This is a genomic window from Cupriavidus sp. GA3-3, from assembly GCF_000389805.1.
Lineage (GTDB): Bacteria > Pseudomonadota > Gammaproteobacteria > Burkholderiales > Burkholderiaceae > Cupriavidus > Cupriavidus necator_D.
Genome location: NZ_KB944461.1, coordinates 1 through 55023 on the forward strand (window position 1 = coordinate 1; position 55023 = coordinate 55023).

The following is a 55023-nucleotide window of genomic DNA, read 5'->3' on the forward strand; positions in this document are numbered from 1 at the left end:
CCCCCCGATCGCCGCGTCCTGGCGCCGCGCCTGGGATCAGGTGATCCCGTTCTTTACGTTCCCGCCGGCGATCCGCAAGATCATCTACACGACCAACGCGATCGAGAGCATCAATGCGCAACTGCGCAAGATCATCAAGACGCGGGGCCACTTCCCCAGCGATGAGGCGGCGACCAAGCTCCTGTGGCTGGCCCTGCGCAACATCACCGGGAAGTGGGGCAGTTCAACGCATGACTGGAAGGCTGCCATGAACCAGTTTGCGATCCTCTACGAGGACCGCTTCACCCATCCGCATCGTTGAGATAATGCTGGCTCACCGGTCGAATTGACGGTGAGCCTTTACCTGCCCTGCACACAAAAAAACTGACAGGCCCGGCCAGACACACGCCCGAACGTTCGGCAACGAGAGCGGTGCCCCCATGCGGTTTATCGGATGGGATGTCGTCGTACTGTACAAGGGGTCTGACCAACCGCTCCTCAAGTATCGGAATTCCAGCGCTGTGTCTGCCGAGGATTGCGCAAGTCCAGTGCTTCGCCTGAGGGGGCAATTCAAACGTAAGCTGATCTACACGTTTCTATATTCCGGAGACCGGTACGACGGCACATATTTTGATGCGCAAACCGCTTCCATTGCGCCGCATGACCCCCATGGCTGTAAGGCGCCTGGCGGGGCATCGATTCGATAGCCGTCCTTGCTCGCGAGGTTACGTGGGAAATCCATAATTGTCTGCGTCGTTCAATAAGTGGAGAATCGCCATTGCCCCCGCCACGCCGCCCACCTAAGCGCCGACCACCGTGACGTCCACCGCCCCCTCACGCACCCCCCGCCTGCACTTCGACCTCACCACCGTCCAGCTCTTCATCGCCGTATCCGACTTCGGCAGCATCACCCGCGGCGCCGAGCGCCTCCACCTGGCCCCCGCAGCCGCCTCCCGCCGCATCCTCGAACTGGAAGCCCAACTAGGCGTCTCCCTCTTCGAACGCCTGCCCCACGGCATGGCCCTGACCGAAGCCGGCCGCGCACTGCTGGCCCACGCCCGCGGCATCACCCACACCGTCCAGCGCATGCAGGACGACGCTGCCTCCTTTGTCGGCGGCGACCTGGGCGTGGTCCGGGTAGCCGCGCCCAAATCCGCCGTCATCCAGTTCCTTCCCTTCGACATCCAACGCTGCGCCACGGCCTGCCCCGGCGTGCGCATCGACCTGCAGGAAATGAACAGCGCGGAAGTCCAGCAGTCGCTGCGCCGCGGCACCGTGGACATCGGCATTTACGACGGCAGCCTGGGCGTGATCGACCTGCCGACCGCGCCCTATCGGAATGATGAACTGGTGCTGGTGGTGGCGCGCGGCCATGCGCTGGCGCGGCGCCGCAAGGTCACGCCGGACGACGTGCTGGACTGCGACCTGATCGTGCTCAGCGAGAGTTCGGCGATCTCGATCGTGCTGGAGCGGCTGGCGGAGGAGGCCGGCCGCGTGCTGCGCATGCGCATGCGCGTGGGCGGCTTCGACAGCATGGCCGCGCTGGTGGCGCAGAACCTGGGCGGCGGGGTGATGCCGGAGGCGATCGCGCGCGAGGTGGCGGCCGGCAGCCGTTTTGTGCGGCTGCCCATTGCGGCGCCCTGGGCGCAGCGGCAGTTTGTGCTGTGCCATCGGCCCCATGGGGCACTTTCCTCGGCGGCGCTCAGCGTGCTGGCGGTGCTTGCGCAAAACGCGAAACCAGAATCCCCCAATTAGCGATAGCCCGCGGCGGATGTATTGCGGATGATGGCTCCATAACTACAGGACGGAGACACGCAATGCAGCGCAGACAATTCATTGTGGCGGCAGCGGCCGGGCTGGCGATACCCAGCCTGGTGCGCGCCGCCGACATCGCCGGCCCGGTGCGCATTGTGGTGGGCTTCGCCCCCGGCGGCGGCACCGATGTGCTGGCACGCGTGATCGGGCAGAAGCTCGGGGTCATGTGGAACACCAGCGTGCTGGTGGAGAACAAGCCCGGCGCTACCGGCGCCATCGCCGCCGCCTATGTGGCCAAGCAGCCGCCTGACGGCACCACCTTGCTGATGGCGCATGTGAACAGCCACGCGATCGCCCCGGCGCTGCTGGACGTCAAGTACGACCCGCGCGCCGACTTCACGCCGATTTCGCTGGTGGGCGTCACGCCCAATATGCTGACCTGCCGTCCGGAGCAGAAGGTGCGCAGCGTTTCGGACATCGTGGCGCTGTGCCGGCAGAAGCCGGGGAAGATTTCCTTTGGCTCGTCCGGCATCGGTTCGGCGCAGCACCTGGCGCTGGAGATGTTCCGGTTGCAGGCCAGGCTCGATGTGGTGCACGTGCCTTACAAGGGCTCGGGCCCGCTGGTCGCGGACCTGATCGGCGGCCAGATCGACTATGCGTTCGACACCATGACCGCCGCCACGCCGTTTATCCAGCAGGGCAAGGTGATCGCGATTGCGCAGACCCGCCTGAAGCGCGCGGCCAGCCATCCCAATGTGCCGACGCTGGCGGAGTCCGGCTTCCCCGGGCTGGACGCGGCGTCGTGGTATGGCCTGGTGGGCCCGAAGAACATGCCGCCGGCGCTGGTGCAGCGCATGAACGCCGACGTCAACCGCGTGCTGGCCATGCCCGACGTCGCCGAGCGGCTCAAGAGCTTTGGCGCCGAGGACTCCGGCGGATCGAACCAGCAGTTCGCCGCCTTCATCGCCTCTGAGTCCACCAAGTGGGCCAAGGTCGTGAAAGACGCCGGCGTAAAGGCCGAGAGCTGAGCGCTGCAAGACGATGGCCGAGAACCGACGCACGCGCGCACGCTGCCCATCCATCTATCCAGGAAGAAGCATCCCATGACAGATTTCCGCGACTCGGGCGCACAGGCGCCTGCCTCCACCTTGCCGCTGGCCGGCGTGCGCGTGCTCGACGTCAGCCAGGTCATGGCCGGGCCCTACGCCTGCATGCTGCTGGCTGATCTGGGCGCCGACGTGATCAAGATCGAACCGCCCGACGGCGGCGACCAGACGCGCGGCGCGATGGGCTTCAAGATGAAGGGCTCGGACAGCATGGGCTTCCTCAACATGAACCGCAACAAGCGCAGCGTCACCCTGGATCTGAAGACCGAATCCGGCCGGCAGGTGCTTTATCGCCTGGCGGAAACGGCCGACATCCTGGTGGAGAACTACCGACCCGGCGTGATGAAGCGGCTGGGGATCGACTATGAGACCCTCGCCAGGATCAATCCCAAGCTGGTCTACTGCAGCATCTCGGGCTTTGGCCAGAGCGGGCCGTGGGCCGGGAGGCCGGGCTTTGACCTGATGGCGCAGGCGATGTCGGGCGTGATGAGCGTCACCGGCTACCCGGGCGGCGCGCCGGTGAAGGCGGGCGTTCCGGTGGCCGATATCGGCTGCGCGCTGTTCGCCACCTACGGCATGCTGTCTGCCTATATCGGCGCCAGGGAGACGGGCAAGGGGCAGTATGTCGATGCGTCGCTGTTCGATTCCGCGCTGGCGTTCTCGGTGTGGGACACCTGCGAATACTGGGGCACGGGCCGCGAGCCCGAGCCGCTGGGCACGGCCAACCGCATGAGCGCCCCTTACCAGGCGATGAAGTCCGCCGATGGCTACTTCGTCATGGGGGCCACCAACCAGAAGCTGTGGCAACTGCTGTGCAACACGCTCGACCGGCCCGACCTGCTCGCGGACGAGCGCTTTGCCACCGTGGCGCTGCGCCTGGCCAACCGGCAGGCACTGATCGCGATGCTGGAGGAGAGCTTCGTCAAGGAGAGCAGCGACTACTGGATCGAGCGCCTGCTCGGCGTCGGCATTCCGGCCGGGCCGATCCTGACCTACCCGCAGGCCTTCGACAGCGAGCACGGCCGCCACCGCCAGATGCGCATCGAAATCGATCATCCGATCGAGGGCAAGGTGCCCAATATCGGCTTCGCGGTGAAGATGGGCGGCACGCCCCAGCAGGTACGGCGCCCGCCGCCGCTGCTCGGCCAGCATACGGAAGAAATCCTGGCCGAGCTGGGTATCCCGAAGGACGAACAACAGTCGCTGGCTGTAGCCGGCGCATTCGGATCATGAAGGCCGCGCTGCCGCCGGAGGGCGGTCCCGGCAACGACGGACAAGTCACGCTCACGATGCAGGGGCAGGTCGCAACGCTGACGTTTGACCGACCAGCCGCGCGCAATGCGATGACGTGGGCCATGTACGAGCAACTTGCCACGCATTGCCGCGCGCTTGCGGCGCAAGGCAATGCGGGTGCGCGCGTGGTGGTGCTGCGCGGCGCGGGCGGAGAGGCCTTTGTCGCAGGTACTGACATTGCGCAGTTCCAGCAGTTCTCCAGCGGCGAGGACGGGGTTGCCTACGAAGCGCGTATCGACGAAGGCGTCCGCCTTGTCGAGCAACTGCCGATGCCAACTGTGGCGGTTATCGAAGGCTGGGCGGTGGGCGGCGGCCTGGCCATCGCCACTGCGTGCGACTTCCGTGTCGCGACGCCCAAGGCCCGCTTTGGCGTGCCGATTGCGCGCACGCTGGGCAACACGCTGTCGGCACTGAACCTTGCCAAGCTGCGTGCGGCCTGGGGGCTGCAGCCGGTGCGCCGCATGCTGCTGCTGGCGCAGATCCTCGACGCCGAGGCTGCGCTCGCGTGCGGGTTTCTTGAGGGTGTGTACGCTGCCGATGCGCTGGAGGCCGAGGTCGTCTCGCTATGCGACCGGCTTGGCGCGCTGGCGCCTGTCACGCAGACGGTGGTCAAGGAGGCGTTGCGGCGCCAGACCGTGCAGTCGGTGGCCGACACGGATGACCTGGTGCGCTTGTGCTACGGCAGCGGTGACTTCCGGGAAGGGGTGGATGCGTTCGTGAACCGGCGCCCGCCGGTATGGAAAGGGAGTTGAACGTCTGGGCCTCGTACGCCAGCCGCCGGTGTTTCAAAATTGAAACCATCTGGCTGATTTACCGTGCAACCGACACATCGCGCGAGCGTCACGCGCCCGCTCGTCAGCCTCCCGCCACGGGTGGCCCGCGATATGCATCACATTAATGCTACGGGCGATAAAGACGCTCGAGCCTGCATGCCTGAACCTGTGCCATGCAGTGGGTGTCACCAGCGCGGCTGGCGGTGGAATCGGTGCCAGATGGCATTTGTAAGGTCTGTGCCATCGCCGCGCCGCTTCTACCGTCTGGTTGCCGTCTCAGGAAGGAGCGCGCCATGAAGAACAAGCTTCCCCCGATTGCCACACTGGCCTTCGGCGTCTGCCTGACGATGTCTGCGGCATTGGCTGCCCCGCCGGGCGACATGGTCATGGTCACTGCCGACGAGGTCAAATGGGCGGACCTTCCACTGATACCGGGTGCCAAACTTGCCGTCCTCGAGGGGAAGATGGACAAGAAAGCGCCGTTCACCGCCCGGATCAAGCTGCCCGCGGATGCCAAGGTGCCGGCGCACTGGCACCCGGGCGTGGAGCGGGTGACCGTGCTTTCCGGGACGTTCAACTATGGCATGGGCGACAAGCTCGACCCGGAAAAGACCTCGCCGCTCGGCGCCGGCAGCCTGATTGTCATGCCACCCAAGATGCGCCACTTTGGCTGGACCAAGGAGGAAACCGTCATCCAGATCAATGCGTCGGGGCCCTGGGCTTTCAACTTCGTCAACCCGGCTGATGATCCCAGGAAGAAGAAGTAATGCCTGGTGCGGGGCTATGGATGTCTCAAAGCGGCGCAAGCCGCGGGCAGGACCATAGCAGGCATCGGACGTGGCAAATACCTGATGGAGAGGGCGGTGGCTTGCGGCAATTGCCATGACATGCGTGCGATTCGACGGCTGGCGGTAATCCTTGCACTGGTACTCGCTGGCTGTGCGGGGCCCCGGACGGCACCCACGCCTGATGCGCGGAGCGCATTGGCGCCGACGGGGAAACTCCGCGTCGGATTCATATCGGGCTCCCCGATCCATGCGACGAAGGATGCTGCGTCAGGGGAGTTCAGAGGCGTTGCCGTTGACCTCGGCAAGGAAATGGCGCGGCGACTCGGCGTTTCGTTCGAGCCCGTTGCCTACACTTCGGTCCCGGCGTTGATCGCCGGCGCAAAAACCGGGGAGTGGGATGTCGCCACGATGGGAATCAGTACCGAGCGCGCGTCGGTCGTGGACTTTACCGCGCCATACATGGAGGTCGAGTTCAGCTACCTCGTTCCGCCGGGTTCGCGCATCACCACGCTGGCGGACGTCGACAGGCCCGGTGTCCGGATTGGCGTGGTGGAAAAGAGCTCGCCGGATGCCTATCTTGCCAGCACCATACGGAGTGCCACGCTGGTTCGGTCTTCAACTATTGCAGACATGGTTGAATCGCTGCGGGCCGGAAGGGCAGATGTCATTTTCGGAACCAAGGCAGGCATGTACAGCCAGGCCGAGAAACTCGCGGGTTCGCGCGTGCTAGAGGGCCGGTCCGGCGGGGAGAAGGCCGGGATGGCAACGCCGAAAGGACGGGATTACAGTGCTGCCTACGCGCGCAAGTTTGTCGAGAGCGCGAAATCCGAAGGCCTGGTTGAGGCGGCGATCGAACGCGCCGCATTGCGCGGAGTCGTTGCCGCTCCGCGTGAATAGTATGCGCTAACACCTGCATCACCCGGCTACGACTTCGTTTCCGCCGATTCCAGAGTCCTCTCAATGCCCGCTCGGGCAAGTCCAAAGACAATGCTCCGATCCACTCGGATTGTGCTTATTTTCTGGTTGTCACTTGACAACTAGTCATTGCGCATCTAGTCTCGGAGACACGAATGACCCGCGCCAGGCACCCAAGGAAGAAGATTGAGGCCGCACTCAGGCATGCAGCGCTGCATGGCTGGCGTGTCGAGCAGGCCAAGGGCAACGGTCATGCGTGGGGCCGCATCTACTGCCCCGACAACGACAAGGAATGCCGCTGCGGCGAGTTCTGTGTATCCAGCGTCTGGAGCACGCCGAAGAATCCGGGCAACCACGCCAATGCCATCCGGCGGATCGTGGCCAACTGCTCGCATCAGCGGGAAGTGACAACGCTGCGCGTACTGCAATTCAGGACATGACCATGGAATATGCCTTCACCCTCAAATTTCACCTGTCGCAGGCGGACAGCGATACCGATGCGCTGGTCGAACGCCTGGCCGAGGCGGGGTGTGATGACGCGCTGGTGGGCACCGGCCTGCCGGGCCGCGTGGCGCTGGCATTTGTCCGTGAGGCAGAGTCGGCGCGGGTGGCCATGGTGAGTGCCCTGGCCGATGCCCGCCGCGCCATGCCATCGGCCACGCTGATCGAGGCGGCGCCGGACCTGGTCGGGCTGACGGATATTGCCGAGATGGTTGGCGTGTCTCGCCAGAACATGCGCAAGCTGATGCTTGGCTACCCCGATTCCTTCCCGGTGCCGGTGCATGAAGGCAGCAGTTCGCTGTGGCACTTGCTGGACGTGATCGTGTGGCTGGGGCAGCGTGGCTACGACATTAAGCCGGAGCTCCTTGAAATCGCGGCCACGGCGATGCAGGTGAACCTGGCCAGGTGCGCCAGCCAGGTGGCACCGGCGATGGCGCGGGAGTTCCGGTCGCTGGTGGCTTAGCGGTCGGCCGTCGACTCCGCTTCCCGGCCCATCCTTTTCGGGTGGTGGTACGAATCCCGGCCTCTGGCCAAGATGCCCGGACAACCGCCCTAGCCGGGCACCACAACCAGAAGTGGAGACAAGATGGCCGAATCAGACAGTGAAAGCCGTGATGGGCGAGTTCTTCGCCGCCTTTGCCCGCGCAGACATGGAGCGCATCGCCGCGTGCCTGGACGATGAGTTCGTCTGGACCCTGCCCACCGGCGAATCCGACCCGCATGGCCTGGTTGTGCGCGGCAAGGCTGCCGCCACGGACTACCTGAAGCAGCGCTTCTTTGCAGACAAGGCCAATGCGCCGGTGCTGTCGGACGTCAAGCTTGAGTACACCGGTGATCTGGCCATCATGCGCTTTCGCGTACAGGTGCCGGCCAGCGATCAGCAGCACGGCCATCGCCAGCCGCGTCGCCAGGCGGGCGGGCACGGTGACCGCCATCAGCGTGCCGAGCAGCGCCATCGGCAAGCCCAGTGTCAGCGTCAGCCCGGTCGACCCATAGTGATGCCGACGATCAGCGACAGCAGGCCCAGCACCCACAGCATGGCCGTCATCAGCTGGTCTGCGCGACGATGCACGCCTTGCAGCAGCGGGGTGTGCGGCGCGGCTGGCGCAGAAACGGAACTGCCTGCGGCACGGCGGGCAGGGATGGTCGCGGACAGCCGTCCGGACAGGGCGTGGTCAGCGCTGGTCATGGTTCCCTCGCAGCGTAAGTCAAGAAGACGCTGCACCCCGTCCGCCTGATGGCTTATTGTTTTAATGTCTTAATTTATGGCGTTGCGCGGCTGATTATATCGACGCCTGCCCGCTGCAACAGGCTCGGCCCGCGCGCCTTAATCCAACAGCGCCACCTGCACGTCGCGCGTGCCCTGGTACGGGTTGCGGCCGTGCCAGACCTGCAGGTTGTCCAGCACCATCACGTCGCCATCGCGCCAGGGCCAGCTATAGGTGGTCTGGTCGCACAGTTGGTCGATATGCGCGCGTTCGGCATCGGTCAGGCGTTCGCCATTGCCCAGCGTGGCGCCGGTCGGGTACTTCTGGCGCTTGCGCCGTTCCAGGTCCTGCTCGGGGTTCTCCACCTGCGGCAGCATATGCAGGATCGACCGGTACAGCTTGCGTCCGGTCTGCGGATGTACCACGAACGGCTCCAGCGCATTGAGCACGGTCAGGCTGCCGTCTTCATGCCAGACTGGTTCCAGCCCGCGCTCGGCGCACAGCCGGTTCACCTCGGCCGGGTCCTCGGTATGGAACGACTGGTTCCAGCCGCGCTCGTCCATATGCGCGTAAGAGGCATCGTCGGCATCGCGCCGCGGTCCGAAGTTGATCGCGGTGCGGCTGCCCAGCGTGGCGAGCCTGCCGGCCAGTTCTGGGTCCATGCGCTCGGCCAGGTGGCGCACATCGGTGATCAGGGTTTCGCCGCCCACCTCGGCGGTCTTGCGCGAGAAGAAGGCGATGCGGCGCGGGTAGTCGCGGCGGTAAGCCATTTCGGAATGTACCGCCAGGCGCACGCTGGCCGACAGCCGCGTGGCTTCCATCACGCGGCCGCTGATGGTTTCGCGCGGGGCGCGGCCGCCGGCGTAGCCACCGTCGAAGGCCGGAAACTGCTCGATGAAGTCGGCAAAGTCCTCCGTGCCGGCGGTCGGGAAGCCGCGCAGCACGATCCCGCCATGTTCCAGGATCAGCGCGTCCAGCGCCGGGCGCACCGTGCGCGACCACTGGCGGAACTGCGCGCGGTCCAGCAGGCGTTCGCCGGCCGGTTCGATGAACAGCGGCGGGCGGCCGGGCTGCAGCACGTGGCAGCGCACATCGGGGCCAAGGGCGGGAACGGCTACTGCGAAGGTTGCCGCATCGGCGGCGGTGGCTTGGGTCATGTTGTCTCCAGTCTTGTGCTCAGGTCGAAGGCGGGGTCAGTGCCGGTAGGACGGGTCGATGTGGTCCAGCTCGCGCCGCACCGCCGCCCATTCGCGGTCGCCGCGGATGGCTACGCGGCCGAAGGCCTTGCGGCTGGCTTCCAGCGATGCCGGTGACGGCATCACCAGTTCGCCGCCAGCCATGGCATCGACCTGGATCTTGCAGGCCGATTCCAGCCAGTAGATGTTGAAGAAGGCTTCGGCGATGGTGCGCCCGCATACCAGCAGGCCGTGGTTGCGCAGGATCATCGCGTTGTGCTGGCCCAGGTCCTGCACCAGCTGGCCCTGCTGGGCCAGGTCGACTACCGGGCCGGAGAAGTCGTGGTACGCAATGCGCCCGTAGAACATATGCGCATGCTGCGACACCGGCAGCAGGCCGCAGGCCATGGCCGATACCGCCGACGATGCGCGCGTATGCGTGTGCAGCACGCACAGCGCATCATGGCGCGCGGCGTGCACGGCGGTGTGGATCACGTAGGCGGCGGGGTTCAGGCCCAGCTCTCCGGCATCGCGCTCGGGCCGGTGGACGATGTCGCCGTTCAGGTGGATCTTGTACAGGCTGGACGCGTTTACTTCCTGGTACAGCAGCCCGTAGGGGTTGAGCAGGATGTGCTCAGGCTCGCCCGGAACGCGCGCGGTGATGTGGTTGTAGATCAGGTCGGTCATGCCGTACCGGTGGATGGCGCGGTAGAGCGCGGCCAGCTCGATGCGGGTGGCCCACTCGGCGTCCGAAATGGCGGCGGGACGGATGGGATCGGTTTCGCTCATGCGATGGCTCCTTTGCGTGCGTAGGGCTCAGTCCAGCCGGATGCCGAGCTCGGCCACCAGCCGCTTGTCGCTGGCGAATTGCGAAGCGGCGTAGTGCTGGTAGTCGGCGGTATTCATATGGCGGTTGGGCATCGATTCGGATTCGAGCGCGCGCAGGTAGGCAGGGTCCGATGTGGCCTGGCGGAAGGCATCGTGAAGCGTGGCGACCACCGCGGGGTCCAGCGCGCGCGGGCCGGCGATGCCGATTTCGGACTGCACGGTGATGTCGTAGCCCAGCTCGCGCAGCGTGGGCACGGCCTGCCAGCGCTTCAGGCGCTGCGGCTCGGCCACGGCCAGCAGGCGTACCTTGCCGGCTTCGGCCATGGCGCCCCAGCCGGCTTCGATCATCACGTCGACGTGGCCGCCCAGCAGCGCGGACAACGCATCGGCGCCGCCCTTGAAGGGGATGAAATTGAGCTTGATGCCGGCCTGCTGTTCCAGCCGGCGCACGGTGATCTGGCCGAGCGAGCCGGTGCCGACCGATGCCACGTTGACCTTGCCAGGGTTGGCGCGCGCGTGCTCGACGAAGTCGCCAAAGCGCTTCCAAGCCGAGCCCGCTGGCACCGAGATCCCGTACACATAGCTGGTCAGGCCGATGATGTAGGTGAAGTCCTTGATCGCGTCGTAGTTCACCGGCTGCAGGTGCGGCAGGCGGAACAACGCCGGTGTGATCAGCGCCAGCGTGTAGCCGTCGCGCGCCGCGCTGCGCGCCATCGCGGCGGGCCCGAGCGTGCCGCTGACGCCGGGCTGGTTCTGGATCACGATGGGCTGGCCCAGGGTCTTCGATGCCGCCAGGCACAGCGCGCGCATCTGCACGTCGGTGGCGCCGCCGGCGGTGAAGGGCACGATCAGGGTGATGGGGCGCGCGGGCCAGGCCTGGGCGCGCACGGTGGCGGGCAGGCTGAGCATGGCAGGGAAGAGCGCGGCGGCCGGCATGGCCTTGAGCAGTGTGCGCCGGCGGGCGTCGGGTGGGCGGGGCATGTGGTCTCCTTGTCTGGTCTGCGGCAGCGCGGGCGGGCTGGTTGCCGGATGCGTTCGAAGCGTCCCGTGTGGTCCGGGCTTTGCGCGATCGCCGTCCTGTGCTGCATGCGGAAAAGTCTATGGCGCATGTCGGCGCGCATTGATGCCGGCGCCCGGCAAACCGATTCCGAACCGGAATCGCGGACTAAAATGCCCCGGCCACCGTCGCAACATCGCGCTATATCGGCCAACCACAGGAATCGCTGCATGAAGACCGAAGACCTCAGACTGTTCCTGGTGGTGGCCGAGCACGGCAACCTGCACAAGGCTGCCGGCACGCTGGGGCTGACCCAGTCGTCGCTGTCCAAGGTATTGGCGCGGCTGGAGGGCGAGGCCGGACTGCAGCTGTTCGAGCGCATGCCGCGCGGCGTCATGCTGACGCCGGTGGGCCACAAGCTGCTGGCGCACGCGCGGCGCATCGTGCTGGCCAATGACGATATGGAGAACGAGATCAACGACGAGCGCCAGGCGCGCGTCGGCCAGGTGCGCGTGGCGACGCTGCCGCACGTGGTGCCGTCGCTGTTCTCGCCGCTGCTTGAGCAGTTCCTGGCCAGCCGGCCGCTGGCCAGGTTCTCGATCACCACGCACCTGAGCCCGCAGCTGATGGCCGCGCTGCAGGGCGGCGAGGTGGACCTGGTCTGCGCCGCCATGCCGGACGGCGAAACCGATGGCGTCGAGTACCTGCCGCTGGGCGCGCTGACGCTGCAGGTGGTGGCGCGCGCGGGGCATCCGCGGCGCGCGCGCTTCCGCTCGCTGGCCGATCTGGTGGACGAGCACTGGGTGGCGCCCGCCACCTCGCTCTATGTGCGCAGCGGCTTCGAGGGGCGCTTCACCAGCCGGGGCCTGCCGCCGCCGCGCGTGACCGTGGAAAGCACCAGTTCGTCAGTGTCATTCGCGGACCTGCTGCGCAACACCGACCTGCTCGGCATCATGCCGCAGCGGCTGCTGGGCCAGGCGGTGGCGCAGGGCCTGGAAGCCGTGGAGGGCGATGGCATGTGCTGGCAGTATGAGCTGGCCGTGTTCTGGCGATCCAGCGCCTACCTGTCGCCGCTGTGCCGCGACTTCCGCGACGCGCTGGTGCGCTGGTGCGGGGAAGCCGGCATCTGAGCCGATGCCGGCAACACCATGCCTCAATCCAGCCGGATATTGTTTTCCTTGATCACGTTGCCCCAGTACGCCTGGTCCGCTCTGGCCGTCGCCGCGAACGCCGCCGGCTGCGTCGTCTTGACGATCAGCCCCAGCTCGGCGAGGCGCTGGCGGATGTCCGGCGCGGCCATCACCGTTTCCACATCGGCCGAGACCTTGTCGACGATGGCCTGCGGCGTGCCGGCGGTGGTGAACAGGCCCAGCCAGGCCGGGCCGTCCAGGCCCTTGTAGCCGAGTTCCTGGAAGGTCGGCACATCCGGCAGCATCGGCGCGCGGGTATTGCCGGTGACCGCCAGCGGCTGGAGCTTGCCGGTGCGCGCATGCTGGCGCACCGTCATCGGCGACAGCGTTCCCAGCGAGATCTGGCCGCCGATCAGGTCGGTGGCGATGGGGGCTTCGCCCTTGTACGGGACATGGACCAGTTCGGCGCCAGCTCCCTTGAGAAAGACCTGCATATAGAGATGGGCGCCGGTGCCAATGCCATAGGTGCCATAGGAATACTTGTCGGGCTGGGACTTGGCCAGGCTGACCATCTGCGGCAGCGTGCGCGGCATGGCGCTGCTGGCGGTCAGCACCAGGCTCGAGGTGCACAGCTGGCAGATGGCGGTCAGGTCGCGCAGCGGATCGAACGGCGGCTTGGCCACCATATAGGGCGTCTGCACCAGGCTGGGCAAGCCCAGCAGCAGCGTGTAGCCGTCCGCCGGCGCCTTGGCGACCACGTCGGCGCCGATCATGCCACCCACGCCGGGGCGGTTCTCGACGATCACAGGGCGCTGCCACAGCTTGCTGAGCGGATCGCCCAGCGCGCGCGCCAGCACGTCGGTGGCACCGCCGGGCGGGTAGGGCACTACCACCCGCACCGGGCGCGACGGGTAAGCCTGCTGGGCCCACGCCCGGCTGATTCCAAGAGTCGAGGCGGTGGCTGCCAGGGAACCTGCTCCCAGCCAGTGCAGGGCTTTGCGGCGGTCGGCTTGCATGGTGTTTCCTCCAGTCGTTGACATCGTGTCGGTGCGCGGTACGGGTGCGCCAGGGCGCCAGTGACCACGGCAACCCGCAGCCTACGAGGCAGCGCCATGGCGGGGCATCGGCGGGATGGACGAAAAGAGTGGGGAGTACTTACCCGGGGGCCTGTGCGGGAGGGTTATTGCGGCAGTGCCGCAATCCGAGCCGACGTTTCCCTTATGATGGGCGCCGCCGCTGTCTCTGCTGCTTGCCTGCCTGATCCCGTGCGGCGTCCGATCCATTTTTTGCTTTTCCATCATGGCCCGCCTCAAACTCGACCTGCCTGCCGACCAGTTCTGCTACGCCACGCACCTGACCGTGCGCGTGACCGACATCAACTCGGCCAACCACCTGGCCAACGATTCGATGATCTCGATGATCTCCGAGGCGCGGGCGCGCTTCCTGTATGAATTCGGCAGCGAGGATGTGCGGCAGGAAGGCGTCGGCATCATCGTGACCGACCTGGCCACGATGTACCGCAACGAGGCGCATGCGCGCGACCAGCTGCAGTTCGAGGTGGGGGTGATGGACTTCAACAAGTACGGCGGCGACATCATCTTCCGCATCACGCGGCCGGCCGACGGCACGCTGATCGCGATGGCCAAGTCGGGCTTTGTCTTCTTCGACTACGTGGGGAAGAAAGTGGTGGCGATGCCGGAGGGATTCGCCAAGCGGTTCCCGAAGGTGAACTGGATGGAGTAATCGCCTGCGTGGCGCTGTCCTTCAACAGCGCCACGGTTCCTGCAAGAGGTTCGGCTTACGCCTTGCGCTCGCCGCCCAGCGCCTCGGTGAGGTCGCCGAGCATGCCGGAGAGTTCGCCGGCCATCATGGTGAAATCGGCGTCGAAGCGCTCGTCTTCATCGTGCGCCGTGCCGTCGGCCTGTTCCTTGATCACGTCCAGCGGCGCCACCTTCTTCACCACCAGCCCGTCGGTCAGCACGAACGAGACCCGGTCGTTCCACGTCATCGCCAGGCGCGTGCAGCGCTTGCCGGCGGCGATATGGCGGCGCAGGTCTTCCGGGTCCAGCGGGTGGCGCACGTAACGCACGGTGGCCTTGCTTTCGGCGCCGGACTGCAGCTCGATTTCCTGGTCGACGGTGAAGCCGCCCGGTGCCGCATCGCCGGCCAGCCATTCGGTCATGGCTGCCACCGGCGACTGGTTGACGTGCAGGTTGATCAGCGGCAGCGGATCCAGTGCCTTGAACAGCATGCCGCGCACTTCATCGGCCTTGGCCGTGGCGGCGGCGTCAATGGCAAGCCAGCCGTTGTCCGGGTCGATCCACACACGCGTGTCGCGGCGGATGCTGAAGGCGCGCGGCAGCAGTTCTTCGGTGACCTGCTCCTTCAGTTCCTTCATTTGCTTGCGGCCCGGCTTGTAGCCTTGCTGCTCTTCGATTTCCGCGGCGCGGGCGCGCGTGACCTGGTTGACCACGGTGGTGGGCAGCAGCTTCTTTTCAGTGCGCAGCGTCAGCAGCATCTGGCCGCCGACGGTATGGACCAGCTGGCCGTTGTCACGCGGCGAGGCCCAGCCCTGGGTTTGCATTTCGAGGCTGGTACCGGGGAAGAAGGCGTGCTTCGCCAGGCTGGCTTCGACCTCGTCGGCGCTCAGCGACCACGGGGCGGAGAAACGATGGACCTGCAGATTCTTGAACCACATGGGAATTCGGCCAAAGGGACGAATTCTATCCGTTCGCGGCGCGCGGTCGCGAAAAATGAGGGCGCCGCGCGGAACGCAAGCCGCGCGGCGGTCACCGCAAGCCCGCCCTTACAGGTCGAGCTTGGTGATCTTGCTGCCCTCTAGGCTCAGGCCCGCCATCAGGCCCGCATTGGTCATCACGAAGCCGACGATGGGTTGCTGGGCGGTCTTGGTGTCCAGCACGCCGCTGGCGCCAACCGTTGCCACGGCCACGGTGGCATCGACGCCCGCGACCCAGCCTTCGCTGCGCACGAACTTGTCATACGCGTCCTGCGTCAGGAACATCAGGATCACGGACTTGGACTGCGCACCGATCTGCCAGCCGACCGAGCCGGAGACCAGGCGGTAATAACCGCGCGTGGCGCCGCCTGAGCGCAGGGAACCGTCGCCATACTCGCCGCCGACGATAAAGCCGGCCGACAGCGTCTTCGGGAACACCAGGATGCCGCGCGCGCGGTTGCCCAGCTCGCGCGAGCCCTGGACCGAGCTGTACAGGCGCGACAGCGTGCCGTCCACGCCGGAGTCCAGCTCACGCCGGCGCGCGGCCTTGTCGGTGGGGGCATCGGGCTTGGTGGTGGTGCAGGCACCCAGGGCCAGGCTGCCGAGGGCCAGACCCGCGCTGGCCGAAAGGAAGGTTCGACGTTTCATCTCGTCTCCTTGGTGTTGTTGTCGTCTTTGAAGCATAGGCGCCGGAAGCACCCGGGCAAATGCCGGACCGCGCAGAGACGTTTCCATTTGTGACGAAGGTGGTGCCGGGAGGCCATTCGCGGCAAGAATAGCCAGTCTTGCGCCCGGAACGTCCCATGGCTGAACATGGGACGGCCCAATGCGCCGTGACCGCATCATCCAGCCATGAAAAAACTCCTGACAGCCCTGCCGCTGGCCTTCCTGGCCGCGTGCGCTTCACATCCTTCGGGTCCTTCCAATGACGCCGGCGCCGCGGCTGCCGGATCGCAGTCGGCCGTCGACAGCAGCGGCTGGCAGGCGCTGCGCGCCAAATACATGGACTGCGCCCAGAAGAAGGCCAACGATAACCTGTCGGCCAAGGGCCAGCCCAAGGACGTGGCCAACCTGGCGCTGGCCGCGTGCGAGCCTGAGCTGGGCGCCATGCATGATTCCTTCCGCACCTACCTGGATGGGCAGATGTCGTCGTCGCACGGCAAGAGCAGCGCGCGCCAGGCAGCGGCGCGCGTGACCACCGACACCCGCGAGAAGGCGCGCAGCTACCTGGTGCGCTACGTCGAGCGCGAGCGCTACGTGGCCCGCGTGCCCTGAGGGCACGCGCGCGGCAGCCTGGTCAAAGCATTTCCAGCGGGCCCGGGCCGTCGGGCGGCGGGAAGATGCGGTCGAGCTCGGCCAGCTGGGCGGCCGACAGCGTATGCGACAGCGCGCCCAGGTTCTCCAGCAGGCGCTCGCGCCGGCTGGTCTTGGGGATGGCGATGACGCCGTCCTGCGCCAGCAGCCAGGCCAGCGCCGCCTGTGCCGCCGTCATGCCGTGGTCGCGCGCAAAGCGCTTCAGACCGGGGTTGCCCAGCAGGCGTGACTGCTCGATCGGCGAGTAGGCCATCACCGGCACGCCGCGCTGGCGCAGCCACGGCAGCAGGTCCCATTCGATGCCGCGCCGGCCCAGGTTGTACAGCAACTGGTTGATGGCCAGCCGGTCGCCGCCCGGTGCGTCCCACAACTCCTGCATATCGGACAGGTCCAGGTTGCTCACGCCCCAGCGGCGGATCTTGCCGTCGCGCTGCAGTGTCTCCATGGCCTGCACGGTCTCTTCCAGCGGCACGCCGCCGCGCCAGTGCAATAAATAGAGGTCGATGCGGTCGGTGCGCAGCCGCTTCAGGCTGCGCTCGCAGGCCTGCACGGTGCCGCGCCGGCTGGCGTTGAAGGGATAGACCTTGCTGACGAGGAAGGCCTCGTCGCGGCGCCCGGCGATGGCCTCGCCGATCATCTCCTCGGACTGGCCCTCGCCATACATCTCGGCGGTATCGATCAGTCGCAGGCCAAGGTCCAGGCCCAGGCGCAGCGTGGCGATTTCTTCGGCGCGTGCGGCGCGCGACTCGCCCATATTCCACGTTCCCATGCCGAGCGCCGGGATGCGCTCGCCGTCGGGCAGGGTGACTTGCTTCATGTGTCGGCTTCCTGGTTTGCCGGGTCAGGTGCCGGGCGGCACCCAACCACACTAGTTAACAACACCTGGAATGTACAAGCCGCGCGGGCCGGGATTGCTTCAGACCAGTCCGGTCAGAAAATACACCGAGATGACGAAGAACACCGCGGCGGTCTTGATCATTGTGACGGCGAAGATATCGCGGTAGGACTCGCGGTGGGTCAGGCCGGTCACCGCCAGCAGCGTGATCACGGCGCCGTTGTGCGGCAGCGTGTCCATGCCGCCGCTGGCCATCGACACCACGCGGTGCAGTACTTCCAGCGGGATCTGCATGGCCTGTGCGCCCGCGATAAAGGTCTGCGACATCGCCGCCAGCGCGATGCTCATGCCGCCCGAGGCCGAGCCGGTGATGCCGGCCAGCGTGCTGACCGAGACCGCGGCATTGACCAGCGGGTTGGGAATCGCACGCAGCGCGTCGCTGACCACCAGGAAGCCGGGCAGGGCGGCGATGACCCCGCCGAAGCCGTATTCCGATGCCGTATTCATCGACGCCAGCAGCGCGCCGCCGACGGCGCCCTTGGTGCCCTCGGCAAAGCGCTCGCGCAGGGCGCCGAAGGCGGTCACCAGCACCACCGCGATGCCCAGCAGCAGCGCGCCTTCCACTGCCCAGATCGCGGTCACGCTGGCGATCTTGGTTTCCACCGGCTTGGGCAGGCCCGGCAGCGCCACGCTGTTGGAAGGGCCATACCAGAGCGGGATCATCCGCGTCAGCCAGAAGTTGGCCACGCCCACCACCACCAGCGGCAGCAGCGCCAGCAGCGGGTGCGGCAGCTTGCCGGACTGGCTGCGCTCGGGCTCGTTGCGCAGGTTGGTGCCGTAGCCTTCGCCACGCGCGGCGGCGGCGCGGCGGCGCCATTCCAGGTAGCTCAGGCCCACCACCAGGATAAACAGCGAGCCGGCCACGCCCAGCACCGGTGCGGCCCAGGAGGTGGTGTTGAAGAAGTTGGTGGGGATGATGTTCTGGATCTGCGGCGTGCCCGGCAGCGAATCCATGGTGAACGAGAACGCGCCCAGTGCGATCGCGCCCGGCATCAGCCGCTTGGGGATGTTGCTCTGGCGGTACAGCTCGGCCGCGAACGGATAGACCGCGAACACCACCACGAACAGCGACACGCCGCCATAGGTCAGCAGCGCGCATACCGTGACGATCACCGCATTGGCGCGCGAGCGCCCGATATAGCGGATCGCCGCGGCGACGATGGACTCGGAAAAGCCGGACAGCTCGACCACCTTGCCGAATACCGCGCCTAATAGGAACACGGGGAAATACAGTTTCACGAAGCCGACCATCTTCTCCATGAAGATACCGGTGAACACCGGCGCGACCGCGGACGGGTCGGTCAGCAGCACCGCGCCCAGCGCGGCGATGGGCGCGAACAGGATCACGCTGTAGCCGCGGTACGCGGCGAACATCAGAAAGGCAAGGGCTGCCAGCACGATCAGAAACGACATCGGATCTCCTTCAGGGTTGCCTTGTCCTGAGGTGCGGTCCGTTGCCGCGCGGGGCCTGGCGCTTGTGGCGCCTTGTCTCTGTCAGTCCGTCAGGAAAAGGGATCAGCCGGCGACTTTGCCACAGCTTGGCCCGCGGCGTAACCTCCGGTCTCGCCGCGGGGGCACTGGGATGACAGTTGCCGGCATGAGGGAGATGCGCCGTTTCAGCCGTGCTGGTGGCGGTACTCCTGCGTGCGCCCGCCGTAGCCATAGGCCGCGGCGCGGGCGTCGATCACGTGCACGTACGACACCGGATGCAGCTTGCCCAGCAGCCCCGACATGGTCTCGAACACGGCCTCGGTGAACTGCGCTTTCTCCGCCTTGGTGTTGGTTTCATCGGTCACGCTGATGTCCAGGTGGAAGGCGTTGCGGCCCTGCTCCGACAGCGGCACGTCGGCGATGATCCAGCTGTCGTGCGGGATGTACTGGACCGTGACGGCAATCACCTCGCGCTTCTTGCCGAGCACGCGCTCGGTCAGGTCGGCGATCGCCCTGGCGCTGCGGCGGGTGAGGTCGGCATCGGGTTGGCCGGACAGGTGCAGGACGATGTGGGGCATGGCTGGCTCCTTGGTTTTTCGTGGGTTGGTGATGCCATGGTAGGGGGTGGTGTAGTATCGGAAAAGCGGGAATATTCGATGCGTACCATCGGATTATCCGAAGTAATGCCACCCTTGCCGGAGCCTTGCCATGCGTGGATTCGAAACCGACCAGTTACGCACCTTTGTCACGGTCGCGGACAGCGGCAGCCTGTCGGCGGCGGCGCCCAGGCTGTTCCTGTCGCAGTCGTCGGTCAGCGAGCAGCTGCGCAAGCTGGAGGAGCGCGCCGGCGTGCCGCTGCTGTCGCGCGGCCGGCATGGCGCGGTGCCGACGCCGGCGGGCGAGCGGCTGCTGGAACACGCGCGGCGCATCCTGGCGCTCAACGAGCTGGCCCTGCAGGACCTGCGCGGCCACGCGCTGGCGGGCGAACTGCGGCTGGCCGTGACCGACTACTTCCGCCCGGGCGAGATCGCCGGCATGTTGCGGCGCCTGCGCGAGCGCTACCCCTACCTGCGCCTGCACGTGACGGTGATGAAGAGCGCGGCGATCGACGCCGCTGCGGAGATGGACACCTTCGATATCGGCCTCAGCATGCGCCTGCCGGGCACGCGCGGGCAGGGCACGCGCGGCACTGTGCTGCGGCGTGAGCCGCTGGCCTGGGTAGCCGCGCCGGCCGAGGCCGACAGCCTGTCCGCGACGCTGCCGCTGGTGCTGCTGCCCGATACCTGCTCGCTGCATCAGTACGTGGTGCAGCTGCTGCTGCGCAAGCGGCTTCCGTTCGAGATTGCGCACTCCGCGTCAGGCGTGGCGGGGCTGCATCTGGCACTGGCGGCGGGGCTTGGGATGTCGTGCCTGAACGCCTCGGCGATCGGCCCCGGCGTGGCGCCGCTGGACGCCGCCACCATTGCACGGCTGGGGCTGCCGCGGCTGCCTGAGGCGGAGTTCTTCCTGCTGCCCGCGCGGCGCGGGGAGTCAGCGTTTGTAGCCGAGGCGCGCGATGCGCTTGCCGGGCAGCTGGGCTAAGAGACGGGCATTCAGTACGACACCTCAAGTCGGGGAATGGATCACAAGACGGACTGTGGCAACCGCCACTTGTGTCGAAAGCAACATATATTGATCGCGAATAGGAATAATTCGCAATCTCGTTGACCCTGGCAATCCTGTAATCGATAATGCGCCCGCGTTTTCAAAACTATTACAGCCGATTACAGGGAAATGAGAATAAAACTTCACCCGATCTGTGCCGCGGTGGCGGGGAGCTTCGTATTTCAACCGGTGCTGACGTGGGCCCAGGCCGCGCCAGGCGCTTCGGCGCAGTTGCCTGAGGTCACGGTCAGGGCCGATGTCAGCCGCGAGCTTGGCACCGGCTATAACCCGCCCAATGCGGTCAGCGCGACCAAGACCGAGGCGCCGCTGCGCGACATCCCGCAGACCGTCAACGTGGTCACCGCCGATGTCATGCGCGACCAGCACGCCACTTCGATGCAGGATGCGCTGAAGAACGTGCCGGGCGTGTCGTTCTCGCACGGCGACGGCCAGCGCGACCAGGTGTCGATCCGCGGCTTTTCCGCCATCGCCGACCAGTTCGTCGACGGCATCCGCGACGATGCGCTGTACTTCCGCGACATGTCCAATGTCGACCGCGTCGAAGTCATCAAGGGTCCCGCGGCGGTGCTGTACGGGCGCGGCTCGTCGGGCGGCCTGATCAACCGCGTGACCAAGAAGCCGGGCATCGACGTCACCGACTTCGCACTCAGCTACGGCATGTGGGCCGACCGCCGCGCCGAAGCCGACGTGGGCCGCGTGTTTGCCGACGGCGCCGCCGCCTTCCGCGTGACCGGCGCGGTGGAGAAGGCCAACAGCTACCGCTCGCAGCAGTTCCTGGACCGCTCGGCGATCGCGCCGTCGCTGGAGCTGCGCATCGCTCCCGAAACCACCGTGCTGTTCCAGGCAGACTACCTGGAAGACCGCCGCGTGACCGACTTCGGCATCCCGGCCTACAAGGGACGCCCGGTGGACGTGCCGGCCTCGCGCTACTACGGCGCGGCCAACGCGCGCGATGCCGACTACTCGCAGTCGCGCGTGTTCTCCGGCACCGCCACGGTCAACCATCGCTTCAATGAGAACTGGTCGATCCGCAACGCTACGCGCTACTACCACTACTCGCTGGACCGCAACAACACGCTGACCAACACGGTGAACGAGGCGGCGCGCACCCTCACCATGAACCACGGCAATGTCCGCCGCGAGGAACATGGCTGGTTCAACCAGACCGACCTGACCCAGAAGGCCACCTTCCTGGGCATGAAGCACGAGATCCTGTACGGCATGGAGATCGGCCAGCAGAACAAGGACCAGGTCAACAACACCAAGCCGGTGGTCGGCGCCAACGGCCTGCCGATCGCTTTCGACCTGTTCAACCCGGTGTTGGTGGCGCTGCCGCGCCAGGCACCCGGCACGCCGGGCACGTCGAACCTTGGCGTGTTCAATACCCTGGCGTTCTACACCCAGGACATGATCACCTTCAGCGAGCAGTGGAAGGCGCTGCTGGGCGTGCGCTACGACAACTTCCAGCAGGAGACGCAGACCCGCATCGCCGGCCAGCGCAACCTGTCGCGCACCGACACCGCCTGGAGCCCGCGCGCCGGCCTGGTGTGGCAGCCGTCGAAGTCGCAGTCGTACTACGTGTCCTGGAGCAAGTCGTTCCAGCCCTCCGGCGAGGCTTTCGCGCTGGCGGCCAACAATGCCGACCTGGCACCGGAGACCACCAACAACACCGAGGTGGGCGCAAAGTACGACTGGCTGAACGGCAAGGCGAGCACGACGATCTCGGTGTTCAGGCTGGAGCGCAGCAATATCAAGATCGCCAACGCCACCAACACGGCGCTGCTGCCGATCGGCGAACAGCGCACCGACGGCATCGAGATCTCCGGCGCGGCTGAACTCGGCGGCGGCTGGCGCATGCTGGCCGGCTACGCCTACCTGGATGCCACCGTCACCAAGTCCACCGCCGCGCTGCAGGGCAAGCGCGCCACCATCACGCCGCGCCACTCCGGCAACGCGTGGCTGACCAAGGACCTGGGCCACGGCTTCGGCGTTGGCGCCGGCCTGAACCTGGTGGGCGCGCGCTATGCCGACCCGCTGAACACCGTGACGCTGCCCGGCTATGTCACCGCCGATGCGATGGCCTGGTACCGCCGCGGCTCCTTCGAGGCACAGCTGAACCTGTACAACCTGTTCGACAAGGGCTACATCGTGTCCGCGCATGGCACGAGCCCCAACCTGAACATGCCGGGTGCCCCGCGCAGCGTGATGGCCACCCTGCGCTACCGGATGTAAAGCGCAGCATCGTGGACAAAAAAACCGGGCGGTGATGAACCGCCCGGTTTTTTTTCGACTGCCGTTTCTCGTTCGGCGGGGACACGCAACGGCATGCCCCGGAGAACCCCTGAGTCCCGCGCCGTGCCGGCAGGGTCAGTGGTCGCGTTCCCAGGTCTGGGTGCGGCCGATCAGGCTGATGCCGATGAAGCCGCGTACGTTGAGCTTGTTGCCGTCCTCGGCCAGCGACATCTTGCTCTTGTAGACCTTGCCGTTCTCCGGATCGAGGATCTCGCCGCCGCTCCACTCGTTGTCGCCGGTCTTGCGCAGGCCGGAGAGGATGGTCATGCCGATGACGGGCTGGTCCTTGCGTGCGTCGGTGCACTTGTCGCACACGCGCGGCTTGCCGTCGCTCTCGACGAAGGTCTTGACCAGGCGTCCGCTGAAGACGCCGTTCTTCTCGGTGATCTCCACCAGCCCGCGCGGCTTGCCGGTGTTGTCGTCGATGGTCTTCCACATGCCGCTGGGCGTGGCCTGCGCCATCGCCGCGGCGCTGCCGAGCAGGGTTGCGGCGATCACGGCGGCGCGCAGGGTCGAAGCAAGGGGGGAATGGATGCGCATGATGTCTCCTTTGAGGTTCGTAGCCACGCCAATCTACTGGCGCCGGGGGCGCGCCGCAATCCGGCGCGGCGCGGCGCGCGCCTTTCCGCGGCCATTGCCTGCTACCCGGAAAGCCGCATGCAGCCGCCGTTTGCGGGTTATTGTGATGCAGCAAAAGGCGCCGGCGGGCGGGCGCTGAAGCAATCCTCTAAGCGGACGTACGACGCGCTGCCGGCAGGGCGAGGCGAGTGGCGCGCAGAGTCGCGAGGGTGAGAGCGCGAACACGCGAGGCACGGCGCGCGCGATCCGGATCGCTCGGCAAGCGCGCGGATCGAACACGCATGCCGATGGCTTGATCGAAGCGTCTGCCGAAGTGTTGCCGCGATGCTTCGCGAGCGTCGCGGCTTGGCTCGATCGCAACGCTTTGATGACCTCGCGATGCCTTCGCGCTGTTGCGTCGATGCAAACCGTTGCGTGCACGCATCACTCTTGGATGGTGTGTGCGACGGTGTCGCGCGAAGCGCGAAGCGAGCATGGCCGAGGCCTGGTCGCATAAGGGCGCGTGCGTGCGCTGCCGACTGTGTAAAGCATGCAGGGCGTGTGTCGCGCAGCGCGGCGCGCGCGCGATCAGGAACGTGTCCGCGCCAGTCGAAGGCTGCCGCACGCGTATCGGTGCATCGCCCGCAAAGCCTTTGTCCATGCGGCTTTTCGGAAAACGCGATGACGCGCGCAGCGGCATTGCGCAGTCGTCAGGCGCGCGTTGCGATGCTGGTCGTCAGGGTTTGTCGCGGCGTGTAAAAGCTGCGGTGCGCGGTGCGTGCGATGGGGTGTCGCGCTGCATGTGCGAGCGTGCGAAACGAGCGTCGGCACCAGCGTGCGAGCGACGCGTTGCGATGCTATCGGCAACGTCTTCGTGACCCTGCGCGTGAGAACTAGTTCGAGCGATACATGCAGGCAAGTTTTTTTGCACTTTTTTCTTAACATCATCGTGCAAACGAATTATGATTCGCCTTGACAAGAGTCTCACTTCATTGCAGAGAAGCAGGAAGCAAGATGGAACGACGAGCGCGATGCGCGCTTCGATGCAGTGACGAAGGTAGTAGCTGAGGAGCACGAGAACTTTGACGCAGACCAGGCCGGACCGGCTTCTTAAAACGCGTGCAGTCTCCCTTGGTCCATTAACGGGTTGGACCCGCTACCACCGAATGAATGCCGTCTGCCGTGCGCGAGGCCAAGCCCGCACCGCGGGCCAGCTGTCCGATATCTCCTCATTTCTGGCCGTGCGCCGGCTCAACGGGCGGTGCGGGCTGATCGAATATTCCAGGGCGCGGCACGTGCCCGAGACCCGCTTGCGGGCTCGCTCCGGCCGCCAAGTCACCGCCAGGGGCGGTGCGCCTGCAACCAAATTCATTAGCGTGCAGCAGTGGTCGGGCCGCACGCCGATGAATCGCTCGCTCGACTGGGGCCGCGCTGCTGTAGTGCGCCTCGGGTCGGTCGGGTCGCCAACTTAGGTCATTCGATATTCACTCTCTAGTGAAGGAGTTATCCATGGCAACTGCTGCAAAGAAAAAGCCGGCGGCTAAGAAGGCCGCCAAGCCGGCCGCCAAGAAGGCTGCTGTGAAGAAGGTAGCCGCCAAGAAGGCAGCACCGGCCGCCAAGAAGGCACCGGCCAAGAAGGCCGCTGTGAAGAAGGTCGCAGCCAAGAAGGCGCCGGCCAAGAAGGCCGCCGCCAAGAAGGCCCCGGCCAAGAAGGCCCCGGCCAAGAAGGCCGCGGTGAAGAAGGTAGCCGCCAAGAAGGTCGCGACCAAGAAGGTTGCAGCCAAGAAGGCTCCGGCCAAGAAGGCCGCGGTGAAGAAGGTAGCCGCCAAGAAGGTCGCGACCAAGAAGGTTGCAGCCAAGAAGGCTCCGGCCAAGAAGGCCGCGGTGAAGAAGGTAGCCGCCAAGAAGGTCGTGGCCAAGAAGGCTGTCGCCAAGAAGGCTCCGGCCAAGAAGGCTGCAGTGAAGAAGGTTGCTGCCAAGAAGGCTGCGCCGGCCAAGAAGGCTGCCGCCAAGAAGCCGGCTGCCAAGAAGGCCCCGGCCAAGAAGGCTGCTGCCAAGAAGCCGGCTGCCAAGAAGGCTGCCGCCAAGCCTGCCGCGGCCCCTGCCGTTGCTCCCGCTTCGGCTGCCAAGACCGCGCTGAACCCGGCTGCTGCCTGGCCGTTCCCGACGGGCAACCGTCCGTAAGCTGCTCCGCCACGGAGTGGACCTTACACGTTCCGCAAGGAACCGCACCGGCACGCAGCGCGTGCCCGCATGACCGGATACTGCGTATCCGGTCCGCAAGACACCAGGTCTTGCCGACCCGCCGATGGCATCCGCCCGGCGGGTTTTTTCATGGGCGCGCGCCCGCGCGCGGAGCGGTCCGCCGCAATGTTACGGAATTGCAAAGCCGAAAAAAAGCGCCGCGACCCTTGCAGGTGCGGCGCGTTCTGCTGCGCCCTGGCGCGGCCCTGCGGGGCCGCGAGGGCTCAGTGCGTGACCCGGGTCACGCCGCCCGAGGACAGCAGCCGTACGCGTTCGCCAGGGCGGAAGGCTTCGTCGGCCTCCTGCGTGATCGCGCGCATCTCGCCGTTGTCCAGGCGCACGGTGATTTCCAGCCCGCGGCGCTGGTTGATCTTGTTCTCGGCCGCGCTGCCGGCAATGCCGCCGAGCACCGCACCAAGGATCCCGGCCGCCACCGCGCCGTTGCCGCCGCCGATGGTGCTGCCTGCGGCAATGCCGCCGATGGCACCGCCCGCGAGCGTGCCGGCACCGCTCTGGCCACCCTGGATGGTGACCTCGCGGATGCCTTCGACCACGCCGTAGCGCACGGTCTGTTCACGCTGCGCCTGGCCCGTGCCATAGACGCTGTTGGAGTTGGATTGGGTAGCGCAGCCGGCAACCAGGGCGGTGACGGCAAGGACGGCAACGGCACCGCCACGTAGCTTGTTGTTCATGTCGTTTCCCGAGAAGAAGCCACGCGCTGGCCGCAGGTCAGGCGTAGCGGTACCCGAATGCAGACTGGAACCGGTTGCCGATTTCCTCGCGCGACAACCAGTGATTCTGCGGACCCTGTTGCGCGATCTTGACCGAACCCATCAGCGATGCCAGGCGGCCAGTCGTTTCCCAGTCTAATCCGTTTTCAATGCCGTAGAGCAGGCCGCCACGGAAGGCATCGCCACACCCGGTCGGGTCCACGATGCGCTCGGCCGCAACCGCCGGAATCGCGTACTGGCGACCATCGGCAAAGATGCTGGCGCCGCGCTCGCCGTGCGTGACGATGAAGGCACGAACCTTGGCGGCAACCTCGGCGCTGGTCCAGGCGGTGCGGGACAGCAGGACCTGCGCCTCGTAGTCATTGACTGTCACGTAACTGGCGAGTTCAACGAACTCGCGCAGGTCTTCCCCGTTGAACAGGGGCATGGCCTGACCCAGATCAAAGATGAACGGCACGCCGGCCTCGGCGAACTGGCGCGCGTGGTGCAGCATGCCCTCGCGGCTGTCGGGCGCGACGATGCCCAGGCCCGGCGCGCTGGCGCCGCCCAGCGCATCCTTGACGTGGTTCAGCTGCGACTGGCTCATTGCGCCAGGGTGGAAGGCGGTGATCTGGTTGTTGTCCAGGTCAGTGGTGATCATGGCCTGCGCCGTGAAGGTCTCCGGCAGCACGCGGATGTGGCCGGTGGGGATCTCCAGCTTGCGCAGGTAGTCCAGATAGGGTTCGGCATCGGCGCCGACGGTGGCCATCACCACGGGATCGCCGCCCAGCATCTTCAGCGTGTAGGCGATGTTGCCGGCGCAGCCGCCGAACTCGCGGCGCATGCCGGGCACCAGGAACGAGACGTTCAGCATGTGGATCTGGTCCGGCAGGATGTGTTCACGGAAGCGTCCATCGAACGTCATGATGGTGTCGTAGGCGACGGAGCCGCAGATCAGGCTGGCCATGCTCTCTCCAGGTGTTGGGGTGATTGGTGGAACGGAGCCCTTGCGGGCAGTATCGGTCGGGCAGAAAACAAAAAGCGGCCGCCCCGGGATGCGGGCGGCCGCTGCCGCCCGGGAACCCGCGGGTTCCCGGGCGTGCCGCTGATTTACTTCAGCGCGGCCAGGGCTGCGTCGTAGTCCGGCTCGGTCTTGATTTCCGGCACCAGCTGGCTGTACTTGACGGTGTCGTTCTCGTCGAGCACCACCACGGCACGTGCGGTCACGCCGGCCAGCGGGCCGGACTTGATGTCCACGCCGTAGTTGCCCTTGAACTCGGCGCCGCGCATGGTCGACAGCGGCACCACGTTGGCCAGGCCTTCAGCGGTGCAGAAGCGGCCCATGGCGAACGGCAGGTCGGCCGAGATCGTCAGCACCACGGTGTTGGCGAGGCCGCTGGCGGCTTCATTGAACTTGCGCGCGGAGGCCTGGCACACCGGGGTGTCCAGGCTCGGGACGATGTTCAGCACCTTGCGCTTGCCGGCGAAGTCAGCCAGCGTGACGTCCTTCAGGTCCTTGCCGACCAGCGAGAAGGCGGGGGCCTTGTCGCCGGCTTGCGGGAACTTGCCTGCGACTTCGATGGCGTTGCCGCCGAGGGTGACGTTGCTCATGTCTACTCCTTGTTGTCTGATGGATTTCCGGTTCGTGTCCGGAGCGGGGGGCGCGGCCTGCCGCCGGACTCGGATCCGGTCCGGCGGCGGGCCAGGGATTCAGGGGTAAAAAATCAGCACGCGATAGTTGGCCGGCGCCTGCTGCGTCCGGAATCGTACCCGAACCGGCAGCTCCATGCCCGCGCGAAGACCCTGCGCGGCAAAGGCCTTTTGCGACGGCTCCAGGTACTCCGCGGGTTGCAGCACGCGGCGCAGCAGCAGCTGGTCCTGCAGGTCGGTCATCACCAGCTCGATCGCGGGCAGGGCGGTGCTGGCGCGGCCCAGGTTGCGCAGCGTGACCGACAGCAGGTAGGTGTCGCCGTCTTCATCCTGGCGCTGCAGCTGCGAGGTCTCGATGCGCAGCGCATCGATGTCGCGCCATGGCGGCACGTCGCAGCCCAGCGGCGCGCAGGCGGCCTCGAGTGCCGGGCGCAGCATCGGGAACTGGCCGGCCAGATGGCTGCGTGCCAGGTAGACCACTTGCACGGCAGCGGCGATGGCAAGCACCACGGCGGCCACGCGCCAGGCGGAGCGGGGCACCGTCACGGGCTTGCGGGGCTGCCGTTCGCGCTCGCGCTCGCGCTCACGCGCGTGGCGCAGGAAGTCGGGGGCGAAGACCGGGCCGGCCGGTGCTTCGGTGCGTGCCCAGCGGCGCGTGGTCTGCTCGCGCGCGACGGCGCCGCCGGTGACGCTGGACGGCTGTCCGGTGTCGGGGGCGTTGTCGTCGTCGCCAACGGTGGGTGAGGTGGGCGCGGCAGGCGAGGTGGCAAGGCGGGCCGATGCCTCATCCGGCCATGCGGTCGGCTCGGACCCGGCATCGGCAGACGCCGCGCGCAGGAACTCGCTTGCGCTGGGGATGTTGGCAGCGGGTGCCACTGGCACGGGCTTGGCGTCAGCATCAGCCGGTTGCGGTGCTGCCGGTGCCGCCGCAGCGGCCGGGGAGGGGGGCGGTGCGGCCGGGGTATCGAGCGCGCCGTGATCGAGTGCCGGCCAGGCGGACGCGGACGCCGCTTGTGCCGGCTGTGCCGGCGCATCCTCGGCGGGTTCCGGTGCCGTGACGGGGGCGGGCCCGGCCGCCTCCGGGCCGGCAGCCTGGCGTTCCGCCTCGCGCGCATCGCGATGGGCGACGGCTTCGTTGGCTTCGCGCAGCGCCTGCTCGATCTCTGCGTCTTCCATGCCGGCGGGTGCCGGCATGGCCATGTCCTCCGGCGACGACATCAGCATCGTCGGCGCATCCAGCGCCGGCACGTCATAGCCGGGGTCGATGGTCGGGGTGAAGGCAGGCTGCGGCGCAGGCGCGGCTTTAGCCGATGCGGGCGCCGCCGAGGGGGCGGGAGGGGTGGCCGGCGAAGCAGCCGCCGATGGCGCCGATGACGCCGACGATGATGCAGCGCCGGCCGGCAGCGGAATCTCAATCAGGTGCTCGCGCGCGTCGAACACCGTTTCGCACTGGCCGCAGCGCACCAGGCCCTGGCGCAGGCGCAACTGGTCGGCGACCAGCCGGAAGGCGGTACGGCAGGCCGGGCAGCGCGTGACTAGCTTGACGGCGGCCATCGGTGTGAATCAGGGTTGGGCGCCGCGGGTGCCATGCAGGCACACCCAGCCTTCCTCGCTGCGCCACACCGTCAGCGGCAGCCAGGGCGCGTAGGCCGCGGCGACTTCATCCGCCTGGCGTTCCAGCACGCCGGACAGCACCAGCCGTCCGCCGGCGCGCACGCGCGCGCTCAGCATGGCGGCCATCAGCTTGAGCGGATTGGACAGGATGTTGGCGACCACCAGGTCATAGCTGGCCTCGGACACCGATTCGGGCAGCGCGAACGAGGCTTCCACGCGGTTGCGCTCGGCGTTGTAGCGCGACGCTTCCACCGCGTTGGGATCGATGTCGATGCCGACGGTATCGCCGGCGCCCAGCTTGCGTGCCACGATGGCCAGGATGCCGGAGCCGCAGCCGTAGTCGAGCACGGTTTCGCCCGGCTTCAGGTTCTGCTCCAGCCACTGCATGCACAGCCGCGTGGTGGGATGGCTGCCGGTGCCAAAGGCCAGGCCGGGGTCCAGTTCCAGCACCACGGCATCGGGCTCGGGTGCATCGTGCCACGACGGCACCACCCAGATGCGCTCGCCGATGCGGATCGGCTCGAACTGGGATTGCGTCAGCCGCACCCAGTCCTGGTCCTCGACCGCGCGCAGCTGGTAGGCCGGCACCGGGTCGATGCCGAGCTGGTTGGCGGCTGCCGCCACCACCACGGCCGGATCGGCATCGTCGCCGAACAGCGCCACCACGCGCGAGCGGTTCCACGCGAGTTGCTTCGGTTCCAGCCCGGGCTCGCCAAAGAGCGGCTGCTCGTCGGGCGTGTCGGCATCGGCGTCTTCCACCGAGACCGACAGCGCGCCGAGGTCGAACAGGGCATCAGACCAGGCTTCGGCCTGGTCCTGCGCCACTTCGATCACACATTCCTGAAATGCCACGGGCTTCCTTGCTTGCTGCTTGTGTATTGCGGATAACGTTGCGTTGCGTCAGGCCTTCGCGCGCTCCGCCAGGCGATGCTCGAGATAGTGGATGCTGGTGCCGCCTTCAACGAAGTTGGCGTCCATCATCAGCTCGCGGTGCAGCGGCACGTTGGTCTGGATCCCGTCCACCACCATTTCCGACAGCGCAATGCGCATGCGGGCAATGGCCTGCTCGCGCGTGGCGCCGTAAGTGATGATCTTGCCGATCATCGAATCGTAGTTGGGCGGGACGAAGTAACCATCATACGCGTGCGAGTCGACCCGCACACCCGGGCCGCCGGGCATGTGCCAGGCGGTGATGCGGCCCGGCGACGGCGTGAACTTGAACGGATCCTCGGCGTTCACGCGGCATTCGATCGCGTGGCCACGGAACTGCACGTCCTTCTGGCGCAAGCGCAGCTTCTCGCCGAAGGCGATGCGGATCTGCTCCTGGACGATGTCGATGCCGGTGATCATCTCGGTGACCGGGTGCTCGACCTGCACGCGCGTGTTCATCTCGATGAAGTAGAACTCGTTGTTCTCGTACAGGAACTCGAACGTGCCGGCGCCGCGGTAGCCCATCTTCTTGCAGGCCTCGGCGCAGCGGTCGCCGATGCGCTCGATCAGGCGGCGCGGAATGTGCGGTGCGGGAGCTTCCTCGATCACCTTCTGGTGGCGGCGCTGCATCGAGCAGTCGCGCTCGCCCAGCCAGATCGCCTGGCGGTGCTGGTCGGCGAGGATCTGGATTTCCACATGGCGCGGGTTCTCAAGGAACTTCTCCATGTAGACCTCGGGATTGCCGAAGGCGCGGCCGGCTTCTTCACGCGTCATGTTGACGGCGTTGATCAGCGCGGCTTCCGTGTGCACCACGCGCATGCCGCGGCCACCGCCGCCGCCGGCGGCCTTGATGATCACCGGGTAGCCCACGCGGCGCGCGGTGGCCAGGATTTCCTTGGGGTCGTCGGGCAGGGCGCCGTCCGAGCCGGGCACGCACGGCACGCCGGCCTTGATCATGGCTTGCTTGGCCGACACCTTGTCGCCCATCAGGCGGATGCTGTCGGCGGTCGGGCCGATAAAGACAAAGCCGGATTTCTCCACGCGCTCGGCAAAATCGGCGTTCTCGGACAGGAAGCCGTAGCCGGGGTGGATGGCCTGCGCGTCGGTCACTTCGGCGGCCGAGATGATGGCCGGCATGTTCAGGTACGACAGCGGCGACGGGGCCGGGCCGATGCAGACGGCTTCGTCTGCCAGGCGTACATACTTGGCCTCTTTGTCGGCCTCGGAGTACACCACGACTGTCTTGATGCCCAGTTCGCGGCAGGCGCGCTGGATGCGAAGAGCGATTTCGCCGCGGTTCGCGATCAGAATTTTTTCAAACATGGTCTCTCTCTGCGAGAACAGTAGCGGTCCCGCTGCGCGCCGCAATGGCACGCCGGGCGCGCGGCCCGGGGGCTGTCGCCGCCGCGGCCGCCATACTGCGCGGAACTGCATGGAACTGCACGGAACGGGCCGCGAAGCCCACAACGTCCCTGGCGCCAAACAACGCCATGGCATGCCGCGCGGGCGCTGCTGCGGGGGCCACTTGCGTGGCCGGTGGCAGCGTGCGGCGTGGCATGCCGGTCAGGATCAGCCGATCACGAACAGCGGCTGGCCGTATTCGACGGCCTGGCCGTTCTCGACCAGGATTTCCTTGATGACGCCGGCCTTGTCGCACTCGATTTCGTTGAGCAGCTTCATGGCTTCGATGATGCAGACGGTCTGGCCTTCCTTGACCGAGTCGCCGACGTTGACGAACGGCGCGGCACCCGGCGACGGCGCGCGGTAGAACGTGCCCACCATCGGCGAGGTCACCACGTGGCCGGCGGGCAGCTGGGCGGCGGCGGGCTCTGCAGCCGGAGCCACGGCACCGGCGGCCGGTGCGGCGGCCGCGGCGGGCGGCAGCGCCTGCATCTGCGGCATGGCCATCGGCGCGGCGACGATTTGCGGCGGTTGCTTGACGATGCGTACCTTGCCGTCGCCTTCGGTGACTTCCAGCTCGGAGATGCCGGATTCGGCCACCAGGTCGATAAGCGTCTTCAGCTTGCGCAGGTCCATCTTTTTATCCTCCTGAATCGGGTTATCCGGCCGCGCTGCCCGGGACGGGCCGCGGCGGAAGAATCGTGTTGCCGGCCACCGGAAATCCGCGCCCGCCGTGCCGAGGCACGCCAACGGGCGCAGGCCGCCGGGCGGCGCGCGCAGGTTGTTGAAAAAATCTTGGGAGTTCAGCTCCCCGAACTCTCGGGTGGCGGCTGCTCCTGGCCCAGCACATAGTCCAGCGCCAGCAGGTAACCCTGCCAGCCAAGCCCGCAGATCACTCCGACCGCCACGTCGGAGAAATAGGAGTGGTGGCGAAAGCTTTCGCGCCGGTGCACGTTGGACAGGTGCACCTCGACGAACGGGATCGCCACGCCGGCCAGGGCATCGCGCAGTGCCACGCTGGTATGCGTGTAGGCAGCCGGGTTGATGATGATGAACTCGACCCCTTCCGCGCGTGCGGCGTGGATGCGGTCGACCAGTGCCCCCTCATGGTTGGACTGGAACGTATCCAGCGAAACGCCGGCTTTTGCCGCGCGTTCGGCCAGGGCCGCGTCGATGTCGGCAAGCGTCGTGTGCCCGTAGGTTTCCGGCTCGCGCGTGCCCAGCAGGTTCAGGTTCGGCCCATGCAGGACCAGCACCTTGCGGTAGCGGGCTGAGCGACGGATAGAGCGGGTTGCAGTCACGGCGGCTCGACCAGATCAACGAAATTGCGCGGAGATTACCGTAGCTTAGAGGGATTTGTCTAGCGCGCGATACAAGGCTTGGCGACCTTGCGCGGCGCTTTGGCGGCCCTTTAAGCACTTTCCGGCCGTTTTGGCGCCCCGGGGAAACAAATCGCTGAAGAAAAACGAAATTCAGCGAATTTGGCGGAAGAATAGCTCAGGCTCGTGGCAGCACGGCCCGCAGTTCCTCGGCCGTCACCCGTCCCATCTTGCGGTACTTGACCGATCCGTCCGGGTTGATCACCACCGTGTAGGGCAGGCCGCCGGCGCTGTTGCCGAAGTTGCGCGACAGCTCGGTGCCGGCAAAACCGGCCACGGCGAGCGGGTAGGCCACCGGGACCTTGGTGGTGAACTGCTGGATATTGGCGGCTGAATCGATGCCGATGCCGACAAACTCCACCTGGCGGTCCTTGTATTCCTCATGCAGCGCGGTCAGCTCCGGCATTTCCTCGACACACGGCCCGCACCAGGGCGCCCAGAAGTTGATCACCACGGTCTTGCCGCGCAGCTTGCCCAGGTCCAGGTCGGCGCCGGCGGCGTCGGGCAGGCGTGTCTGGAAGAAGGTTTCCACCGCCTGGTCGCTGGCGGGCTTGGGCGAGAACACGAAATGGCCGGCCAGTGCGCCAGCGGCGCAGGCAACCACGGCCACGGCGATCCACAGCCAGAGGCGGGAGCGGCGGGCGGGCGAGGAAACGGTTTCAGTCATGGGATGGCTTGGACCAGTGAAGTGGGGGGCGGGCCGTCAGGCCGGGTCGGCATCGCCGGGCGCGTCCACCAGCGCCCGTACCGCCTGCAGGTCGGCGCGGGCCGGGCGCCCCGAGGCGTCGGCACGCACGGCGCCGCGTTCGTCGACGGCATCATACAGTGCAATATGAATACCGACTGGGGCACCCAGTTCCGCGCGCACCTCGCCGGCGAGGAGCCGCGCCTCGCGGCGGTCGGGCCACTGGCCCTTCCACAGGAAGCTGAGGGTCTCGACCTCGCCGCGGCCGCCGAAATGCCGGCTCTCGCTGGTCTCGAAGTCCACGCCGGCGTTGATCAGGTACAGTGCCGCGTCCTTGGCGCTGTCGCAGAAGCACTGCAGATAGATATCGGAGTGCTCGGTGGCGGTGCCGTTGAGCACGGCGCCGACCAGGTAAGGCCGGAACGGCGCCAGGTCTTCCATGGCCAGCACCGCCAGCCGGCGCAGCAGTGCCAGCACGCGGGGCTGGCTGTCGGCGTGGAACAGCGCCTGGTAGGCGCGCACTTCGGCTTCGACCTGTTCGTTGTCGGGCAGCCATTCGCCGGGCACGCGCTGCTCGCCCAGCACCTGGCGGGTGGCCTTGCGCTTGGCGGTGGCGTAGTCGGCACCGTCCTCGGCGATCATCCGGGCGGCAGCCTGGGCGATTTCCTCGCGCAGGCGGGTGGGGTCGGGGGTGGTGCGTCGGGTCATGCCCCATGATACCGGACGCTCCCGCGCAACCGGTGCGCGCGCTGCCGCAGTGCAGCGAAGGCCGCGGGCGCTCGGGTACAATCGGAGGCTTCCTGCCCGGCCACCGCACCGCAAGACACGGCCTGAAACAGCCGCCGTGCCGCCGCGCCACGCCGGGTGCCGAATCCCCACGCCTGCGGGCTTCAAGTCTTTCCGGGAACCCATGCATATTCATATCCTTGGCATCTGCGGCACCTTCATGGGCGGCCTGGCGGTGCTGGCCAAAGAGGCCGGCCACCGCGTCACCGGCTGCGATGCCAATGTCTACCCGCCGATGAGCACCCAGCTCGAGGCCCAGGGGATCGAGCTGATCGAAGGCTTCGACCCCGCGCAACTGTCGCTGGAGCCGGACCTGTTCGTGATCGGCAACGTGGTCTCGCGCGGCAATCCGCTGATGGAGGCCATCCTCGACCGCAACCTGCCCTATGTGTCGGGTCCGCAATGGCTGGGCGAGCACGTGCTGGCGCGCAAGTGGGTGCTGGCGGTGGCCGGCACGCATGGCAAGACCACCACCACGTCGATGCTGGCCTGGATCCTGGAGGATGCCGGCTACAACCCCGGCTTCCTGGTGGGCGGGGTGCCGCAGAACTTCGGCATCTCGGCGCGCGTGACCGAATCGGACTTTTTCGTGATCGAGGCCGACGAGTACGACACCGCCTTCTTCGACAAGCGCAGCAAGTTTGTCCACTACCGCCCGCGCACCGCGATCCTGAACAACCTGGAATACGATCACGCCGACATCTTCCCGGATCTGGCGGCGATCGAGACCCAGTTCCACCACCTGGTGCGCACCGTGCCCGGCCAGGGCCGGATCGTCGTCAACGGCGTGGAGGAAAGCCTGGCACGCGTGCTGGAGCGCGGCTGCTGGAGCGAAGTCGAGCAGTTTGGCGTGGGCGACTGGCGCGAGAGCGATGCCGCCGCCACTGCGGCGCCCGGCAAGGATGCTTTCGACGTCTGGTTTGGCGACGCCGTTCAGGGCACCGTGGTGTGGGACCTGCAGGGCACCCACAACCGCATGAATGCGCTGGCCGCGATCGCCGCCGCGCGCCATGTGGGCGTGCCGGCCGCGCAGGCGATCGAATCGCTGTCCCGCTTTGCCAACGTCAAGCGCCGCATGGAAGTGCGCGGCGTGGCGGGCGGCGTGACCGTCTATGACGATTTCGCCCACCATCCGACCGCGATCCAGACCACGCTGGACGGGCTGCGCCGCCGCGTCGGCGATGCCCGCATCCTGGCGGTGCTGGAGCCGCGCTCCAACACCATGAAGCTGGGCGTGATGAAGGCGCAACTGCCGGCCAGCCTGGAGCAGGCCGACCTGGTGTTCGGCTACGGCGCCCCGGCCGGCAAGGACGCGCTGGGCTGGGACCTGGCCGGATCGCTGGCGCCGCTGGGCGACAAGGCCGCCGCCTTCCAGGACCTGGGCACGCTGGTGCAGGCCGTGCGTGCCGCGGCGCAGCCGGGCGACCACGTGCTGGTGATGAGCAACGGCGGCTTCGGCGGCGTGCACCAGAAGCTGCTGGACGCCCTGGGCCAGGGCGCCGCAAGCTGACCGGCGGGAAGGACCACCATGCTGCTGTACCTGCACGGATTCCGCTCCTCGCCCCAGTCGTTCAAGGCCCGGCTGGTGCAGGAGCGCATGCGCGAGTGGGGCGTGGGCCGCTACTACGCCTGCCCCGCGCTCAATGTCTCGCCCGAAATGGCCATTGCCCAGGCGCAGGCCGCGATCCGCGCCGCGCAGGCCGGCGGCGACCAGGAGATCGCCATCGTCGGCTCGTCGCTGGGTGGCTTCTATGCCCGCTGGCTGGGCGAGCGCCATGGCTGCAGGACCGTGCTGCTCAATCCGGCCATCCATCCCTGGACCGACCTGGAAGCGTACCTGGGCGAGCAGCCGCTGTGGCACGGCGGCGGCTCGGTCACGGTCGAGCGCCGCCATCTGCAGGAATTGCTGGACCTGCGCGTGGACACCATTACCGATCCCGGACGCTATTACCTGCTCGCCGCCACCGGCGACGAAGTGCTGGACTACCGTGAGATGGTCGCGGCCTGCCCGGGCGCAAACATCCGCGTGATCGAGGGCAGCGACCACGGCATCAGCGAATTTGCCGACTACGTCGACGATGTGCTCGCCTTCTGCGGCTATGGCCCCGGCAAGGTGCCGGCGGGCACAGGCCCGGCATGAGCGCGCAGTCCGCGCGCCGCTGCAGCTGGAGCCCGCACCTGGCCTTTGATGCAGCCATCACGCCCAACCTGCGGCGCTGGGTGACCGGTGACGACGGCTCGCTGACCGCGCGCCTGGTGGCAGCATCGGAGCGCTTTCGCGTGGCGCGCCTGCTGCAGCGCCCGCAGCGCCCGCTCGCCGATGAATGGCAGGTGCTGGGCCAGCACGACCGCACCCCCGCGCTGACGCGCGAGGTGCTGCTGATCTGCGACGATATTCCCGCCATATTTGCCCATACTGTGGTGCGCCAGCGCCATGCGCGCCGCGACTGGCCGTTCCTGCGCGGGCTGGGCGAGCGCCCGCTGGGCGGCCGGCTGTTTGTCGACCCGGCGGTGGCGCGCGAGCCGTTCCAGTTTGCGCGGCTGCTGCCGCACCATCCGCTGCGCCAGGCCTTGCAGCGTGTGCTGCCGGCCATGGCGCCACTGCCCATGCTGCCGGCGCGGCGCTCGGTGTTCCGGCGCGGCGACGGCGTCATGCTCGTGACAGAAGTGTTCCTGCCGGACCTGCTGTCGCGGCCATCCCCGGGGACCGAGGCGATTCCGCATCCCAGGTATTTGCGGACTACAGACCGAAGCCCCTCTACACACACTACCGAAACCAAGAAAGAGACCACGAGATGAAACTGCAGGGTCGGGTTGCCATCATCACCGGTGCCGCCGCCGGCATCGGGTTTGCCACCGCGCAGCGCTTTGCCGCCGACGGCGCCATTGTCGTCCTGTGCGACGTGCAGGAAGCGCGCGTGCGCGAGGCCGCCGACAAGCTGGCCGCCACCGGCGCCACCGTGTCGGCCTACCGCGTCGACGTGACCCGGCGCGACGAAGTCGATGCCATGGTGGCCGCCGTGCTGGCCGCGCACGAACGCGTCGACATCCTCGTCAATAACGCCGGCATCACCAAGGATGCACGCCTGGGCAAGATGACCGAGGCCCAGTTCGATGCCGTCATCGACGTCAACCTGAAGGGCGTGTTCAACTGCGCGCAGGCCGTGGCCGGCCTGATGAGCGAGCAGGGCAAGGGCGTGATCCTGAACGCTTCCAGCGTGGTCGGCCTGTACGGCAACTTCGGCCAGACCAACTACGCCGCCAGCAAGTTCGGCGTGATCGGCTTTACCAAGACCTGGGCGCGCGAGCTGGGCCCCAAGGGCGTGCGCGTGAACGCGGTGTGCCCGGGCTTCGTCAATACCGAGATCCTGCAGACCGTGCCGGAAAAGGTGCTGGACGGCATGAAATCGTCGTGCTGGCTGCGCCGCCTGGCCGAGCCGGCCGAGATCGCCAGCATCTACGCCTTCCTGGCCAGCGACGACGCCAGCTACGTCAACGGCGTGGCGATCGAGGCCAGCGGCGGCATGTCGCTCTGAACTGCGTGGGTGCACGCACCCCGCCGGGGCGCCGGCCCCCGCAGGCGCCGGAGCGGGGTGCGGTATCATTCCACGTCTCAGGCCGTATCGATACGGCGTGGCCCGCGGCCAGCGATTTGCACGCCGCGCGCCGCACTCGCTTCCGTTCGCACGCATTTGCGCCCGGTTGCACCATTTCTCCCACAGGACCCGCCCCGGCGCCGCCTCTTGGCGGCCAGACGCGGTTCCGCGCATTTCTGAAAGTACCGATCGATGCAGTTGCTGTTCGAAGAAGGCGGCGAAATCCGCGCCGGCACCGTGCTGAACCAGCAGGGCGAGGCTTACCAGGTGGAGCTGCCAGCCGGCAAGCGTACCAAGGTCAAGTCGCGCGACGTGCTGCTGCAGTTCGCGCAGCCGTCGGCAATCGAGCTGGTGCGCCAGACCGGCGACATGATGGCCGAGATCGACCTGGACTTCCTGTGGGAATGCGCGCCCGAGGCTGAATTCGGCTTCACCGAGCTGGCCGCCGAGTACTACGGCGCCGAGCCCGGCCCGGTGCAGCAGGCGGCGCTGGCGATGGCGCTGCACGGCAACCCGGTGTACTTCCGCCGCAAGGGGCGCGGCCGCTACCAGCGCGCGCCCGAAGACCAGCTCAAGGCGGCGCTGGCCGCGCTCGAGCGCAAGCGCCAGCAGGCGCTGGTGCAGGCCGAGTACGAAGAGCAGCTCAAGGCGCTGACGCTGCCTGAGACCTTCCGCAACAAGGTGCTGCAGCTGCTGTTCAAGCCGGACAAGAACAGCCTGGAATACAAGGCCATGGACGCCGCCTGCACCGCGCTGGGCATGACCCCGATGCGGCTGATGGTGGCCGCCGGCGGCGTCGCCAGTGCGCGCGCGCTGCATGAGGCCAAGTTCCTGGCCGAGTGCTTCCCCAAGGGCACGGGCTTTCCGGAAACCGACGTGCCCGAGCCGCCCGCCGACCTGCCGGTGGCCGACGTGGAGGCATTCTCGATCGACGACGTCACCACCACCGAGATCGACGATGCGCTGTCCGTGACCAGGCTGCCCGACGGCAAGCTGCGCATCGGCATCCATATCGCCGCGCCCGCGCTGGGCATTCGCCGCAGCGAACCGCTCGATGCGGTCGCGCGCCAGCGGCTGTCCACGGTCTATTTCCCGGGCGACAAGATCACCATGCTGCCCGACGCCGTGGTGGAGCGCTACACGCTGCAGGAAGGGCGCACGTGCCCGGCGCTGTCGCTGTATGTGACGGTGGACCCGACCGTGTGGCTGATCACCGGCAGCGAGACCCGCGCCGAGATGGTGCCGATCGCCGCCAACCTGCGCCACAACCTGCTCGACGATGTCATCACCGAGGCTGCGCTTGCCGCGGGCACCGGCGACTACCCGTTCCGCGACGCGCTGACGCAGCTGTGGCACTTTGCCGGCTACCTGTACGACGAGCGCCAGAAGGCGCGCCTGGCCAGCGGCCTGCGCCCCGAGACCCACAACCGCGCCGACTTCAATTTCTACCTGGACGACCAGGCCGACGGCAGCCAGCGCGTGCGCATCGAACAGCGCAAGCGCGGCTCGCCGCTGGACAAGATCGTTGCCGAGCTGATGATCCTGGCCAACAGCACCTGGGGCAAGCTGCTGGCCGACAACGGCGTGCCGGGCATCTACCGCACGCAGAAGGCGTGGGGCATGCACCGCACCCGCATGCAGACCTACCCGGCACCGCACGAGGGCCTGGGCGTGGCGCAGTACGCTTGGAGCACCTCGCCGCTGCGCCGCTATGTCGACCTGGTCAACCAGTGGCAGATCCTGGCGGTGGCCCAGCACGGCGTGACCGCCAAGCTGGTGGCGCCGTTCAAGCCCAAGGACGCCGACCTGCTGGCCGCGGTGGCGGACTTCGAAGGCACTTACGCCGCCTACGCCGACCACCAGTCGACCATGGAGCGCTACTGGTGCCTGCGCTGGCTCAAGCAGGAAAAGCGCGAGCGCATGGTGGCCTCGGTGCTCAAGGAAGGCGCGGTGCGCTTTACCGAGATCCCGCTGGTCACGCGCGTGCCCGAACTGGTGCAGGCGCAGCGCGGCACGCAGGTGCTGCTGGAGATCGGCGAGACCGACGAGATCACGCTGGAAGTGTCGTGCCGGGTGCTGGAGATCTTCGCCGGTGAAGGCGAAGTGCCCGAGGAAGAGCTGGAAAGCGACGAGGAAGCCGCGGAGCTGTCCGCCGAAGCCGCTGCCGACGCGGCCGCCGAGGAAGCGGCCGAGCAGGCCGCCGGGGTCTCGGACGAAGCCCCGGCCGAAGCGGGCGACGACGATGCCGGCGCGGCGTCGGGCGAGCGCGACACCGGCACCCCGGCGGTCGGCTGAAGCCTTCGGAAATCGGCGGCGCTCACTTACAATGCCTGTCTGATCCGGGGTCCGCGGCCCCGGTCTTGCCAGGCCGCCGGCCCGGACCGGTTCGGGCCGCTACCCACCCTTCAGCCACCCTCCATCCATCGTGAACGCCACACTCGCCGCTCCCCGCCACTGGTGGCATGCCAGGTGGCACAACAGCAGTACGCTGGCCAAGGCGCTGGCCATTTCCGTGGCCGTGCACGTGCTGCTGCTGATGGTGCGGGTGGCCGCGCCCGAGGTGTTCGAGATCAAGCGCAGCGATGCCGCGCTGGACGTGGTGCTGGTCAATGCCAAGTCGGCGCAGAAGCCGCGCAACCCGACCGCGCTGGCGCAAGCCAACCTGGACGGCGGCGGCGACCATGACCTGCAGCGCGCCACCACGCCGCTGCCCGCGCAGACCCAGACGCAGGAAGGCGACCTGGTGCGCCAGGTGCAGCGCCGCGTCGAGCAGCTGGAACAGGAGCAGCAACGCCTGCTGACCCAGTCGCGCGAGGCCGCGCCGTCGGTGCGCAACCAGCCGCTCAAGCCCGGCGAGAAGCGCCAGGACACCCCGCAGCGCGGCCAGGACGAGCGCACCTCGACCGACGAGATGGCCAGGCTGGAGGCCGAGATCGGCCGCAACCTGGACCACTACGCCAAGCGACCCAAGCGCTTCCAGCTGACCGCCACCAGTGCCCAGGCGGTCGACTACGCGCAGTACTACGACCGCCTGCGCCACAAGATCGAGGCGCGCGGCACCACTGACTTCCCGCAACGCAACGGCAAGCCGCTGTACGGCCAGCTGATCCTGGTGATCAACGTCAACCGGCTCGGCAAGCTCGGCTACAACCGCGACGGCTACAACGTCGATGCCATCGACGTGGTCAAGAGCTCGGGCGATCCCGCGCTGGACCGCCAGGCCGTGGCGATCGTGCGCGCGGCCGCGCCGTTCGGCCCCTTTACCGCCGAGATGGCGTCGCGCCAGGACATCCTCGAAGTCATTTCCACTTTCAAGTTTTCGCGCAGCGGGCTGGAAACCCGCTTGCAGGCACGCTGATGACATCCACTGATTCTTCCCAAGCCACTTCCGACCGCTATGTGGTGATCGGCAACCCGGTTGCGCACAGCCGTTCGCCGGCGATCCACGCCGCCTTTGCGCGCCAGACCGGCGAAGCCGTGCAGTACGACCGCCTGGAGGCGCCGCTGGACGGGTTTGCCGATGCCGTGCGCCAGTTCTTTGCCGAGGGCGGCTACGGCTGCAACGTGACGGTGCCGTTCAAGCTGGAGGCCTATGACCTGGCCGACCGCCTGACCGAGCGCGCCGAGGCCGCCGGCGCGGTCAACACGCTGTGGATCGAAGAGGGCCTGATCCACGGCGACAACACCGACGGCATCGGCCTGGTGCGCGATATCCAGGACAACCTCGACACGCTGATCGAAGGCAAGCGCGTGCTGCTGCTGGGCGCCGGCGGCGCCGCCATGGGCGCGATGCTGCCGCTGATCGAATGCCGGCCGTCGCGCATCGTGGTGGCCAACCGCACCGCGTCGCGCGCGAGCGACATGCTGGAAGAGTTTGTCGAAGCCGCCGACCAGTACGGCGTGGAGCTGTGGGGCGGCGGGCTCGATGCGCTCGACGGGCTGTCCGAGGACGAAGCCGTCGACGTGGTCATCAACGCGTCGTCCAGCAGCCTGCATGGCGAAGTGCCGCCGGTACCCGAGTTCCTGCTGGGCGAAGGCGTGCTGGCCTACGACATGATGTACGGCGCCGAGCCCACGGTGTTCCTGCAGTTCGCCGCGCGCTGTGGCGCGCGCACCAGCGACGGCCTGGGCATGCTGGTCGAACAGGCGGCTGAAGCGTTCTACATCTGGCGCGGCGTGCGCCCCCGCACCGCCCCTGTGCTGGCCGAGCTGCGCGCCGCGCTGCAGGCCGAACGCAAGGGCTGACCGGGGCGCCGCCAGCCGTGGCCAACCGCAACCGCGCAGCCAGCGCCAGCCGCGGCGCAGCCCCCGCACGCACGGTGTTCAACCCGGTCCGCTGGCTCGGCTACCTGCTGGGCTGCGTGGCGGCGGGCGTGGTGGCGATGCAGCTGTACTTCTTCATGCAGATCGCAAGCTGGCAATACATCAATCCTACGACGACCACGTTCATGCGCGCCGAGCGCTGGCGCCTGTGCGGCATCAACGTCTGGAACTGCGGCATCGACCGGCAATGGGTGCCGTACGACCGCATCTCGCGCAACCTCAAGCGCGCGGTGATCGCCAGCGAGGATGCCGACTTCGTCAACCATCCGGGCTATGAGCTGGATGCCATGCTCGATGCCTGGGAGCGCAACAAGAAGCGCGGGCGCATCGTGCGCGGCGGTTCCACCATCACGCAGCAGCTGGCCAAGAACCTGTTCCTGTCGTCCGAGCAGCACTACCTGCGCAAGGGCCAGGAGCTGGCCATCACGTGGATGCTCGAGTTCTGGCTGGACAAGCAGCGCATCTACGAGATCTACCTGAATTCGGTGGAGTGGGGCGAGGGCGTGTTCGGCGCGCAGGCCGCGGCGCAGCACTACTTCCGCACCAGCGCCGACAAGCTCAGCGTGGGCCAGTCCGCGCGCCTGGCCGCGGCGCTGCCGGCGCCCAAGTGCTTCGACAAGAAGGAATACTGCGCCAACGTGCGCGTGAATTTCCGCGCCAAGGCGGGAATCATCGCGCGGCGGATGGGGGCAGCCACGCTGCCCGACTGAGGGCTTGCTCCCCTCTCCCACTTGTGGGAGAGGGAGCAAGGCAGCGGCAGATTCAGCGCCTCAGCTCAGCCACCCCTTCCTGCGGAAATACACCAGCGGAATCGCCGCCGACACCGCCATCAGCGCAATCGCCCACGGATAGCCCGCGCCCCAGTCCAGCTCCGGCATGAACTTGAAGTTCATGCCGTAGATGCTGGCGATCAGCGTGGGCGGCATCAGCGCCACCGACACCACCGAGAACAGTTTGATGATCTTGTTCTGGTTGATGTTGATGAAACCGACGGTCGCGTCCATCAGGAAGTTGATCTTGTCGAACAGGAACGCGGTGTGGTTCTCGATCGAGTCGATGTCGCGCAGGATCTGGCGGGCCTCGTCCTGCTGCTCGGCCGACAGCAGCTGGCTGCGCATCAGGAAGGACACCGCGCGGCGCGTGTCCATCACGTTGCGGCGGATGCGCCCGTTCAAGTCTTCCTCGCGGGCGATGGTTTCCAGCACGTCGGCCGCGGCGGCATCGGTCACGTTCTCGGCCAGCACGCGGCGGCTCGCTTCTTCGAGCCGCTCGTAGATTTCCTCGATCGAGTCGGCGGAATACTCGGCGTCGGTCGCGTACAGGTCCATCAGCACGTCCTTGGCATTGCGCACCGAGCCCGGGCGCATGCGTGCGCGCAGCCGCACCAGCCGGAACACCGGCAGGTCTTCGTCGTGGATGGAGAACAGCACGTCGCGCGTCAGCACGAAAGCCACGCGCACGTTGCGCGACAAGGCCTCTTCCTCGTCCAGCAGGAAGTCGGTGCGGATATGGATATTCTCGTCCTCGCCCTCGAAATATCGCGCGGACGCTTCCAGGTCGCCCAGGTCTTCCAGTTCGGGAAGGGCGACGCCATAGGCTTCCTTGATCCAGTTCAGTTCCTCGTCGTCGGGATTGACGACATCGATCCAGATCGGCTTGTGCTGCAGCAGCTCATTGCGCTCGTCGACCTGCTCCTGGGCAAGCCGGCCTTTCTGCAGGACGAACAGGTTGATCATCCCCGGGATTCCTTATTGCTGATTGCGACGAAAAACAAAGACAAGCGCGAAGACAAGCGCAGGCGGCTCGCCGCATTCCCAGGTAGTCCGTCATGCCCTGCATGGCCTGGCGAGACGCCGGAAGGCGCCCTGCCAGGGCCGGGCCACGGGCAAGCGTGATCGCGCTGTACCGCGGCTGCCGTTCGGCACGGCGGTACAAGGCGATGGCGTTTGCCTGGGTTGGCTGGCTAGCCGGGAGAGGGAAGATCCGCACGCGATGCGGCGCGCATGGATGGCGCCGCCGGTGGCACGGAAAGACACTCGCCCGCAGTGTTCTGCTGCGGGCGAGGCCGACGAGGCGCGGAGCCGGGTGCTCCGGGCGGGTCGTCGTTACGCAGCCCGCAGTGACATGGCATTCGCAGAGGTCGCAGCGCTGCTGCGGCAACTCGAACACCCGATGCTACTGCCCACGTAATTTCTCCGGGATTGTGATGGCCGCGAGTGTAGCCCAACGTAGGGTGGCTTGTTAAGTGAAATCTCCGCGCACGCGGCCCGCTGTTGCCCGCTCACGACCGGCGGCGCGCCCACCCGGCGATCAGCCCGGCGCGCCCTGCAACCGGCGCCAAAGCAGCGGCGCCAGCATCACCGAGGACAGCGCCAGGAACATCAGCACGATCGCGGCGTAGTCCTGCCAGTGCGGCTGCTCGCCCAGCATCCACATGCCCGAGAACACGCCGACCACCGGGATGAACATGATCGACAGGCTCGACACCACCGGCGGCAGGCTGCGCGCCAGCCCGAACCAGACCAGGTGGCAGAAGGCGAAGACCACCACCGCGTTGTAGGCGATGGCGCCCCATTCGACGGCGGTGGGCATGCGCCAGCCGTCTTCCAGCAGCAGCGAGCCGACCGCCAGGAAGGGCAGGGTCACGGCCAGCATCCAGAACGTCATGGCGCCGATGGGCACGTCGGTCGGGGTGCGTTTTATCAATTGGGTGCCGAAGCCCCAGCCGGCCGCGGCCAGCAGCATCAGCAGCGTGCCGGCCGGGCTGCCGGTCAGCGCGGCGAGCTCGCCGGAAAGCAGCAGCACCGTGCCGGCCAGCGCGCAGCCGATGCCCAGCCAGGCCCAGGCGCCGATGCGCTCGCGGAAGAACACCAGGCCCCAGACCACTGCCCAGATCGGCATGGTGTAGCCCAGGATGGCGGCCCGGCCCGAGGACAGCATCTTGACCGCGCAGATCGCAAACAGGTGCCAGACCACCATGTTGGGAATGGCCAGGCGGACCACCGTGCCCCATTCGCGCCGCGGCACGGCCAGGGAATCGCCGCGCAGCCGCAACGCCAGCCCCAGCGCCACCAGCCCGCCCGCCATGCACAGCAGGCGGAAGCCCAGTGCCGGAAAGTGCGCTACGCCTACCTTCATGATGGGCCAGTTGATGCCCCAGGCAAGGGTGAGCACGACAAGCAGGAAGATACCGCGGCGATCGAGAGACATGACGGGACGCGGCTGTGCGTCATGCCGCGCTTTGTTTTGAGAGGAAGCGCAAAACCATAGCACGTAGCGGGTAAAATTGCCGGAAGCGACATATGCTGCAGGGATGAAAGGTTTTCACGCCGCTGTGGCCAACCGCGCCGGCCGGGCCAATGGGGCGCCGGCGCCACCAGGATATTCCGAGTACCCATGACTTTCACCGAGCAGCTTGCTGCCGCCTGGCAGCGCAACGATTCCCTCCTGTGCGTCGGGCTCGATCCTGACCCGCAGAAGCTGCCGCTATCCCTGACCGGGGCGGGCGGCGCCATCTTTTCGTTCTGCCGCGAGATCGTTGACGCCACCGCCGACCTGGTCTGCGCCTTCAAGCCGCAGATTGCGTACTTCCACTCGCAGCGCGCCGAAGACCAGCTCGAGCAGCTGATCCACTATATCCACGATGCCCACCCCGGTATCCCGGTGATCCTGGACGCCAAGCGCGGCGACATCGGCTCGACCGCCGAGCACTACGCGCTGGAGGCCTTCGAGCGCTACCATGCCGACGCGGTCACGGTTAGCCCGTACATGGGCTTCGATTCGATGCAGCCGTACCTGGCCTATCCGGACCGCGGCGTGATCGTGTTGTGCCGCACCTCCAACCCGGGCGGCTCGGACGTGCAGTTCCTGCAGGTTGACGGCAAGCCGCTGTACCAGCTGGTGGCCGAGGCCGCGCGCGAGCGCTGGAACACCACCGGCCAGATGGGCCTGGTGGTCGGCGCAACCTTTCCCAACGAGATCGCGCGGGTGCGCCAGATCGTCGGCGACATGCCGCTGCTGATCCCGGGCATCGGCGCCCAGGGTGGCGACATCGAGGCCACGGTCAAGGCGGGGCGCACCGCGGACGGCACCGGCATGATGATCAACTCGTCGCGCGCCATCCTCTACGCCAGCCGCGAGAAGGATTTTGCGGCGGCGGCGCGCAATGTCGCGCTGCAGACGCGGGAGACCATCAATCGCTATCGCCACGGCTGAAACCGGGCGTAGACAATAAAAAACCGCGCCAGAAACGGCGCGGTTTTTTATTGGGCGGAGGTTGCCGGGCGCCGGCCTCAGGCCTCGTTCCGGATCAGCTCCAGCAGTCCCCGCATGGCATGCTCGGCCGCCTGCCGGCGGATCTGGCCGCGGTCGCCGCGAAAGCGCTGGGTCTCGGTATGGGTGGTGATGCGGTTGCTCCAGCCGAAGCAGACCATGCCCACCGGCTTTTCCGGGGTGCCGCCGTTGGGCCCGGCCACGCCGGTGATCGACAGCGCCACCTGGGCGCGGCTGTTCAGCAGCGCGCCTTCGGCCATGGCGCGCGCCACTTCCTCGCTGACCGCGCCGTGGTCGCGGATCAGCTTGGCCGGCACGCCCAGCATGGTGGACTTGGCCTCATTGGAATAGGTGACGAAGCCGCGCTCGAACCAGCCGGACGAGCCGGATACATCGGTAATGGCGGCAGCCACCAGCCCGCCGGTGCAGGATTCGGCAGTGGCCAGCATCAGGGATTTGTCGGCAAGGGCGACGCCGGCCTGGATGGCGAGCTGGTCGAGCAGGCGGCTGACAGACATGGTGGATACAGGTAGTTTTGAGGGGAATCAGCTTGCAATGGCTGGCGATACGGGCTCAGAACGAGCGCCACAGCGCAAACACCAGCAGCGTGTAGAAGGCCGCGAAGATGTCGTCGAACATCACGCCAAAGCCGCCGCGCAGGCCCGGGCCCTTGAGCGTGCGGTCATAGTGGCCGATCGGCGCCGGCTTGGTGATATCGAACAGCCGGAACCACAGGAAGGCGGCGAACTGCCCCCAGAAGCCGGTCGGCATGACAAAGGCCAGCACCAGCCAGAAGGCGACGATCTCGTCCCAGACCATGCTGCCATGGTCGTGCACGCCCATGTCGCGCGCGGTGCGCGCGCACGCCCACAGCCCGACCAGGAAGCCGCCGGCGATGATCCACAGCCAGGTGGTGGGCTCGATCCACAGCGAAATCACTACGAAGGACAGCCACGCGTAGAGCGTGCCGACCGTGCCCGGCGCAACGGGCGACAGGCCCGAGCCGAAGCCGAAGGCGATCAGGTGGGCCGGATGGGCCAGCATGAAGCGCGCGCTCGGGCGCGTGACCTTGACGGTCTGGCCGGCTTCCAGGGTCAGGGCGGGGTCGCGCGGCGCGGCCCCGGGAGGCAAGGTGGACATCAAAATTGGCTCGTGTGATGCAGATACTGCTTATGGTTATGGCCGGCTTGCGCTGCCATGCTTGCGGGACTCCCGTGCCCGCGCAGCGCGCCGATGCCGGCATCATGACATGCCCGCGACCCGGTGTCAGGGGGCAGCGAAGTGGTCGAAGCTGGCGCCTTGGTACCGGGTCGGGTTGCCGGTACTGTCGACCAGCCGCAGGCCGGGCTCGGGCGTGATCGCGCCGACACGTGCGAGCGGCAGCGCCAGGCGTTCGCTAATCGCCGCAATGGCGTCGCGGCTGCCGGCGGGCGCGGTGAAGCACAATTCGTAGTCGTCGCCGCCGGCCAGCACGCATTCGCGCTGGATGGCATCGGGCTGGCTGGCCAGCACTGCCGAGCGCGGCAGCGCATCGACGTCGACCAGCGCGCCGACCTGCGAGCGTTCCAGGATATGGCCGAGGTCGCCGACCAGGCCGTCGGAAATGTCGAGTGCGGCATGCGCCACGCCGCGCAGAGCCATGCCCAGCGCCACGCGCGGTGTGGGCGTGTCCATGCGCGGGCGCACCTGGCTGAACTCGGGCTCAGGCAGCAGCCATTCGCCGCGGCAGTCGCCCAGCGCCAGGCGGGCGTCGCCAAGCGTGCCGGAAATCCAGATATCGTCGCCGGGCCGGGCGGCGTCGCGGCGCAGCGCGGCACGCAGCGGCACGTCGCCGAATACCGTCAGCGAAAGCGTCAGCGGGCCGCGCGTGGTGTCGCCGCCGACCAGTTCGCAGCCGTGGGCGTCGGCCAGCGCCAGCATGCCGTCGGCCAGTTCGGCCAGCCAGGCGGGGTCGGCCTCGGGCAGGGCCAGTGCCAGGGTGAAGGCGCGCGGCTCGGCGCCCATGGCGGCCAGGTCGGACAGGTTCACGGCCAGGGCCTTGTGGCCGAGTGAGCGCGGCGCCACGTCCGGGAAGAAATGCCGGCCGCTCACCAGCATGTCGGTGCTGATGGCCAGGTGGTGGCCGGGGCGGCCCTCAATCAGCGCGCAGTCATCGCCCACGCCGAGCGCGGCCTTGCGCACCGGCCGCGTGAAAAAGCGGCGGATCAGGTCGAACTCGGAAAGCGGGGCTGGCTGGGCGTGGGACATCGTCGTCAGGAAGATTCGCCCGCCGGGTGGGACGGATCGGGGGCTGCGCGTTGCGCGAAGATGAATGGCGATCCGGGGCAATCCCGCGGCGCGTGCGCAGCGCGTCAGGATGGGGCGCGTCCGGCATTTCAGCAAGATACTGCCGCGCACGACAGCCATGACCATCGCGCGGTACGCCGCTTCTGCCGGCAGGCGCTACGCTTGCTGGTATTGCCCGGGGGGATGGGGCATATTGTACCGAATCGCAAAGGTGCCCCAAGTAAAAGGCTTATTGTGAAATAGTATTTCACTATATAAAATGCTGGGTTCCAAAGGAAGAGAAGGGCGGGCACGTGGAGCCGGTCCGCCGATCGTCCCCCGCCTCGTCAATGACGGCTCCACCGATTGGAAGATGCGCCGATGACCAGCCCTCAGCAGTCCCCGTCCCAAGACGATCTGAAACAGCAGCAGCGTGAGGCGCTGCGCAAAGCGGCGCTCGAGTACCACGAGTTTCCCACCCCCGGCAAGATCTCGGTCACGCCGACCAAGCCGCTGTCGAACCAGCGCGACCTGGCCCTGGCCTATTCGCCGGGCGTGGCCGCCGCTTGTGAAGAGATCGTTTCCGATCCGGCCAATTCCTTCCGCTACACCGCCCGCGGCAACCTGGTCGCGGTGATCACCAACGGCACCGCCGTGCTGGGCCTGGGCGACATTGGCGCCGCGGCCTCCAAGCCGGTGATGGAAGGCAAGGCTGGCCTGTTCAAGAAGTTTGCCGGTATCGACGTGTTCGATATCGAAGTCGATGAGAAGGACCCGGAAAAGCTGGTCCAGATCATCGCCGCGCTGGAGCCCACCTTCGGCGGCATCAACCTCGAAGACATCAAGGCACCGGAGTGCTTCTACGTCGAGCGCAAGCTGCGCGAGAAGATGAAGATCCCCGTCTTCCACGATGACCAGCACGGCACCGCCATCGTGGTGTCCGCGGCCATCATCAACGGCCTGAAGGTGGTCGGCAAGGACATCAAGAAGGTCAAGCTGGTGGCCTCGGGCGCCGGCGCGGCCGCGCTGGCCTGCCTGGACCTGCTGGTCGACATCGGCCTGCCGATCGAGAACATCTGGGTGACGGACCTGGCCGGCGTGGTCTATGAGGGTCGTACCGAGCTGATGGACCCGGAAAAGGCGCGCTTCTCGCAAAAGACCGACAAGCGCAAGCTGGCCGAAGTGATCGACGGTGCCGACATCTTCCTGGGCCTGTCCGCCGCGGGCGTGCTCAAGCAGGACATGGTCCAGCGCATGGCCGACAAGCCGCTGGTGCTGGCACTGGCCAACCCCAACCCGGAAATCGCGCCGGAGCTGGTCAAGGAAGTGCGCCCTGACGCCGTGATGGCCACCGGACGCACCGACTACCCGAACCAGGTCAACAACGTCCTGTGCTTCCCGTTCATCTTCCGCGGGGCGCTGGATTGCGGCGCCACCACCATCACGCGCGAGATGGAAATCGCCGCGGCCAATGCCCTGGCCGAACTGGCGCGCCAGGAGCAGAGCGACATCGTCGCCACCGCCTATGGCATCCAGGACCTGTCGTTCGGCCCCGAGTACCTGATTCCGAAGCCGTTCGACCCGCGCCTGATCGTCAAGGTGGCGCCGGCCGTGGCCGAGGCCGCGATGAAGTCCGGCGTGGCCGCCCGTCCGATCGAGGACATGGACGCCTACCGCCTGCAGCTGCAGCAGTTCGTGTACCACTCGGGCACGCTGATGAAGCCGATCTACGCCGCCGCGCGCAAGGTCGAGATGGATAAGAAGCGCATCGTCTTCGCCGAAGGCGAGCAAGAGCGCGTGCTGCGCGCGGTGCAGGTGATCGTCGACGAAAAGCTGGCCAACCCGATCCTGATCGGCCGCCCGGCCGTGCTGCAGCACCGCATCGAGCGCTTCGGCCTGCGCCTGCGCGCCGGCGTGGACTTCACCGTGGTCAACCCCGAGCACGATGAGCGTTTCCGCGACTATTCCGACGCCTATTACCGCATGATGGCGCGCGAGGGCATCACGCCCGAGTACGCCAAGCTGGAAATGCGCCGCCGCACCACGCTGATCGGCGCGATGCTGGTGAGCAAGGGCGAGGCCGACGGCATGATCTGCGGCACCGTCAGCAACACCGCGGCGCACCTGCGCTATATCGACCAGGTGCTGGGCGGCACCAACAAGGTCTACGCGGCGATGAATGGCCTGGTGCTGCCGGGCCGCCAGATCTTCCTGGTGGATACGCACGTCAACGTCGACCCGAGCGCCGAAGAGCTGGCCCAGATCACGCTGATGGCCGCCGAGGAACTGAAGCGCTTCGGCATCGAGCCCAAGGTCGCGCTGCTGTCGCACTCGAACTTCGGTTCGTCCGAAGCGCCTTCGGCCCGCAAGATGCGCGAAACCCTCGCCATCCTGCGCGATCGCGCCCCGGACCTGGAGATCGACGGCGAAATGCACGGCGACAGCGCGCTCGACCAGAAGCTGCGCGACCAGCTGGTGCCGGATGGCGCGCTCAAGGGCGAAGCCAACCTGCTGGTGTGCCCGAACATCGACGCGGCCAATATCTCGTACAACCTGCTCAAGGTTGCCGCGGGCAACAACGTCGCGATCGGGCCGATCCTGCTGGGCGTGAAGGCGCCGGTGCACATCCTGACGCCGTCGGCCACGGTGCGCCGCATCGTCAACATGACCTCGCTGGTCGTGGTGGATGCCTCTGCCAAGCGCTAAACCGCTTGGTATGGCCGGTAGCCGGCCAATGTGACGAAAAGCCGGGTTCGCCCGGCTTTTTTTACGTCCATATGTGCATGGTTAGTATGCGCACACATACGCTTAACATATTGAAACAATTGAAGAATTACCGCTGCCGCCGGGCCGGGATTGATTAATTGCGTGCATGCGCGTAACCTTACGCCTTTGATACAGGCGCTCGCCATGAGCGCCCCGGTGCGGCCGGCATCCATCGCGCTCCTCTACGGGTGGCGCAGGGCGCTGGCCAGGGTGGCCCGGACAGATCGTCTACCCAACCAGCGGCAGGCTCGATTTCCGGTTCAACCAAGACAAGCAACGTGGGTTTCCAAGTTTCTCTGATGCGGCACGCATCGCGCATGCTGGCCCGGTCCATGACCGGCGCGGCGCTGGTGCTGGCCCTGGCGCAGCCGACGCTGGCGCGGCAGGTGCAGACCGAAGGGATGGGAACCATTGCAGTGCAGCAGTTGCCCAACGATGCACGGCAGACCCTGGAGCGCATCGAAGCCGGCGGCCCGTTCCTGTATGACAAGGACGGATCGAGATTCGGCAACTACGAACGCATCCTGCCTCAACGTGAACGCGGGTATTACCGCGAATACACGGTCAAGAGCGCCAGGAGCCGGAACCGGGGAGCCAAGCGGATCGTCTGCGGCGGAGAACAACGCGCTGCCAACGATTGTTACTACACGGAAGATCACTACAACAGCTTCAAACGGATACTCAAATGATGACTGACATTTTCGGATTGGGCGACGCCCTTGCCGCCCGCGAAGAGCGCGGCGCCGGAGATGGCTGGCAGCGGGCTCAGCAGCAGGCCCAGAACCTATACGACAACGTGCTGATGATGCCGAGCCAGGAGCTCATGCAAAAACTCCCGCCCGCGACCGCGCCCGTGGCCATGCCCGCCGGTCCCGGTTGGAACGACGGCACCAGCGAGGGGGCCATGAACCTGTTCAAGACGGTGCGTCCGAACATCGTCCAGTCGATCCGCGCCTTCCGCGTGCCTGAGCTGGCCCAGGCGGCCGCCGATCTCGGGCAGCATTTCCTCTATGCCAATTGCGCCCATTGCGCGAGCAAGGCTGAGGTCCTGGAAACAATCGCCACGTCATTCACCTTCCCGAAGCACTTCGGCAAGAACTTCGACGCGCTGGCTGACTGCCTGACCGACATGATCTACAAGGCAGGCCCGCAGCCGGGCTTTGTGATCGTGCTGGAAGGCTTGCCGATCGCGCAGAAGTTCGACAAGGAAGGGCGCGAGGTGCTGCTCGACGTATTCCGCGACGCCGCCGAGTTCTGGGGCGAGCGCAAGGTGCAGTTCCGGGTGTTTTATTCGTTCGCCTGAGCGCACTGCCTGAGCCCTTGCAAGGCGAGTCAAGCAAAAAGCCCGCAATTGCGGGCTTTTTGCTTTCCGGCAAGGTGCTGGTCCTATTCCTGCGCCGGCAGATGTCCATGCGGCGTGAGGCGGTCGATCAGTTCCGGCAATCCTTCGCTCAGTTGCGCGGCCACGTCATCCTGCGACATGCCGGTGGTCTGTGCCAGCGATTCGAGCGCGCCGGTGTCGCCCAGCGCGCTGCTCAGCGCCGACGGCGTGACCGGCTGGTTGGCGCCGCTGCCGATCCACGAGTTCACCTGTTCGCCCAGCCCGGCCTGCGCCAGGATCTGCTGCAGCGCGCCGATGCCGCCGGCGGCCGCGCCCAGTGCCTGGCTGTTGGCCGGGGCGCCACCCTGGCCGCCAAGCAGTCCGCCCAGCAGCGAGCCAAGGTCCAGGCCGCCGGTGGCGCCGCCGGGCGCTGCGCCGGCACCGCCGCCGCCGAGCATGCCGCCCAGCAGCCCGCCGAGGCTGCCCAGTCCGCCCAGGCCGTCATCGACAGGCGCCGCATCGCCTGCTTGTCCGCGGCTACGCATGGCCAGCGTTGCCAGCAGGCCAAGCGCCATCATCAGCTTGGGGTCGAGCCCTCCGGTACTGCCTGCCTCGCCACGCGCGCCGCCGAGTTGTCCGAGCACACCGCCCAGCACGCTATCGAGTAGTCCCATGGTCGACTCCTTTCAGTCAGGGTTGCAAGGTTGACGCGATGACCGGATGGCCGCCGCCGTCAGAATCCGCCAAGCAAGGCGTTAAGGGTTGCCAGGCATGCCAGCCCGGCGGTTTCAGTGCGCAGGATGCGGGGGCCGAGCGACACGCCGGTGAAACCCGCCTGTCTTGCCGCCTGCTCTTCGTCGGGCGCCAGGCCGCCTTCGGGGCCGATCAGCAGCGTAACGCCGCTGGCCAGCAAGCTTTCGCGCTGTTCGGCGATGAACGCTGGCAGCGAATGCGTGGCGCGCGGCGATACCAGCAGCCTGGCACCGCCAGCCGCGGACTGCGCCAGCCATGTCTCAAAGTTAGCGACCGGCGCAACCTCCGGCAAGCGATTGCGGCCGCATTGCTCGCAGGCGGCCTGCACCAGCGCCTGCCAGTGCGCGTGGCGCTTGTGCGCGCGCTCGCCCGACAGGCGCACCACCGAGCGGCTGGCCTGCAGCGGCTGGATTGCCGTGACGCCCAGTTCAACCGCCTTTTCGATCAGCCAGTCCATCTTGTCGCCGCCGGCCAGGCCCTGGGCCAGCGTGACACGGAAGGGCGGCTCGGCTTCGGCCGCGTCATGCGCGCCGATGCGCGCCAGCGCGTGGCGCTTGCCCAGCTCGACCAGCGTGGCCGCGTGGCTGCCGCCGCGGCCGTCGAACAGCGTCATGGCGTCGCCCGGCACCAGGCGCAGCACCTGCACGTGGCGCACCACCGGCTCAGGCAGCGGAAAATCGGATTCGGCGGCCAGGACGGTGTCCGTGCCGCCGACGAAGAAGCGTGGTGCCATCAGCTTGCCTGGCCTGCTGCCTGTTCCAGCGGCTTGCCGAAGCCCCAGCGGTAGCCGTCGGGATCTTCAACCATGCAGTAGCGGTCGCCCCAGAACTGGTCGGCCGGCGCCATCAGGCTGACCGCGCCGGCGTCGACCGCGCGCTGGTGCATGGCGTCGACATCGTCGCAATAGACATAGAAGGTCTGCGGGCACTCGACGCCCAGCGAGCGCGGCGTGCGCGCGGTGCTGCCCCAGGCGCCCTCGGGCGCGAAC

General features: G+C 67.2%; 56 protein-coding genes (1 of these 56 only partly in view). 28 read left to right on the forward strand and 28 right to left on the reverse strand.

Features of this window, described 5'->3' with window-relative positions; genetic code table 11:
• The 10 genes from C265_RS02675 to C265_RS02720 form a co-directional block, all read left to right on the forward strand.
• Positions 1 to 301 (forward strand): IS256 family transposase (locus C265_RS02675; protein ID WP_010809865.1); only part of this gene is annotated, 301 nt, incomplete at its 5' end.
• Between the two features lie 494 nt (positions 302 to 795).
• Entirely contained in the window at positions 796 to 1734 is a 939-nt protein-coding gene (locus C265_RS02680; protein ID WP_010813152.1) for a LysR family transcriptional regulator, read from the forward strand.
• A 62-nt stretch (positions 1735 to 1796) separates the two neighbouring features.
• Positions 1797 to 2762: a tripartite tricarboxylate transporter substrate binding protein gene (locus C265_RS02685; protein WP_010813153.1), complete on the forward strand. Its 966-nt coding sequence runs from the start codon at positions 1797 to 1799 to the stop codon at positions 2760 to 2762.
• Positions 2763 to 2837: 75 nt separating this feature from the next.
• Positions 2838 to 4073, forward strand: a complete 1236-nt coding sequence (locus C265_RS02690; RefSeq protein ID WP_010813154.1) for a CaiB/BaiF CoA-transferase family protein — start codon at positions 2838 to 2840, stop codon at positions 4071 to 4073.
• Positions 4070 to 4885: an enoyl-CoA hydratase/isomerase family protein gene (locus tag C265_RS02695; protein WP_010813155.1), complete on the forward strand. Its 816-nt coding sequence runs from the start codon at positions 4070 to 4072 to the stop codon at positions 4883 to 4885. The genes C265_RS02690 and C265_RS02695 overlap by 4 nt, the downstream gene beginning before the upstream one ends.
• 314 nt (positions 4886 to 5199) lie before the next feature.
• Positions 5200 to 5673 (forward strand): cupin domain-containing protein, encoded by a 474-nt coding sequence (locus C265_RS02700; RefSeq protein WP_010813156.1) that lies wholly within the window; start codon positions 5200 to 5202, stop codon positions 5671 to 5673.
• Between the two features lie 120 nt (positions 5674 to 5793).
• On the forward strand, positions 5794 to 6591 hold the full coding sequence (locus C265_RS02705) for a transporter substrate-binding domain-containing protein (protein ID WP_037023620.1): 798 nt from the start codon (positions 5794 to 5796) through the stop codon (positions 6589 to 6591).
• 173 nt (positions 6592 to 6764) lie between these two features.
• Positions 6765 to 7049, forward strand: a complete 285-nt coding sequence (locus tag C265_RS02710; RefSeq protein ID WP_010813158.1) for a hypothetical protein — start codon at positions 6765 to 6767, stop codon at positions 7047 to 7049.
• 2 nt (positions 7050 to 7051) lie between these two features.
• Positions 7052 to 7573, forward strand: a complete 522-nt coding sequence (locus C265_RS02715; protein WP_010813159.1) for an AlpA family transcriptional regulator — start codon at positions 7052 to 7054, stop codon at positions 7571 to 7573.
• A gap of 151 nt (positions 7574 to 7724) precedes the next feature.
• The gene (locus C265_RS02720) at positions 7725 to 8348 is read left to right on the forward strand and encodes a nuclear transport factor 2 family protein (protein ID WP_010813160.1); all 624 of its coding nucleotides are present in this window, start codon (positions 7725 to 7727) and stop codon (positions 8346 to 8348) included.
• 89 nt (positions 8349 to 8437) lie between these two features.
• On the opposite strand, the gene C265_RS02725 is transcribed toward C265_RS02720, so the two are convergent.
• Genes C265_RS02725 through C265_RS02735 form a run of 3 tightly spaced genes read right to left on the reverse strand, consistent with a single transcriptional unit; the run spans position 8438 to position 11302 of the window.
• Positions 8438 to 9475, reverse strand: coding sequence for a TauD/TfdA family dioxygenase (locus tag C265_RS02725; protein WP_010813161.1), 1038 nt, complete (start codon positions 9473 to 9475; stop codon positions 8438 to 8440).
• 36 nt (positions 9476 to 9511) lie between these two features.
• Positions 9512 to 10282 carry a class II aldolase/adducin family protein gene (locus C265_RS02730; protein ID WP_010813162.1) on the reverse strand — a complete coding sequence of 257 codons (771 nt, stop codon included), beginning with the start codon at positions 10280 to 10282 and terminating at the stop codon, positions 9512 to 9514.
• A 27-nt stretch (positions 10283 to 10309) separates the two neighbouring features.
• Positions 10310 to 11302 (reverse strand): tripartite tricarboxylate transporter substrate binding protein, encoded by a 993-nt coding sequence (locus C265_RS02735; RefSeq protein ID WP_010813163.1) that lies wholly within the window; start codon positions 11300 to 11302, stop codon positions 10310 to 10312.
• A gap of 246 nt (positions 11303 to 11548) precedes the next feature.
• On the opposite strand from C265_RS02735, the gene C265_RS02740 reads away from it, so the two are divergent.
• A complete protein-coding gene (locus C265_RS02740; protein ID WP_010813164.1) occupies positions 11549 to 12448 on the forward strand; it encodes a LysR family transcriptional regulator in 900 nt (299 codons plus the stop codon).
• Positions 12449 to 12471: 23 nt separating this feature from the next.
• Here the strand turns inward: C265_RS02740 and C265_RS02745 are convergent, their stop codons facing one another.
• Positions 12472 to 13464 (reverse strand): tripartite tricarboxylate transporter substrate binding protein, encoded by a 993-nt coding sequence (locus C265_RS02745; RefSeq protein WP_010813165.1) that lies wholly within the window; start codon positions 13462 to 13464, stop codon positions 12472 to 12474.
• 283 nt (positions 13465 to 13747) lie between these two features.
• On the opposite strand from C265_RS02745, the gene C265_RS02750 reads away from it, so the two are divergent.
• Complete coding sequence (locus tag C265_RS02750) at positions 13748 to 14191, forward strand: thioesterase family protein (protein ID WP_010813166.1); 444 nt, start codon at positions 13748 to 13750, stop codon at positions 14189 to 14191.
• 55 nt (positions 14192 to 14246) lie between these two features.
• On the opposite strand, the gene C265_RS02755 is transcribed toward C265_RS02750, so the two are convergent.
• Together C265_RS02755 and C265_RS02760 are read right to left on the reverse strand one after the other, a co-directional pair.
• The gene (locus tag C265_RS02755) at positions 14247 to 15146 is read right to left on the reverse strand and encodes a recombination-associated protein RdgC (RefSeq protein WP_010813167.1); all 900 of its coding nucleotides are present in this window, start codon (positions 15144 to 15146) and stop codon (positions 14247 to 14249) included.
• 108 nt (positions 15147 to 15254) lie between these two features.
• A complete protein-coding gene (locus tag C265_RS02760; protein WP_010813168.1) occupies positions 15255 to 15833 on the reverse strand; it encodes a YSC84-related protein in 579 nt (192 codons plus the stop codon).
• 204 nt (positions 15834 to 16037) lie between these two features.
• On the opposite strand from C265_RS02760, the gene C265_RS02765 reads away from it, so the two are divergent.
• Positions 16038 to 16460, forward strand: a complete 423-nt coding sequence (locus tag C265_RS02765) for a hypothetical protein (RefSeq protein ID WP_010813169.1) — start codon at positions 16038 to 16040, stop codon at positions 16458 to 16460.
• Positions 16461 to 16482: 22 nt separating this feature from the next.
• On the opposite strand, the gene C265_RS02770 is transcribed toward C265_RS02765, so the two are convergent.
• From C265_RS02770 to C265_RS02780, 3 genes are all read right to left on the reverse strand, one after another.
• A complete protein-coding gene (locus C265_RS02770; RefSeq protein ID WP_010813170.1) occupies positions 16483 to 17316 on the reverse strand; it encodes an aldo/keto reductase in 834 nt (277 codons plus the stop codon).
• Between the two features lie 99 nt (positions 17317 to 17415).
• A complete protein-coding gene (locus C265_RS02775; RefSeq protein WP_010813171.1) occupies positions 17416 to 18807 on the reverse strand; it encodes a GntP family permease in 1392 nt (463 codons plus the stop codon).
• A gap of 203 nt (positions 18808 to 19010) precedes the next feature.
• Positions 19011 to 19403, reverse strand: coding sequence for a 4-oxalocrotonate tautomerase family protein (locus tag C265_RS02780; RefSeq protein WP_010813172.1), 393 nt, complete (start codon positions 19401 to 19403; stop codon positions 19011 to 19013).
• A gap of 130 nt (positions 19404 to 19533) precedes the next feature.
• On the opposite strand from C265_RS02780, the gene C265_RS02785 reads away from it, so the two are divergent.
• Both C265_RS02785 and C265_RS02790 read left to right on the forward strand, forming a co-directional pair.
• Positions 19534 to 20406 (forward strand): LysR family transcriptional regulator, encoded by an 873-nt coding sequence (locus C265_RS02785; RefSeq protein ID WP_010813173.1) that lies wholly within the window; start codon positions 19534 to 19536, stop codon positions 20404 to 20406.
• Between the two features lie 192 nt (positions 20407 to 20598).
• On the forward strand, positions 20599 to 22722 hold the full coding sequence (locus tag C265_RS02790; protein ID WP_037023500.1) for a TonB-dependent siderophore receptor: 2124 nt from the start codon (positions 20599 to 20601) through the stop codon (positions 22720 to 22722).
• Between the two features lie 135 nt (positions 22723 to 22857).
• Here C265_RS02790 and C265_RS02795 read toward each other — a convergent pair whose 3' ends face one another.
• Entirely contained in the window at positions 22858 to 23322 is a 465-nt protein-coding gene (locus C265_RS02795) for a DUF2147 domain-containing protein (protein WP_010813175.1), read from the reverse strand.
• A 1527-nt stretch (positions 23323 to 24849) separates the two neighbouring features.
• Between C265_RS02795 and C265_RS02800 the strand changes: the two genes are divergently transcribed.
• The gene (locus C265_RS02800; RefSeq protein WP_037023502.1) at positions 24850 to 25524 is read left to right on the forward strand and encodes a histone H1-like DNA-binding protein; all 675 of its coding nucleotides are present in this window, start codon (positions 24850 to 24852) and stop codon (positions 25522 to 25524) included.
• A gap of 284 nt (positions 25525 to 25808) precedes the next feature.
• Here C265_RS02800 and C265_RS02805 read toward each other — a convergent pair whose 3' ends face one another.
• From C265_RS02805 to C265_RS02850, 10 genes are all read right to left on the reverse strand, one after another.
• Positions 25809 to 26276, reverse strand: a complete 468-nt coding sequence (locus C265_RS02805) for a membrane protein (RefSeq protein ID WP_010813178.1) — start codon at positions 26274 to 26276, stop codon at positions 25809 to 25811.
• A 37-nt stretch (positions 26277 to 26313) separates the two neighbouring features.
• On the reverse strand, positions 26314 to 27261 hold the full coding sequence (locus C265_RS02810; RefSeq protein WP_010813179.1) for a carbohydrate kinase family protein: 948 nt from the start codon (positions 27259 to 27261) through the stop codon (positions 26314 to 26316).
• Between the two features lie 143 nt (positions 27262 to 27404).
• Positions 27405 to 27905, reverse strand: coding sequence for a thiol peroxidase (gene tpx / locus C265_RS02815; protein ID WP_010813180.1), 501 nt, complete (start codon positions 27903 to 27905; stop codon positions 27405 to 27407).
• A gap of 99 nt (positions 27906 to 28004) precedes the next feature.
• Entirely contained in the window at positions 28005 to 29498 is a 1494-nt protein-coding gene (locus C265_RS02820) for a DUF3426 domain-containing protein (protein ID WP_010813181.1), read from the reverse strand.
• Positions 29499 to 29507: 9 nt separating this feature from the next.
• Positions 29508 to 30410: a 50S ribosomal protein L11 methyltransferase gene (gene prmA, locus C265_RS02825; protein WP_010813182.1), complete on the reverse strand. Its 903-nt coding sequence runs from the start codon at positions 30408 to 30410 to the stop codon at positions 29508 to 29510.
• A gap of 48 nt (positions 30411 to 30458) precedes the next feature.
• A complete protein-coding gene (gene accC, locus C265_RS02830; protein ID WP_010813183.1) occupies positions 30459 to 31811 on the reverse strand; it encodes an acetyl-CoA carboxylase biotin carboxylase subunit in 1353 nt (450 codons plus the stop codon).
• Positions 31812 to 32057: 246 nt separating this feature from the next.
• Positions 32058 to 32525: an acetyl-CoA carboxylase biotin carboxyl carrier protein gene (gene accB / locus C265_RS02835; RefSeq protein WP_010813184.1), complete on the reverse strand. Its 468-nt coding sequence runs from the start codon at positions 32523 to 32525 to the stop codon at positions 32058 to 32060.
• 167 nt (positions 32526 to 32692) lie between these two features.
• The gene (gene aroQ, locus C265_RS02840; protein ID WP_011616025.1) at positions 32693 to 33190 is read right to left on the reverse strand and encodes a type II 3-dehydroquinate dehydratase; all 498 of its coding nucleotides are present in this window, start codon (positions 33188 to 33190) and stop codon (positions 32693 to 32695) included.
• A 196-nt stretch (positions 33191 to 33386) separates the two neighbouring features.
• Positions 33387 to 33935 carry a TlpA disulfide reductase family protein gene (locus C265_RS02845; protein WP_010813186.1) on the reverse strand — a complete coding sequence of 183 codons (549 nt, stop codon included), beginning with the start codon at positions 33933 to 33935 and terminating at the stop codon, positions 33387 to 33389.
• A 36-nt stretch (positions 33936 to 33971) separates the two neighbouring features.
• Positions 33972 to 34661 (reverse strand): hypothetical protein, encoded by a 690-nt coding sequence (locus C265_RS02850; RefSeq protein WP_011616023.1) that lies wholly within the window; start codon positions 34659 to 34661, stop codon positions 33972 to 33974.
• 202 nt (positions 34662 to 34863) lie between these two features.
• On the opposite strand from C265_RS02850, the gene mpl reads away from it, so the two are divergent.
• The 8 genes from mpl (at position 34864) to mtgA (ending at position 43368) form a co-directional block, all read left to right on the forward strand.
• Positions 34864 to 36249 carry a UDP-N-acetylmuramate:L-alanyl-gamma-D-glutamyl-meso-diaminopimelate ligase gene (mpl, locus tag C265_RS02855; protein ID WP_010813188.1) on the forward strand — a complete coding sequence of 462 codons (1386 nt, stop codon included), beginning with the start codon at positions 34864 to 34866 and terminating at the stop codon, positions 36247 to 36249.
• 18 nt (positions 36250 to 36267) lie between these two features.
• Positions 36268 to 36879, forward strand: coding sequence for a YqiA/YcfP family alpha/beta fold hydrolase (locus tag C265_RS02860; RefSeq protein WP_010813189.1), 612 nt, complete (start codon positions 36268 to 36270; stop codon positions 36877 to 36879).
• Positions 36876 to 37538: a chorismate lyase gene (locus C265_RS02865; RefSeq protein ID WP_010813190.1), complete on the forward strand. Its 663-nt coding sequence runs from the start codon at positions 36876 to 36878 to the stop codon at positions 37536 to 37538. The genes C265_RS02860 and C265_RS02865 overlap by 4 nt, the downstream gene beginning before the upstream one ends.
• The gene (fabG, locus tag C265_RS02870; protein WP_010813191.1) at positions 37535 to 38275 is read left to right on the forward strand and encodes a 3-oxoacyl-ACP reductase FabG; all 741 of its coding nucleotides are present in this window, start codon (positions 37535 to 37537) and stop codon (positions 38273 to 38275) included. The genes C265_RS02865 and fabG overlap by 4 nt, the downstream gene beginning before the upstream one ends.
• Before the next feature lie 252 nt (positions 38276 to 38527).
• Positions 38528 to 40630, forward strand: a complete 2103-nt coding sequence (locus C265_RS02875; protein ID WP_010813192.1) for a ribonuclease catalytic domain-containing protein — start codon at positions 38528 to 38530, stop codon at positions 40628 to 40630.
• A gap of 130 nt (positions 40631 to 40760) precedes the next feature.
• Entirely contained in the window at positions 40761 to 41693 is a 933-nt protein-coding gene (locus C265_RS02880; protein WP_010813193.1) for an energy transducer TonB, read from the forward strand.
• Positions 41693 to 42580 carry a shikimate dehydrogenase gene (gene aroE, locus C265_RS02885; protein ID WP_010813194.1) on the forward strand — a complete coding sequence of 296 codons (888 nt, stop codon included), beginning with the start codon at positions 41693 to 41695 and terminating at the stop codon, positions 42578 to 42580. The genes C265_RS02880 and aroE overlap by 1 nt, the downstream gene beginning before the upstream one ends.
• 137 nt (positions 42581 to 42717) lie before the next feature.
• The gene (gene mtgA, locus C265_RS02890; protein ID WP_051398538.1) at positions 42718 to 43368 is read left to right on the forward strand and encodes a monofunctional biosynthetic peptidoglycan transglycosylase; all 651 of its coding nucleotides are present in this window, start codon (positions 42718 to 42720) and stop codon (positions 43366 to 43368) included.
• 60 nt (positions 43369 to 43428) lie between these two features.
• Here the strand turns inward: mtgA and corA are convergent, their stop codons facing one another.
• On the reverse strand, positions 43429 to 44394 hold the full coding sequence (gene corA, locus C265_RS02895) for a magnesium/cobalt transporter CorA (RefSeq protein ID WP_010813196.1): 966 nt from the start codon (positions 44392 to 44394) through the stop codon (positions 43429 to 43431).
• A 574-nt stretch (positions 44395 to 44968) separates the two neighbouring features.
• Complete coding sequence (locus C265_RS02900) at positions 44969 to 45868, reverse strand: DMT family transporter (protein ID WP_010813197.1); 900 nt, start codon at positions 45866 to 45868, stop codon at positions 44969 to 44971.
• 186 nt (positions 45869 to 46054) lie between these two features.
• On the opposite strand from C265_RS02900, the gene pyrF reads away from it, so the two are divergent.
• Positions 46055 to 46873 carry an orotidine-5'-phosphate decarboxylase gene (pyrF, locus tag C265_RS02905; RefSeq protein ID WP_010813198.1) on the forward strand — a complete coding sequence of 273 codons (819 nt, stop codon included), beginning with the start codon at positions 46055 to 46057 and terminating at the stop codon, positions 46871 to 46873.
• Between the two features lie 77 nt (positions 46874 to 46950).
• Here pyrF and C265_RS02910 read toward each other — a convergent pair whose 3' ends face one another.
• The 3 genes from C265_RS02910 to thiL form a co-directional block, all read right to left on the reverse strand.
• Positions 46951 to 47448: a CinA family protein gene (locus tag C265_RS02910; RefSeq protein WP_010813199.1), complete on the reverse strand. Its 498-nt coding sequence runs from the start codon at positions 47446 to 47448 to the stop codon at positions 46951 to 46953.
• A gap of 55 nt (positions 47449 to 47503) precedes the next feature.
• The gene (locus C265_RS02915) at positions 47504 to 48070 is read right to left on the reverse strand and encodes a phosphatidylglycerophosphatase A (RefSeq protein ID WP_010813200.1); all 567 of its coding nucleotides are present in this window, start codon (positions 48068 to 48070) and stop codon (positions 47504 to 47506) included.
• A 126-nt stretch (positions 48071 to 48196) separates the two neighbouring features.
• The gene (gene thiL, locus C265_RS02920) at positions 48197 to 49177 is read right to left on the reverse strand and encodes a thiamine-phosphate kinase (protein WP_010813201.1); all 981 of its coding nucleotides are present in this window, start codon (positions 49175 to 49177) and stop codon (positions 48197 to 48199) included.
• A gap of 399 nt (positions 49178 to 49576) precedes the next feature.
• Here thiL and C265_RS02925 point away from each other — a divergent pair, with 399 nt between their 5' ends.
• The 3 genes from C265_RS02925 (at position 49577) to C265_RS02935 (ending at position 53264) form a co-directional block, all read left to right on the forward strand.
• Positions 49577 to 51901, forward strand: a complete 2325-nt coding sequence (locus tag C265_RS02925) for an NADP-dependent malic enzyme (protein WP_010813202.1) — start codon at positions 49577 to 49579, stop codon at positions 51899 to 51901.
• A gap of 377 nt (positions 51902 to 52278) precedes the next feature.
• Complete coding sequence (locus C265_RS02930) at positions 52279 to 52650, forward strand: ribonuclease domain-containing protein (RefSeq protein WP_011616017.1); 372 nt, start codon at positions 52279 to 52281, stop codon at positions 52648 to 52650.
• Positions 52647 to 53264 carry a barstar family protein gene (locus C265_RS02935; protein ID WP_010813204.1) on the forward strand — a complete coding sequence of 206 codons (618 nt, stop codon included), beginning with the start codon at positions 52647 to 52649 and terminating at the stop codon, positions 53262 to 53264. Before C265_RS02930 ends, C265_RS02935 begins: the two co-directional genes overlap by 4 nt.
• A gap of 83 nt (positions 53265 to 53347) precedes the next feature.
• Here C265_RS02935 and C265_RS02940 read toward each other — a convergent pair whose 3' ends face one another.
• The 3 genes in view from C265_RS02940 to C265_RS02950 are tightly spaced (at most 59 nt apart) and all read right to left on the reverse strand, a layout consistent with a single transcriptional unit that may run on beyond the window.
• Positions 53348 to 53956 (reverse strand): YidB family protein, encoded by a 609-nt coding sequence (locus C265_RS02940; RefSeq protein WP_010813205.1) that lies wholly within the window; start codon positions 53954 to 53956, stop codon positions 53348 to 53350.
• A 59-nt stretch (positions 53957 to 54015) separates the two neighbouring features.
• Positions 54016 to 54768, reverse strand: coding sequence for a 16S rRNA (uracil(1498)-N(3))-methyltransferase (locus tag C265_RS02945; protein WP_010813206.1), 753 nt, complete (start codon positions 54766 to 54768; stop codon positions 54016 to 54018).
• Positions 54768 to 55023 carry the 3' portion of a glyoxalase/bleomycin resistance/extradiol dioxygenase family protein gene (locus tag C265_RS02950; protein WP_010813207.1) on the reverse strand. 173 nt of this gene lie beyond the right edge of the window, so only the last 256 of its 429 coding nucleotides appear in the window; its start codon lies off the right edge, out of view — the gene reads right to left on this strand; the stop codon is at positions 54768 to 54770. Before C265_RS02950 ends, C265_RS02945 begins: the two co-directional genes overlap by 1 nt.

Excerpts from the sequence above, each read along its gene's own strand:
- C265_RS02685 (WP_010813153.1), top strand. The coding sequence starts at position 1,797 with ATGCAGCGCAGACAATTCATTGTGGCGGCAGCGGCCGGGCTGGCGATA.
- C265_RS02690 (WP_010813154.1), top strand. The coding sequence starts at position 2,838 with ATGACAGATTTCCGCGACTCGGGCGCACAGGCGCCTGCCTCCACCTTG.
- C265_RS02695 (WP_010813155.1), top strand. The coding sequence starts at position 4,070 with ATGAAGGCCGCGCTGCCGCCGGAGGGCGGTCCCGGCAACGACGGACAA.
- C265_RS02700 (WP_010813156.1), top strand. The coding sequence starts at position 5,200 with ATGAAGAACAAGCTTCCCCCGATTGCCACACTGGCCTTCGGCGTCTGC.
- C265_RS02705 (WP_037023620.1), top strand. The coding sequence starts at position 5,794 with ATGCGTGCGATTCGACGGCTGGCGGTAATCCTTGCACTGGTACTCGCT.
- C265_RS02710 (WP_010813158.1), top strand. The coding sequence starts at position 6,765 with ATGACCCGCGCCAGGCACCCAAGGAAGAAGATTGAGGCCGCACTCAGG.
- C265_RS02715 (WP_010813159.1), top strand. The coding sequence starts at position 7,052 with ATGGAATATGCCTTCACCCTCAAATTTCACCTGTCGCAGGCGGACAGC.
- C265_RS02720 (WP_010813160.1), top strand. The coding sequence starts at position 7,725 with ATGGGCGAGTTCTTCGCCGCCTTTGCCCGCGCAGACATGGAGCGCATC.
- C265_RS02725 (WP_010813161.1), bottom strand. The coding sequence starts at position 9,475 with ATGACCCAAGCCACCGCCGCCGATGCGGCAACCTTCGCAGTAGCCGTT.
- C265_RS02730 (WP_010813162.1), bottom strand. The coding sequence starts at position 10,282 with ATGAGCGAAACCGATCCCATCCGTCCCGCCGCCATTTCGGACGCCGAG.
- C265_RS02735 (WP_010813163.1), bottom strand. The coding sequence starts at position 11,302 with ATGCCCCGCCCACCCGACGCCCGCCGGCGCACACTGCTCAAGGCCATG.
- C265_RS02740 (WP_010813164.1), top strand. The coding sequence starts at position 11,549 with ATGAAGACCGAAGACCTCAGACTGTTCCTGGTGGTGGCCGAGCACGGC.
- C265_RS02745 (WP_010813165.1), bottom strand. The coding sequence starts at position 13,464 with ATGCAAGCCGACCGCCGCAAAGCCCTGCACTGGCTGGGAGCAGGTTCC.
- C265_RS02750 (WP_010813166.1), top strand. The coding sequence starts at position 13,748 with ATGGCCCGCCTCAAACTCGACCTGCCTGCCGACCAGTTCTGCTACGCC.
- C265_RS02755 (WP_010813167.1), bottom strand. The coding sequence starts at position 15,146 with ATGTGGTTCAAGAATCTGCAGGTCCATCGTTTCTCCGCCCCGTGGTCG.
- C265_RS02760 (WP_010813168.1), bottom strand. The coding sequence starts at position 15,833 with ATGAAACGTCGAACCTTCCTTTCGGCCAGCGCGGGTCTGGCCCTCGGC.
- C265_RS02765 (WP_010813169.1), top strand. The coding sequence starts at position 16,038 with ATGAAAAAACTCCTGACAGCCCTGCCGCTGGCCTTCCTGGCCGCGTGC.
- C265_RS02770 (WP_010813170.1), bottom strand. The coding sequence starts at position 17,316 with ATGAAGCAAGTCACCCTGCCCGACGGCGAGCGCATCCCGGCGCTCGGC.
- C265_RS02775 (WP_010813171.1), bottom strand. The coding sequence starts at position 18,807 with ATGTCGTTTCTGATCGTGCTGGCAGCCCTTGCCTTTCTGATGTTCGCC.
- C265_RS02780 (WP_010813172.1), bottom strand. The coding sequence starts at position 19,403 with ATGCCCCACATCGTCCTGCACCTGTCCGGCCAACCCGATGCCGACCTC.
- C265_RS02785 (WP_010813173.1), top strand. The coding sequence starts at position 19,534 with ATGCGTGGATTCGAAACCGACCAGTTACGCACCTTTGTCACGGTCGCG.
- C265_RS02790 (WP_037023500.1), top strand. The coding sequence starts at position 20,599 with ATGAGAATAAAACTTCACCCGATCTGTGCCGCGGTGGCGGGGAGCTTC.
- C265_RS02795 (WP_010813175.1), bottom strand. The coding sequence starts at position 23,322 with ATGCGCATCCATTCCCCCCTTGCTTCGACCCTGCGCGCCGCCGTGATC.
- C265_RS02800 (WP_037023502.1), top strand. The coding sequence starts at position 24,850 with ATGGCAACTGCTGCAAAGAAAAAGCCGGCGGCTAAGAAGGCCGCCAAG.
- C265_RS02805 (WP_010813178.1), bottom strand. The coding sequence starts at position 26,276 with ATGAACAACAAGCTACGTGGCGGTGCCGTTGCCGTCCTTGCCGTCACC.
- C265_RS02810 (WP_010813179.1), bottom strand. The coding sequence starts at position 27,261 with ATGGCCAGCCTGATCTGCGGCTCCGTCGCCTACGACACCATCATGACG.
- tpx (WP_010813180.1), bottom strand. The coding sequence starts at position 27,905 with ATGAGCAACGTCACCCTCGGCGGCAACGCCATCGAAGTCGCAGGCAAG.
- C265_RS02820 (WP_010813181.1), bottom strand. The coding sequence starts at position 29,498 with ATGGCCGCCGTCAAGCTAGTCACGCGCTGCCCGGCCTGCCGTACCGCC.
- accC (WP_010813183.1), bottom strand. The coding sequence starts at position 31,811 with ATGTTTGAAAAAATTCTGATCGCGAACCGCGGCGAAATCGCTCTTCGC.
- accB (WP_010813184.1), bottom strand. The coding sequence starts at position 32,525 with ATGGACCTGCGCAAGCTGAAGACGCTTATCGACCTGGTGGCCGAATCC.
- C265_RS02845 (WP_010813186.1), bottom strand. The coding sequence starts at position 33,935 with ATGACTGAAACCGTTTCCTCGCCCGCCCGCCGCTCCCGCCTCTGGCTG.
- C265_RS02850 (WP_011616023.1), bottom strand. The coding sequence starts at position 34,661 with ATGACCCGACGCACCACCCCCGACCCCACCCGCCTGCGCGAGGAAATC.
- mpl (WP_010813188.1), top strand. The coding sequence starts at position 34,864 with ATGCATATTCATATCCTTGGCATCTGCGGCACCTTCATGGGCGGCCTG.
- C265_RS02860 (WP_010813189.1), top strand. The coding sequence starts at position 36,268 with ATGCTGCTGTACCTGCACGGATTCCGCTCCTCGCCCCAGTCGTTCAAG.
- C265_RS02865 (WP_010813190.1), top strand. The coding sequence starts at position 36,876 with ATGAGCGCGCAGTCCGCGCGCCGCTGCAGCTGGAGCCCGCACCTGGCC.
- fabG (WP_010813191.1), top strand. The coding sequence starts at position 37,535 with ATGAAACTGCAGGGTCGGGTTGCCATCATCACCGGTGCCGCCGCCGGC.
- C265_RS02875 (WP_010813192.1), top strand. The coding sequence starts at position 38,528 with ATGCAGTTGCTGTTCGAAGAAGGCGGCGAAATCCGCGCCGGCACCGTG.
- aroE (WP_010813194.1), top strand. The coding sequence starts at position 41,693 with ATGACATCCACTGATTCTTCCCAAGCCACTTCCGACCGCTATGTGGTG.
- mtgA (WP_051398538.1), top strand. The coding sequence starts at position 42,718 with ATGCAGCTGTACTTCTTCATGCAGATCGCAAGCTGGCAATACATCAAT.
- corA (WP_010813196.1), bottom strand. The coding sequence starts at position 44,394 with ATGATCAACCTGTTCGTCCTGCAGAAAGGCCGGCTTGCCCAGGAGCAG.
- C265_RS02900 (WP_010813197.1), bottom strand. The coding sequence starts at position 45,868 with ATGTCTCTCGATCGCCGCGGTATCTTCCTGCTTGTCGTGCTCACCCTT.
- pyrF (WP_010813198.1), top strand. The coding sequence starts at position 46,055 with ATGACTTTCACCGAGCAGCTTGCTGCCGCCTGGCAGCGCAACGATTCC.
- C265_RS02910 (WP_010813199.1), bottom strand. The coding sequence starts at position 47,448 with ATGTCTGTCAGCCGCCTGCTCGACCAGCTCGCCATCCAGGCCGGCGTC.
- C265_RS02915 (WP_010813200.1), bottom strand. The coding sequence starts at position 48,070 with ATGTCCACCTTGCCTCCCGGGGCCGCGCCGCGCGACCCCGCCCTGACC.
- thiL (WP_010813201.1), bottom strand. The coding sequence starts at position 49,177 with ATGTCCCACGCCCAGCCAGCCCCGCTTTCCGAGTTCGACCTGATCCGC.
- C265_RS02925 (WP_010813202.1), top strand. The coding sequence starts at position 49,577 with ATGACCAGCCCTCAGCAGTCCCCGTCCCAAGACGATCTGAAACAGCAG.
- C265_RS02930 (WP_011616017.1), top strand. The coding sequence starts at position 52,279 with ATGCTGGCCCGGTCCATGACCGGCGCGGCGCTGGTGCTGGCCCTGGCG.
- C265_RS02935 (WP_010813204.1), top strand. The coding sequence starts at position 52,647 with ATGATGACTGACATTTTCGGATTGGGCGACGCCCTTGCCGCCCGCGAA.
- C265_RS02940 (WP_010813205.1), bottom strand. The coding sequence starts at position 53,956 with ATGGGACTACTCGATAGCGTGCTGGGCGGTGTGCTCGGACAACTCGGC.
- C265_RS02945 (WP_010813206.1), bottom strand. The coding sequence starts at position 54,768 with ATGGCACCACGCTTCTTCGTCGGCGGCACGGACACCGTCCTGGCCGCC.